The organism is Streptomyces sp. PTY087I2 (assembly GCF_001687325.1).
Taxonomy (GTDB): Bacteria; Actinomycetota; Actinomycetes; order Streptomycetales; family Streptomycetaceae; genus Streptomyces.
In genome coordinates, this window is the sequence record NZ_LZRD01000005.1 from 221976 (window position 1) to 279294 (window position 57319).

Annotated in this window: 48 protein-coding genes and 1 pseudogene (2 of these 49 only partly in view); 23 read left to right on the forward strand and 26 right to left on the reverse strand. The window is 72.9% G+C overall.

Annotated elements, in window-relative coordinates; translation table 11 throughout:
• Positions 1 to 704 carry the 5' portion of an ABC transporter ATP-binding protein gene (locus A3Q37_RS07190; protein WP_065479551.1) on the reverse strand. It extends 364 nt beyond the left edge of the window, so only the first 704 of its 1068 coding nucleotides appear in the window; the start codon lies at positions 702 to 704; the stop codon falls past the left edge of the window.
• A gap of 151 nt (positions 705 to 855) precedes the next feature.
• On the opposite strand from A3Q37_RS07190, the gene A3Q37_RS07195 reads away from it, so the two are divergent.
• The gene (locus A3Q37_RS07195; RefSeq protein ID WP_065479290.1) at positions 856 to 2403 is read left to right on the forward strand and encodes an aromatic amino acid ammonia-lyase; all 1548 of its coding nucleotides are present in this window, start codon (positions 856 to 858) and stop codon (positions 2401 to 2403) included.
• Here A3Q37_RS07195 and A3Q37_RS07200 read toward each other — a convergent pair.
• Both A3Q37_RS07200 and A3Q37_RS07205 read right to left on the reverse strand, forming a co-directional pair.
• Positions 2382 to 4208: a cytochrome c biogenesis protein DipZ gene (locus A3Q37_RS07200; protein ID WP_065479293.1), complete on the reverse strand. Its 1827-nt coding sequence runs from the start codon at positions 4206 to 4208 to the stop codon at positions 2382 to 2384. The two genes, A3Q37_RS07195 and A3Q37_RS07200, sit on opposite strands and share 22 nt — an antisense overlap.
• A gap of 149 nt (positions 4209 to 4357) precedes the next feature.
• The gene (locus tag A3Q37_RS07205; RefSeq protein ID WP_065479297.1) at positions 4358 to 4942 is read right to left on the reverse strand and encodes a TetR/AcrR family transcriptional regulator; all 585 of its coding nucleotides are present in this window, start codon (positions 4940 to 4942) and stop codon (positions 4358 to 4360) included.
• Positions 4943 to 5137: 195 nt separating this feature from the next.
• Here A3Q37_RS07205 and A3Q37_RS07210 point away from each other — a divergent pair, with 195 nt between their 5' ends.
• The 4 genes from A3Q37_RS07210 to A3Q37_RS07225 are packed head-to-tail and all read left to right on the forward strand — an operon-like array spanning position 5138 to position 10020.
• Positions 5138 to 5743, forward strand: a complete 606-nt coding sequence (locus A3Q37_RS07210; protein ID WP_065479300.1) for a (2Fe-2S)-binding protein — start codon at positions 5138 to 5140, stop codon at positions 5741 to 5743.
• On the forward strand, positions 5740 to 6732 hold the full coding sequence (locus tag A3Q37_RS07215; protein ID WP_065479303.1) for a xanthine dehydrogenase family protein subunit M: 993 nt from the start codon (positions 5740 to 5742) through the stop codon (positions 6730 to 6732). The genes A3Q37_RS07210 and A3Q37_RS07215 overlap by 4 nt, the downstream gene beginning before the upstream one ends.
• Positions 6729 to 8882 (forward strand): xanthine dehydrogenase family protein molybdopterin-binding subunit, encoded by a 2154-nt coding sequence (locus A3Q37_RS07220; RefSeq protein WP_065479306.1) that lies wholly within the window; start codon positions 6729 to 6731, stop codon positions 8880 to 8882. Before A3Q37_RS07215 ends, A3Q37_RS07220 begins: the two co-directional genes overlap by 4 nt.
• On the forward strand, positions 8875 to 10020 hold the full coding sequence (locus A3Q37_RS07225; protein WP_065479310.1) for an XdhC/CoxI family protein: 1146 nt from the start codon (positions 8875 to 8877) through the stop codon (positions 10018 to 10020). The genes A3Q37_RS07220 and A3Q37_RS07225 overlap by 8 nt, the downstream gene beginning before the upstream one ends.
• Here the strand turns inward: A3Q37_RS07225 and A3Q37_RS07230 are convergent.
• On the reverse strand, positions 10007 to 10621 hold the full coding sequence (locus A3Q37_RS07230; RefSeq protein WP_255311757.1) for a TetR/AcrR family transcriptional regulator C-terminal domain-containing protein: 615 nt from the start codon (positions 10619 to 10621) through the stop codon (positions 10007 to 10009). The two genes, A3Q37_RS07225 and A3Q37_RS07230, sit on opposite strands and share 14 nt — an antisense overlap.
• On the opposite strand from A3Q37_RS07230, the gene A3Q37_RS07235 reads away from it, so the two are divergent.
• Positions 10605 to 11429: an MFS transporter gene (locus tag A3Q37_RS07235; RefSeq protein ID WP_369691444.1), complete on the forward strand. Its 825-nt coding sequence runs from the start codon at positions 10605 to 10607 to the stop codon at positions 11427 to 11429. The genes A3Q37_RS07230 and A3Q37_RS07235 overlap by 17 nt on opposite strands.
• Positions 11430 to 11447: 18 nt before the next feature.
• On the opposite strand, the gene A3Q37_RS07240 is transcribed toward A3Q37_RS07235, so the two are convergent.
• Entirely contained in the window at positions 11448 to 12134 is a 687-nt protein-coding gene (locus A3Q37_RS07240) for a DNA alkylation repair protein (RefSeq protein ID WP_065479555.1), read from the reverse strand.
• A 231-nt stretch (positions 12135 to 12365) separates the two neighbouring features.
• On the opposite strand from A3Q37_RS07240, the gene A3Q37_RS07245 reads away from it, so the two are divergent.
• Genes A3Q37_RS07245 through A3Q37_RS07255 form a run of 3 tightly spaced genes read left to right on the forward strand, consistent with a single transcriptional unit; the run spans position 12366 to position 14429 of the window.
• The gene (locus tag A3Q37_RS07245) at positions 12366 to 13124 is read left to right on the forward strand and encodes a HemK2/MTQ2 family protein methyltransferase (RefSeq protein WP_079137695.1); all 759 of its coding nucleotides are present in this window, start codon (positions 12366 to 12368) and stop codon (positions 13122 to 13124) included.
• 13 nt (positions 13125 to 13137) lie between these two features.
• Positions 13138 to 13401 (forward strand): CDGSH iron-sulfur domain-containing protein, encoded by a 264-nt coding sequence (locus tag A3Q37_RS07250; protein ID WP_065479313.1) that lies wholly within the window; start codon positions 13138 to 13140, stop codon positions 13399 to 13401.
• The gene (locus A3Q37_RS07255) at positions 13398 to 14429 is read left to right on the forward strand and encodes an iron-containing redox enzyme family protein (protein ID WP_065479314.1); all 1032 of its coding nucleotides are present in this window, start codon (positions 13398 to 13400) and stop codon (positions 14427 to 14429) included. The genes A3Q37_RS07250 and A3Q37_RS07255 overlap by 4 nt, the downstream gene beginning before the upstream one ends.
• Before the next feature lie 51 nt (positions 14430 to 14480).
• On the opposite strand, the gene A3Q37_RS07260 is transcribed toward A3Q37_RS07255, so the two are convergent.
• Positions 14481 to 14807: a plasmid stabilization protein gene (locus tag A3Q37_RS07260; RefSeq protein ID WP_065479316.1), complete on the reverse strand. Its 327-nt coding sequence runs from the start codon at positions 14805 to 14807 to the stop codon at positions 14481 to 14483.
• A gap of 213 nt (positions 14808 to 15020) precedes the next feature.
• Between A3Q37_RS07260 and A3Q37_RS07265 the strand changes: the two genes are divergently transcribed.
• The 6 genes from A3Q37_RS07265 to A3Q37_RS37165 all read left to right on the forward strand — a co-directional run bounded on the left by A3Q37_RS07265 (position 15021) and on the right by A3Q37_RS37165 (position 22274).
• Positions 15021 to 15614, forward strand: coding sequence for a PadR family transcriptional regulator (locus A3Q37_RS07265; RefSeq protein ID WP_065479319.1), 594 nt, complete (start codon positions 15021 to 15023; stop codon positions 15612 to 15614).
• A 66-nt stretch (positions 15615 to 15680) separates the two neighbouring features.
• On the forward strand, positions 15681 to 17405 hold the full coding sequence (locus A3Q37_RS07270) for an acyl-CoA dehydrogenase family protein (RefSeq protein WP_065479322.1): 1725 nt from the start codon (positions 15681 to 15683) through the stop codon (positions 17403 to 17405).
• Positions 17406 to 17503: 98 nt separating this feature from the next.
• Positions 17504 to 18460: a P-loop ATPase, Sll1717 family gene (locus A3Q37_RS37685; protein ID WP_255311759.1), complete on the forward strand. Its 957-nt coding sequence runs from the start codon at positions 17504 to 17506 to the stop codon at positions 18458 to 18460.
• Positions 18457 to 19422, forward strand: a complete 966-nt coding sequence (locus A3Q37_RS37690) for a P-loop ATPase, Sll1717 family (RefSeq protein ID WP_255311760.1) — start codon at positions 18457 to 18459, stop codon at positions 19420 to 19422. Before A3Q37_RS37685 ends, A3Q37_RS37690 begins: the two co-directional genes overlap by 4 nt.
• Positions 19423 to 19544: 122 nt before the next feature.
• Positions 19545 to 22094: an ATP-dependent Clp protease ATP-binding subunit gene (locus tag A3Q37_RS07280; RefSeq protein WP_065479323.1), complete on the forward strand. Its 2550-nt coding sequence runs from the start codon at positions 19545 to 19547 to the stop codon at positions 22092 to 22094.
• 3 nt (positions 22095 to 22097) lie between these two features.
• Positions 22098 to 22274, forward strand: a complete 177-nt coding sequence (locus A3Q37_RS37165) for a hypothetical protein (RefSeq protein ID WP_176711366.1) — start codon at positions 22098 to 22100, stop codon at positions 22272 to 22274.
• A 49-nt stretch (positions 22275 to 22323) separates the two neighbouring features.
• Here A3Q37_RS37165 and A3Q37_RS07285 read toward each other — a convergent pair whose 3' ends face one another.
• Genes A3Q37_RS07285 through A3Q37_RS07295 form a run of 3 tightly spaced genes read right to left on the reverse strand, consistent with a single transcriptional unit; the run spans position 22324 to position 26450 of the window.
• Positions 22324 to 23241 carry a LysR family transcriptional regulator gene (locus A3Q37_RS07285; protein WP_065479328.1) on the reverse strand — a complete coding sequence of 306 codons (918 nt, stop codon included), beginning with the start codon at positions 23239 to 23241 and terminating at the stop codon, positions 22324 to 22326.
• A gap of 36 nt (positions 23242 to 23277) precedes the next feature.
• A complete protein-coding gene (gene fdhD / locus A3Q37_RS07290; protein ID WP_065479331.1) occupies positions 23278 to 24138 on the reverse strand; it encodes a formate dehydrogenase accessory sulfurtransferase FdhD in 861 nt (286 codons plus the stop codon).
• Positions 24126 to 26450 (reverse strand): FdhF/YdeP family oxidoreductase, encoded by a 2325-nt coding sequence (locus A3Q37_RS07295; protein ID WP_065479334.1) that lies wholly within the window; start codon positions 26448 to 26450, stop codon positions 24126 to 24128. The genes fdhD and A3Q37_RS07295 overlap by 13 nt, the downstream gene beginning before the upstream one ends.
• Positions 26451 to 26765: 315 nt before the next feature.
• On the opposite strand from A3Q37_RS07295, the pseudogene moaA reads away from it, so the two are divergent.
• The 4 genes and pseudogenes from moaA (at position 26766) to A3Q37_RS07315 (ending at position 31519) form a co-directional block, all read left to right on the forward strand.
• Positions 26766 to 27784: pseudogene (moaA, locus tag A3Q37_RS07300) on the forward strand (GTP 3',8-cyclase MoaA).
• Positions 27785 to 27838: 54 nt separating this feature from the next.
• Positions 27839 to 29041, forward strand: a complete 1203-nt coding sequence (locus A3Q37_RS07305; RefSeq protein ID WP_065479337.1) for a molybdopterin molybdotransferase MoeA — start codon at positions 27839 to 27841, stop codon at positions 29039 to 29041.
• Positions 29042 to 29090: 49 nt separating this feature from the next.
• The gene (locus A3Q37_RS07310) at positions 29091 to 29561 is read left to right on the forward strand and encodes a molybdenum cofactor biosynthesis protein MoaE (protein ID WP_065479342.1); all 471 of its coding nucleotides are present in this window, start codon (positions 29091 to 29093) and stop codon (positions 29559 to 29561) included.
• 242 nt (positions 29562 to 29803) lie between these two features.
• Entirely contained in the window at positions 29804 to 31519 is a 1716-nt protein-coding gene (locus tag A3Q37_RS07315; RefSeq protein WP_065479346.1) for an FUSC family protein, read from the forward strand.
• An 18-nt stretch (positions 31520 to 31537) separates the two neighbouring features.
• Here the strand turns inward: A3Q37_RS07315 and A3Q37_RS07320 are convergent, their stop codons facing one another.
• The gene (locus tag A3Q37_RS07320) at positions 31538 to 33820 is read right to left on the reverse strand and encodes an FdhF/YdeP family oxidoreductase (protein WP_255311766.1); all 2283 of its coding nucleotides are present in this window, start codon (positions 33818 to 33820) and stop codon (positions 31538 to 31540) included.
• Between the two features lie 358 nt (positions 33821 to 34178).
• Between A3Q37_RS07320 and A3Q37_RS07325 the strand changes: the two genes are divergently transcribed.
• The gene (locus A3Q37_RS07325) at positions 34179 to 34823 is read left to right on the forward strand and encodes a DUF1345 domain-containing protein (RefSeq protein WP_065479567.1); all 645 of its coding nucleotides are present in this window, start codon (positions 34179 to 34181) and stop codon (positions 34821 to 34823) included.
• 12 nt (positions 34824 to 34835) lie between these two features.
• Here A3Q37_RS07325 and A3Q37_RS07330 read toward each other — a convergent pair whose 3' ends face one another.
• Positions 34836 to 35594 (reverse strand): IclR family transcriptional regulator, encoded by a 759-nt coding sequence (locus A3Q37_RS07330; protein WP_065479350.1) that lies wholly within the window; start codon positions 35592 to 35594, stop codon positions 34836 to 34838.
• Between the two features lie 182 nt (positions 35595 to 35776).
• On the opposite strand from A3Q37_RS07330, the gene A3Q37_RS07335 reads away from it, so the two are divergent.
• A complete protein-coding gene (locus A3Q37_RS07335) occupies positions 35777 to 37714 on the forward strand; it encodes a serine/threonine-protein kinase (RefSeq protein WP_065479351.1) in 1938 nt (645 codons plus the stop codon).
• A 42-nt stretch (positions 37715 to 37756) separates the two neighbouring features.
• Here A3Q37_RS07335 and A3Q37_RS07340 read toward each other — a convergent pair whose 3' ends face one another.
• The 15 genes from A3Q37_RS07340 to A3Q37_RS07410 all read right to left on the reverse strand — a co-directional run bounded on the left by A3Q37_RS07340 (position 37757) and on the right by A3Q37_RS07410 (position 56673).
• On the reverse strand, positions 37757 to 39424 hold the full coding sequence (locus A3Q37_RS07340) for an alpha/beta hydrolase (protein WP_065479354.1): 1668 nt from the start codon (positions 39422 to 39424) through the stop codon (positions 37757 to 37759).
• A 148-nt stretch (positions 39425 to 39572) separates the two neighbouring features.
• The gene (locus A3Q37_RS07345) at positions 39573 to 40937 is read right to left on the reverse strand and encodes a sensor histidine kinase KdpD (protein WP_065479357.1); all 1365 of its coding nucleotides are present in this window, start codon (positions 40935 to 40937) and stop codon (positions 39573 to 39575) included.
• Entirely contained in the window at positions 40934 to 41605 is a 672-nt protein-coding gene (locus A3Q37_RS07350; RefSeq protein WP_065479360.1) for a response regulator transcription factor, read from the reverse strand. Before A3Q37_RS07350 ends, A3Q37_RS07345 begins: the two co-directional genes overlap by 4 nt.
• A gap of 96 nt (positions 41606 to 41701) precedes the next feature.
• On the reverse strand, positions 41702 to 42907 hold the full coding sequence (locus A3Q37_RS07355; protein WP_065479571.1) for an amidohydrolase family protein: 1206 nt from the start codon (positions 42905 to 42907) through the stop codon (positions 41702 to 41704).
• Between the two features lie 52 nt (positions 42908 to 42959).
• The gene (locus tag A3Q37_RS07360) at positions 42960 to 44258 is read right to left on the reverse strand and encodes an amidohydrolase family protein (protein ID WP_065479364.1); all 1299 of its coding nucleotides are present in this window, start codon (positions 44256 to 44258) and stop codon (positions 42960 to 42962) included.
• A gap of 168 nt (positions 44259 to 44426) precedes the next feature.
• Positions 44427 to 45191 (reverse strand): GntR family transcriptional regulator, encoded by a 765-nt coding sequence (locus A3Q37_RS07365; protein ID WP_065479367.1) that lies wholly within the window; start codon positions 45189 to 45191, stop codon positions 44427 to 44429.
• Between the two features lie 56 nt (positions 45192 to 45247).
• Positions 45248 to 46018 carry an FkbM family methyltransferase gene (locus A3Q37_RS07370; protein ID WP_065479370.1) on the reverse strand — a complete coding sequence of 257 codons (771 nt, stop codon included), beginning with the start codon at positions 46016 to 46018 and terminating at the stop codon, positions 45248 to 45250.
• Entirely contained in the window at positions 46015 to 46233 is a 219-nt protein-coding gene (locus A3Q37_RS07375; RefSeq protein ID WP_065479375.1) for a Trm112 family protein, read from the reverse strand. Before A3Q37_RS07375 ends, A3Q37_RS07370 begins: the two co-directional genes overlap by 4 nt.
• Positions 46234 to 46284: 51 nt before the next feature.
• Entirely contained in the window at positions 46285 to 47178 is an 894-nt protein-coding gene (locus A3Q37_RS07380) for a hypothetical protein (protein WP_065479378.1), read from the reverse strand.
• 4 nt (positions 47179 to 47182) lie between these two features.
• Complete coding sequence (locus tag A3Q37_RS07385; protein WP_065479381.1) at positions 47183 to 47908, reverse strand: bifunctional 2-polyprenyl-6-hydroxyphenol methylase/3-demethylubiquinol 3-O-methyltransferase UbiG; 726 nt, start codon at positions 47906 to 47908, stop codon at positions 47183 to 47185.
• Positions 47905 to 49233: a condensation protein gene (locus A3Q37_RS07390; RefSeq protein WP_065479384.1), complete on the reverse strand. Its 1329-nt coding sequence runs from the start codon at positions 49231 to 49233 to the stop codon at positions 47905 to 47907. Before A3Q37_RS07390 ends, A3Q37_RS07385 begins: the two co-directional genes overlap by 4 nt.
• Positions 49233 to 53519, reverse strand: a complete 4287-nt coding sequence (locus A3Q37_RS07395; protein WP_176711367.1) for an alpha-(1->3)-arabinofuranosyltransferase family protein — start codon at positions 53517 to 53519, stop codon at positions 49233 to 49235. Before A3Q37_RS07395 ends, A3Q37_RS07390 begins: the two co-directional genes overlap by 1 nt.
• A complete protein-coding gene (locus A3Q37_RS07400; protein ID WP_065479394.1) occupies positions 53516 to 54235 on the reverse strand; it encodes a class I SAM-dependent methyltransferase in 720 nt (239 codons plus the stop codon). The genes A3Q37_RS07395 and A3Q37_RS07400 overlap by 4 nt, the downstream gene beginning before the upstream one ends.
• Positions 54232 to 55404, reverse strand: coding sequence for a glycosyltransferase family 4 protein (locus A3Q37_RS07405; RefSeq protein WP_065479397.1), 1173 nt, complete (start codon positions 55402 to 55404; stop codon positions 54232 to 54234). Before A3Q37_RS07405 ends, A3Q37_RS07400 begins: the two co-directional genes overlap by 4 nt.
• Positions 55405 to 55689: 285 nt before the next feature.
• Positions 55690 to 56673 carry a DUF3068 domain-containing protein gene (locus A3Q37_RS07410; RefSeq protein WP_065479400.1) on the reverse strand — a complete coding sequence of 328 codons (984 nt, stop codon included), beginning with the start codon at positions 56671 to 56673 and terminating at the stop codon, positions 55690 to 55692.
• 185 nt (positions 56674 to 56858) lie between these two features.
• Between A3Q37_RS07410 and A3Q37_RS37170 the strand changes: the two genes are divergently transcribed.
• The gene (locus tag A3Q37_RS37170; protein ID WP_176711368.1) at positions 56859 to 57011 is read left to right on the forward strand and encodes a hypothetical protein; all 153 of its coding nucleotides are present in this window, start codon (positions 56859 to 56861) and stop codon (positions 57009 to 57011) included.
• A protein-coding gene (locus A3Q37_RS07415; RefSeq protein ID WP_065479401.1) for a helix-turn-helix domain-containing protein crosses the window boundary here: on the forward strand, positions 57008 to 57319 show its start. 894 nt of this gene lie beyond the right edge of the window; only the first 312 of its 1206 coding nucleotides appear in the window; it begins with the start codon at positions 57008 to 57010; the stop codon falls past the right edge of the window. The genes A3Q37_RS37170 and A3Q37_RS07415 overlap by 4 nt, the downstream gene beginning before the upstream one ends.

Genomic DNA, 57319 nt, shown 5'->3' on the forward strand with positions numbered 1-57319 from the left:
TCCGCGACGAACGCGTCCGCCGGGCGGGCCAGCAGCTCGGCGGGGGAGGCGCACTGGACGAGGTGGCCGCCGGTACGGAAGACGGCTATGCGGTCCCCGAGCCGTACGGCCTCGTCGATGTCGTGCGTGACGAAGACGATGGTCTTGTTCAACTCCCGCTGAAGGCGCAGCAGTTCGTCCTGGAGCTGGGTGCGGACCACCGGGTCGACGGCGCCGAAGGGCTCGTCCATCAGGAGGACCGGCGGGTCCGCGGCGAGCGCGCGGGCCACCCCGACGCGCTGCTGCTGACCGCCCGAGAGCTGGTGCGGGTAGCGCTTGCCCGCGTCGGCGGCGAGGCCGACCGTCTCCAGCAGCTCCGCCGCCCGCGCCCGCGCCTTCCTGCGGCCCCAGCCGAGGAGCAGCGGTACGGTCGCGATGTTGTCCAGGACGGTGCGGTGCGGGAAGAGCCCGGCCTGCTGGATGACGTAACCGATGGAGCGGCGCAGCTCGGCGGCGTCCTGTTCCAGGACGTCCTTGCCGCCCACTCTGATCGTCCCGGAGGTCGGCTCGACCATCCGGTTGATCATGCGGAGCGTGGTCGTCTTGCCGCAACCGGAAGATCCGACGAGGACGGTCACGCCCCCTTCCGGCAGGTCGAGCGTGAGGTCGTGCACCGCGGTCGTGCCGTTCGGGAAGCGCTTGTGGGCCTTGTCGAATTGGATCATGAGGAGTCCCTTGCCCGGCTGCATATCATCATGCAGAGTTCTCGGTGACTGAATAGCTTGTCAATAGGTCGTCGCCGCTCGGGCGTAAATCCCTGGTTACCAACGGCCGCAGGTCAAGACGGAGTGCCCGACAGAGGAGGAAATGCAACTGATGTCGTCTCATATCGCGGACAGGGCGGCAGATGGCGGCAATGCGGTCGTCTTCCTCGACGGCCGCCGACTGATGGTCGCAGATGTCGTACGCATGGCCGAATCCGTCGCCAGGCCCGTCCCGGCGGCCGAGGGCATGAAGCGCGTGGAAGCCTCCTGGAACGCCGCCCGGGAAATCGCTTCATGGGGGCGTGTCTACGGCCGCTCCACCGGCGTCGGCGCGAACCGGAATGAGTCCGTGCCCACCGGGGCGGCGGCCGATCACGGACTGCGCCTGCTGCGCAGCCACGCCGGAGCGATCGGCGAGGAGCTTCCCGCGCGGCAGGTGCGCGCCATGCTCGCCGTCCGCGCCAACCAGCTCCTCGCGGGCGGCGCCGGACTGCGCCCGACCGTCGTCACCGCGCTCTGCGACGCCCTGGAGACGGGCGCCCACCCGAAGGTCAACGCCCTCGGCTCGGTCGGCACCGGCGATATCGCGGCGCTGGCGCAGATGGGCCTCGCGCTGGCGGGCGAACACCCCTGGCAGGGCACGGGGTTGGCCCCCGAACCGCAGCCGCTCGACAACAACGACGCCCTCGCCCTGATCAGCAGCAACGCCCTCACCCTCGGCCAGTCCGCCCTCGCCCTGCACGAACTGCGCGCCCTGATCGCCGCCACCCAGGTGGTGGCGGCCCTGTCCCTGATGGCGATCGACGGCAGTTACGAGGCCTACGCGCTGCCCGTCCACGAGGCGCGGCGGCACGCCGGCTCGTACGCGGTCGCGGAGCGGACGCGGCTGCTGCTCGGCGCCCCCGACCGCCCGACGCCCCCGCTCGGCCGGATCCAGGACCCGTACGGCTTCCGCTGTCTGCCGCAGATCCACGGCCCCGCGCACGACGCGGCGGACGCGCTCGAAGGCGTCATCGAGGTCGAGATCAACGCGGCCGCCGAGAACCCGCTGATCTCGGCCGACGACATGGCCGCCTACCACCACGGCGGCTTCTACCTCGCCCAACTCGCCCTGTCGCTCGACCACTTCAGGCTGGCGGTCACCCAGGTGGCACGGCTCTCCACCTCCCGCCTCTCGACCCTCAACGAACCGGGCTTCACCCGGCTGCGCCCCTTCCTCGCGGACGGCGAGCCCGCGTCCTCGGGCGTGATGATCCTCGAGTACGCGGCCGGGGCGGCCCTCGGCGACCTGCGCGCCTACTCCGCACCCGCCTCGCTCGGGCACGCCGTGCTCTCGCGGGGCGTCGAGGAGCAGGCCAGCTTCGCTTCGCTGGCGGCCCGGCAGACCCTGCGGGCGTGCGAGGCGTTCCGGCTCGTTGTGGGATGCGAACTCGTCGCCGCCGTACGGGCGTTGCGTCAGCGGGAGCTGCGCCTGGACCCGGAACTGCCGGTCGGCCGCGCCTTCGAACTCGCGGCCTCGGTGCTCGACGCGGAGTCGGCCGACCGGCCGTTGACGGACGACGTGGCGGCGGCCGCCGGGCTGCTGGACCGGTTCGCCGAGCTGTGGGCGGACTCGGGTCCGGGGGCGGCCCCGGAGGCTCACCCGAAGGTGAAGACGTAGGCCTGGAGGCCTTCGTCCAGGCGCAGTTCGAGGCGTGCGGTACGGGCGTCCTCGTCGTCGGTGAGGCGGTACAGCGTCGGCGACCCGGTCACGCTGACGGTCCTGGTCGCCTCGCCGTTCACGAGGACGGTGACCTTCCCGGTGCCCGCGAGAACGAGGTTGGCGTTCTTCGCGCGGTAGGTGAAGGCCAGCCGGGCGTCCTTTCCGGCCGTGAACTTCTCGTACCCGGCCGTCCATGTGCCGTCCAGTGAAAGCTTGTCGACCGGGAGATCGCCCTTCGGGAAGCGGTAGACGGCCGGCCGGTCGTCCACCAGGGGTGTGCCGACGTATCCGCGGATGCGCAGGTTGCTCAGATAGGTCTCGGGCGTCCGGTCGGAGGCCAGATCGTCCATGGCGCGGCCCGTGGGCTTCGGCAGGACGACGGCGGGATCCGCCTGCCGGAGCAGCTCGCGGATCATCTTCTCGGTCTTGTCGTACTCGCCCTCGCCGAACTTGAAGTACCTCACGGTGCCGTCGGCGTCGATCAGATACTTGGCGGGCCAGAAGCGGTTGCGGTAGTTGTCCCAGGTGGTGAGGTCGTTGTCGAGGGCGACGGGCCAGGTCACGCCGAGCTTCTCGGCGCCGGAGACGACGTTGCTCCGCTTCTTCTCGAAGGCGAACTCGGGGGAGTGCACCCCGATGACGCGCAGTCCGGCGTCCCGGTAGGCGCGCTCCCAGTCCCGCAGATGCGGCACCGCACGCCGGCAGTTGATGCAGGAGTACGTCCAGAAGTCGACCAGGGTGACCTTGCCGCGCAGGCTCTTCAGGTCCACGGGCCGGTTGCCGGGGGTGTTGAACCAGGAGTCGATGCCCTCCAGCGGCGGGGCCTGCCCGCAGGAGCGGAGTTCGTCGGCGCCGTCCTCGCAGCGGGAGAGCTCCTTGTTGGAGTTGTCGTACAGGCCGGACAACTGCTGCCGGGCGGCGTCGCTGTCCTCGATCTTCTTCTGCACGCCGGAGGTGTAGTCGGGCAGGGACTGCTGGATCGCCGCCGTGACGTCCAGTGCCAGGCCCACCGCGAGGGCGATCATCAGACAGCCCGCGGCGATCCGCAGCCCTCGGGCGCGGCGGCGGAAAGCGGCGACCCGTTCGGCGACCCGGCGCCCGGCCAGGGCGAAGAGGAGCAGCGGTACGGCGGTGCCCACGGCGAACGACAGGGTCAGCACCACGATGTCGGAGCTGATCTCGCCCCGGGCGCCCGCGATGGTGATCGCCGCCAGGACGGGTCCGGCACACGGCACGTACAGCAGACCGAGGCCGAGCCCGAGAGCGAAGGCGCCGCCCTCCTTGTTGACCTGGCGCTGCGGGAGCCGGGCGAAGGGCTTCTCCAGCAGGCGTTCGACGGGCGGGAGGATCAGGCCCAGACCGATGAGGACGAGCAGCCCCAGACCCACGTAACGCAGGATGTCCTGCGGCAGGCCGAGAGCGGAGATGATCGTCACCCCGAGCAGGGTGAAGAACGCGAAGCTGACGACGAGCCCGGCGACCACGGCGTACGGACGCAGATTGCGCGGCGCGCGTGCGGGGGCGAGCGGGGGAGCGGTGGCCACGGCACCGTCCGCCGTTCGCCCGGCCCCGCTGTCGTCCGCCGTCCCACCCTCACCGCCGGCTTCGGCTCCGGCTCCGCCGGGGGACCGGGCCGGCTCTCCCGCGTCCTCGCCCCTGCCGGTGCCGCCCGCCAGGAACACCACCGGCAGGACGGGCAGGATGCAGGGGGATACCGCGGTGATCAGTCCGCCCAGCAGGCCGATCAGTATCAGGGTGACCATGGCGCACCGCCTCTCGCGGGAGAGAGCGGGAGTGTCCGCGGCCCTCACCACCTATTCGGCGCCGGGCGATCGCCGGATTGGTGGCGGGGAGGCCGCGCAGCTCACGGGGCGTCATCACGCGGTCCGGCGGCACAGCGTCGGGCGGCCGGTCACCGGCCGGGCGCCCCCACGCGCAGCCCGTCCATGACGAAGTCCAGGAGCCGACCGGCCCTCGGTTCCCAGTCCTCGTGGGGATCGAGCTGCCAGAGACCGGCGATCGCGAGGAAGAAGTCGTCCGGCGTCACCCCCAAGCGGATGGCGCCGGCGTCCTCGCAGGCGCGGAGCAGGGTTCCGGCCGCCTCCATGACCGGGGTGGGGCCGGGCCGGGCGGGGCCGCCGGGTGCGCTGGTCACCAGCCGGATCGCGTCCGCGAGGCCCGCCTTCGTCATCGCGAAGCGGGCGAGGCGGTCCATCCACTCGCGCAGGGCCCTCTCCGGCGGGCGGGTCCGCAGCAACTCGCACGCCGTATCGGCGACCTGCTGCATCTCGTAGCGGTAGACCTCCAGGACGAGCGCCTCGCGGTGGGGGAAGTTGCGGTAGAAGGTGCCCTGCCCGACCCCCGCCTTCTTGGCGATCGCGCTCAGCGGGGCGTCCGCGCGCAGCGTCAGCTCGACCGTGGCCACGCGCAGGATGCGCTCGCGGTTGCGCTGGGCGTCCGAACGCAGGGCGGTGTCCTTCTTCGGCTGCTGGGACACGGATCCTCCTCGGGGGTGGCCGGACTCGGGTGCGTGGCCGAAACCCGTCCTTGTTAACCGGACAGCTGTCCGTTACGTTCTCCGGATAAACGGACAGTGGTCCGGTTAGGGCTACCTTACTCCCGGCCGGGGCCCGCGGTCGCCGACCGGGGCCCGGGTTCCTTCCTCGTCACCCGACACCAGAGAAGGCTGAACATGGCCCCAGCGCCCTCGTCGACGTCCAGTGCGATCACCCTGAACATCAACGGCGAGAAGCATCACCTGCCCGTCGATCACCGCACCACCCTCCTCGACGCCCTGCGTGAACGCCTCGACCTCACCGGCACCAAGAAGGGCTGCGACCAGGGGCAGTGCGGCGCCTGTACCGTCCTGGTCGACCAGCGGCGCGTCGTCTCCTGCCTCAGCCTCGCGGTCGCGGCCGAGGGGCGCGAGATCACCACCATCGAAGGCGTGGCCGAGGGGGATCAACTCCACCCCGTCCAGCAGGCATTCCTCGACCTCGACGGTTATCAGTGCGGCTACTGCACGCCCGGCCAGATCTGCTCGGCCATCGCCGTCATCGAGGAACACGCGGCCGGCTGGCCGAGCGCCGTCACCGACGACCCGGCTCCCGAGGCGGGGCCGCCACCGCTGACGCCCGAGGAGATCCGCGAGCGGATGAGCGGCAACCTGTGCCGCTGCGGCGCGTACGTCTCGATCGTCCAGGCCGTCGCCCGCGCCGCCGGGGAGCGCGCCGCAGAGGGACACGCTGCCGAGAAACACGCCGCCGAGAAACACGCCGCCGAGGAGGCCGCCGTATGAGGGAGTTCGGCTATCAGCGCGCCCACGACGTCACCGGCGCGGTCACCCTCCTCGCCGCCGGCCCCGACGCGCGCTACCTCGGCGGCGGTACCAACCTCGTCGACCTGATGAAGGCCGGCGTGGAACGCCCCGCCCTCCTCGTCGACGTGCGCGAACTCCCCCTGGACCGCGTCGAACCCACGGCGGACGGCGGCCTGCGCATCGGCGCGACCGTCACCAACAGCGACCTCGCCGTCCACCCCGAAGTCCGCCGCCGCTACCCGGCGTTGACCCAGGCCCTGCTGGCCGGAGCCTCCGGGCAGCTGCGCAACATGGCCACCGTCGGCGGCAATCTCCTCCAGCGCACCCGCTGCGGCTACTTCACCGACGTCTCCCAGCCCTGCAACAAGCGGGCCCCCGGCAGTGGTTGCCCCGCCGTCGCGGGCGAGCACCACAACCACGCGGTTCTCGGCGCCTCCGACCACTGCGTGGCCGTGCACCCCTCCGACATGGGGGTGGCCCTCACCGCGTTCGACGCCGTCGTCTCCTACGAGAGCGCCGACGGCCCCGGCGAAGCCCCGATCACCGACTTCTACCTCCCCGTCGGCGACACCCCGCACCGCGAGACCGCCCTGCCGCCCGGCGCGCTGATCACCCATGTGACTCTGCCCGCCGCGCCCGTCGCCGCCCGCTCCCGCTACCGCAAGGTGCGCGAGCGTGCCTCGTACGCCTTCGCCATCGGCTCCGTCGCCGCCGCGCTCACCATCGAGGATGGCCGTGTACGCGAGGCGCGCCTCGCCCTCGGGGCCGTCGCCTCCCGTCCCTGGCGCGCCCGCGCGGCCGAAGCCGTTCTGGCCGGCGCACCGGCCGACGGTGCGGCCTTCGCCGCCGCCGCGGACGCCGAGCTGGCCGCGGCCCGGCCGCTGCCCCGCAACGGATACAAGGTGACCCTCATGCGCAACCTCGTGGTCTCCGTCCTGACCGAACTCGCCGGGGAGGACGCCCGATGACGACCACCACCCCGGGCCCCTCGGCGCTCCGCGGGGCCGTCGGCACCGCCCGTACCCGTATCGAGGGTCGTGACAAGGTCACCGGCGCGGCACGCTACGCGGGTGAGATCCCCTTCGCGGACCTGGCCCACGGCTGGCTCGTGCTGTCCACCGTCACCCGTGGCCGCATCCTGGACGTGGAGACCGCCCCGGTCCTCGCCATGCCGGGCGTGCTCACCGTGCTCCACCACGGCAACGCCCCCCGCCTCAACGTCGATTACGTCGGCATGCTCGGCACCCCGCCCGACCCGACCTGCGCCGTCTTCCAGAACGACCGGGTGCCGTTCGCCGGCTGGCCGGTCGCCCTCGTCGTCGCCGAGACGCCCGAGGAGGCCAGAGAGGCGGCCGAAGCGCTCGTGGTGACGTACGACAGCGAACCGCACGACACCGCGCTCCACGCGGACCACCCCGGCGCCTACCCCGCCGCCGGCCATATGCCCGCCGAGACGGAGAAGGGCGACCTGGAGGCACAACTCGCCGCCTCCGCCTTCGTGGTGGACGCCGAGTACACCACCCCCGAAGAGCAGCACAGCATGATGGAGCCGCACGCGGCGACCGCCCGGTGGGAGGGCGGCCGGCTGGAGGTCGTCGACTCCAACCAGGGCGCCGGCTGGGTCCAGGGCGAACTGGCCACGATGTTCTCGCTCGACGCGTCCTCGGTGCGGGTGCGCTCCGAACACATCGGCGGCGGCTTCGGTAGCAAGGGCCTGCGCGCCCACCAGGTGTCCGCCGTGATGGCCGCCACCGCCCTCCAGCGCCCGGTACGCGTGGTACTGACCCGGCGTCAGACGTTCTCGCTCGGCGGCTACCGCAGCCCCACCACCCAGCGGGTCAGGCTCGGCGCGGCCCCCGACGGCCGACTCCTGGCCCTGGAACACCGCTCACTGAACCAGACGTCCACGGTGTACGAGTTCGTCGAGCCCGGCGCGGGCGTCGCCCGGGTGCTGTACGACGCCGACGCCCACCGCACCGCCAACCACGTCGTCCGGCTCGACGTGCCGTCCCCGACCTGGATGCGCGCACCGGGGGAGGCCCCGGGATCCTTCGCGATCGAGGCGGCCCTCGACGAACTCGCCGAACGCGGCGGCATCGACCCGATCCAACTGCGCCTGCGCAACGAGCCGGACGTCGGCCCCGTCTCGGGACTCCCGTTCAGCAGCAACAACCTCGCCGCCTGCTTCCGCGAAGGAGCCCGCAGGTTCGGCTGGGCGGACCGCGACCCGCGCCCCGGTGTCCGCCGCGAGGGACGCTGGCTGCTGGGCACCGGCACGGCCGCGGCCTCCTTCGGCGCCGGGGCCGCCCCCTCGACGGCCCTGGTCACGGCGGAGGCCGACGGCTCCTTCACCGTACGGATCACCGCCGCCGACATCGGCACCGGAGCCCGCACCGCGCTCACCCTGATCGCCGCCGACGCGCTGGAGACCGCACCCGAACAGGTCCGGGTCCGCATCGGCGACAGCGACTTCGGCCCCGCGATGATCGCCGGCGGATCCATGGGCACCCGCTCCTGGGCCTGGGCGGTCACGGAGGCCGCCGCCGAACTGCGCGAGCGGCTCGCGATGACCACGTCGATCCCGCCGGAGGGCATCACCGTACGCTCCGACACCACCGAGGCCCTCGGGGCGCTCGCGCGGAAGGAACGCCACTCGTTCGGCGCGCAGTTCGCCGAGGTCGCCGTGGACACCGCCACCGGCGAGATCCGGGTGCGCCGCATGCTGGGCGTCTTCGCGGCGGGCCGGATCGTCAACCCGCTCACCGCCCGCAACCAACTCGTCGGCGGGATGACCTGGGGCATCTCCATGGCCCTGCACGAGGAGGCGGTCCGCGACCGCAACACCGGCGGCCACTACGCCCCCGACCTCGCCGGCTACCACGTCGCCACGCACGCCGACACCCCCGCCATCGAGGTGGACTGGGTGGACGACCACGACCCGGACGACCCGGTCGGCATCAAGGGCGTCGGGGAGATCGGCATCGTGGGCGCGGCGGCGGCCGTCGCCAACGCCGTCTGGCACGCCACCGGCGTACGCCACCGGAATCTGCCGATCCGCCCCGACCGGGTCCTCGCCGCGACCGGGCGGGCGCCCGCCGGGGGAGCGGTGGATGCTTGACATCGCCGGTGAGCTGCACCGATGGATGGCGGAGGGCCGGGAGTTCGCGGTCGGCACCGTCGTCTCCGTCGGCGGCAGCGCGCCGCGCGGGCCGGGAGCCGCCCTCGCCGTCGACAGCGAGGGCACGGCGATCGGTTCGGTCTCCGGCGGCTGTGTGGAGGGCGCGGTCTACGAACTGTGCGCCCAGGCCCTCGTATCCGGCGAGAGCGTTCGGACGAGCTTCGGCTACAGCGACGAGGACGCCTTCGCCGTCGGACTGACCTGCGGGGGCGTCCTGGACATCATGGTCACGCCGGTACGGTCCGGCTCGCCGGAGCGTGAGGTGCTGCGGGCCGCGCTGTCCGCCGCGGTGTCCGGCGAGGCGGCGGCCCTCGCCCGGGTGGTGGACGGCCCGGACGGATTCCTGGGGCGAGCGCTGCTCGTCCGCGCCGACGGATCCCACGAGGGCGGCCTCGGCGGCCACCCGGAGCTGGACCGTACGGCGGCGGCCGAGGCCTCGGCCCTGCTGGACACCGGCCGCACCGGCACCGTCGCCCTCTCCGAGGACGGCTCGCACTGCCCCGGCGGGCTCACCCTGCTCGTCGAGACCAGCGTGCCGCCGCCCCGCATGATCGTCTTCGGCGCGGTCGACTTCGCCGCCGCGCTGGTCCGGGCCGGCAAGTTCCTGGGCCACCATGTGACGGTGTGCGACGCGCGGCCCGTCTTCGCCACCCGCGCCCGGTTCCCCGAGGCCGACGAGGTCGTCGTCGACTGGCCCCACCGCTATCTGCGGCGCACCCGCACCGACGCCCGTACCGTGCTGTGCGTCCTCACACACGAGGCCCGGTTCGACGTGCCGCTGCTCATGGAGGCGCTGCGGAGGCCCGCCGCGTTCGTGGGCGCGATGGGGTCGCGCCGCACCCACGAGGACCGGACCCGGCGGCTGCGCGAGGCCGGTCTCGGCGACCGTGAGCTGGAGCGGCTGCGGTCGCCCATCGGCCTGGACCTCGGAGCCCGTACGCCGGAGGAGACGGCGCTGTCCATCGCGGCGGAGATCGTCGCGGCCCGGCGCGGCGGCACGGGCCTGCCGCTGACCGGGGGAGCGGACCCCATCCACCGGGAGCCCGGCCCGGAACGACGGGTCGTCAGCCGGCTCTGAGGCCGCCGCGGATCCGGTCGACGACGGCCGAGACGAGCTCGTCGAACTGCTCGTCCGGGGTGGGCAGCGGCAGCGCGGCGGCCTCCCGGAGGGTGGGGATGTCCAGGTCGGCGTGGTCGGCGAGCCAGGCGTCGGGAACGAGCCCGCCCTCGCCGGGACTGTCATCCGCACGGTCCGCCGGTCCGTCGACCACGAGGACGAAGGACAGGACCAGCAGGGAGAGATGGCGGTGCGCCGCGAGCGCCGAGGGCATGTCCAGGCCCACGTCCCGCAGGAGCCGGAGGAATCGGTCCAGGTTGAGCAGGCGGTTGGGGTGGACCGAGACCGGAGGTGTGTCCTCCTCCAGGGAGACCAGCAGGGCGCGGGGCCAGCGGCGGTACAGCGCCCGCAGGGAACCCGCGTAGTCCGCGACGGAGGTCTCCCAGGTCGCGGCGTGCAGCGGGGGTGGGTTCCACGAGGTCAACCTGCCGCTCGGCCTGGCCGCCTGGGTCCTGGCCGTACGGGTGCTGCCCCACGCTCCGGGGACGGCGGGCGAAACCTCCAGGTCTCCGGCCCGGACGGACTGGCTCGGCAGCCTGCTCCTCGTGCTCGGTCTCGGCACGGCGACGGTGCTGATGCTCGGCTCCGGCGACACACCCTGGTCCGGGCAGGACACCGCGGTCCTGCTCACCGCCTGCGTGGCGCTGGCCGCCTTCCTGGCCGTCCAGCTCAAGGTGCCCGCGCCGACGCTGGAACTGCGGATGTTCGGCAGCCCCGCGTTCTCCGGCGCGATGCTGGCCGTGCTCCTCTCCCGCGTCCTGACCATCGGCGGCTCGGTCCACCTGGTGCTGTACTTCTCCGACGGCCTCGGCATGAGCCCGACGGGGGCGGGCCTGCTGATGACCCCGATCTTCCTCGCCCAGATCGTCATGGGCATGGTCGGCTCCAAGCTCATCGGCGAACGGCCCCCGGGCCTGGTGATCGGCTCCGGTTACGCGCTCAAGGGCGCCGGCCTGGCCCTGCTGATCACCCCCGACTCGCCCTGGTGGGCGCTCGTCGTGCCGCTGCTCGCCTGGGGGGCGGGCGGCGGGATCGCCGGCGCACCCGTCATGGCGGTCGCCGTGCGGGTCAAGGCCCCCGAACGCGTCGGCATGGTCGCGGGGACGGTCTCCACCCTCGCCTCGCTCGGCGCGGGTGTCGGCACCGCGGCGCTCGGTGCGGTGTACGCCCTCCGGGGCGGCTCCGGCGCCGAGGCGGTCACCGACGGCGCCCGAGCCGTCCTGGCCGTGTCCGCGGCGCTCGCGGTCGTCGCCGTGCTCACCACCGTCACGCTCGTCAGCCCGCGCCGCGTCCCGGCCACCGAGCCGGCTTCCGCACCCGCCCCCGCTCCCGCGGAGGAGGACGGCGATCCCGCTCCCGCCGGGAAGTGAGGACCGGCGGGGCGCCTTCTACCCGGCGTTCTGCCGTCGCACCATCTCGGCGATCCAGTCCGGTGCGTACGGAGACGTACAGCCCGGAGAGGTCGGATAGTCCTTGAGCACCTCCAGGCGCTCACCGATGCCGACGGCGCGGGCGCGGAGCCGGGGGTGGTCGATGCCGATCTGGGCCAGGCAGTGGTTCATCGCCCACTGGAGACGGTCCGGGGCGTCCTTCATCTCCGCCTCGATGACGTCCAGCAGCCCCGGGAGGTCGAGGCCTTCGGGCTTCTTCCTGACCCGCTCGGTCGTGAGCGCCCAGCCGGCGCTCGCGACCACGGGATCCGGATCGGCGGACCAGGCCACGCGCAGCTCCTCGGCGTGCGGGCTCTTCTTCACCACGTAGTTCACGAGCCAGTCGTGCACCTTGGGTGCGCGGGCCTCGCGCAGCATACGGTCCAGCGCGTCACGTCCGAACGCCTTCGGGCGGCAGATCAGGAGCGCCAGCAGCCTCGCCGCGGTGTCGTCCGTCTCCCACAGCCGGACCGCGAGGTCCTGCTGCGTCCTGAGCCGCTTCGCGATGGCCCGCAGCTTGCCGAGGTTCACGCCGTGGTCGTCGCCGTGCTTCTCGTTCACCGCGCGGGCCCGCGGGTCCTCCAGCGCGGCCAGCTCGGCCATGATCTCCGCCGGCGTCGTGCCGGCCGGACTCTCCGTGGCCACCTCGGTCTCCTGTCCGTTGTCCGTCGGTCGGAACGGCAGGTTCAGCGTACGACGGCTCCACGAACGGCGGATCGCGTGTTCGGCGGAGCTGTACGGGGTCACTCCGGTACAGCGGCGCGAGCCACCGACCGCCGGACCGCCCGGTGACGGACCCCCCGGGCTCTGCCCCGCTGGCGAGGAGACATGAACCGCTCGACGGTGGAACCACTGCTGACCGCACAGGAGGACACGATGCGAGGGGTACGGCTCTCCGAGGGCGAGGACGACCCCGTGACGCCGGAGGTCCTGCCGTACGCCCCTGCCCCGGCCCCACCGGAGTCCGGGGCGGCCCCGCGTCCGGGCCGGGTCGTGCGGCTTCCGGGGGTGTACCGCCCGCAGACCGACACGCTGCTGCTGGCCCTCGCCATGCGCCGCGAGAGGATCGGCCCGGGTACGGATCTGCTGGACCTGTGCACGGGGAGCGGCGCGCTGGCCCTGCACGCCGCCCGGCTCGGCGCCCGCGTCACCGCCGTGGACATCAGCCGCCGGGCCGTGGCGTCCGCGCGGCTGAACACCGCGCTCGCCCGCCTGTCCGTCACCGTACGCAGGGGAGACCTGCTGCGGGCGCTGCCGGGCCGTACGTTCGACGCCGTCGTCAGCAATCCCCCGTACGTTCCGGCCCCCGGCCTGTCCGTGCCGCGCCACGGGTCCGGCCGCTCCTGGGACGCGGGCCCCGACGGCCGGGTGATCCTCGACCGCATCTGCGACGACGCCTCCGCCGCGCTGCGCCCCGGCGGTCTGCTCCTGCTGGTCCAGTCGGGGCTGAGCCGCCCGGAGGAGACCGTCGGCCGGCTGTCCGCGGCCGGGCTCGACGTCTCCGTGACCGACCGGGTGACGATCCCGTTCGGACCGGTCACCCGCCGCCGGGCCGCCTGGCTGCGGGACCGGGGCCTGCTGCGGGACCGGCTGGAGCGGGAGGAACTGGTGGTGATCCGTGGTCGTAAGGAATGAGACACCGCGCCGTGTGGTGCTGAACCGGGAAGGCCCGATCCTGGTGGAAGGGCCGGTCGAGGTCGTCGGCGACGACGGCACGACGACCAGGTCCGACCGGTTCGTCGTCGCGATCTGCACCTGCCGCCGCAGCCGCGCCTACCCCTGGTGCGACACCAGCCACCGCCGCCGCAAGCCCGCCGGGCCCGCGGAAGGCCGCCCGGACGGCCGAAAGCCGGAGGAAGGCCGTCCGGACGGCCGACCGCCCGAGGAGAGCGAGGAGGAGCCCCGACCGTGACGACCCAGGCCACCACCCCGCCCGGCAGCCCCGTCGCGTCCCCCGCCCTGCCGACGGCGCGCGGACCCCTGAGCGAGAGCGGCCTCGCCGTGCTGGCGGGCAGCGGTACCCGCCTCCCCGCCACCGACGAGGTCCGCCGCTCCGACCCGTACGGGGACGACCTCCAGCTCCTCCTGTACGTCCTGTACGAGCTCCACTACCGCGGGTTCGCCGGGGTGGACGAGCGGCTGGAATGGGACCCCGCCCTGCTCGGCGTGCGCGCGGCGGCCGAGGACGTCTTCCTGGACGCGCTGCGCCGCGACGCCGGCCCGGGCGGGCAGGACGTGGCCGGGGCGGTGGACGCGCTCCAGCTGGAACCCGTCGGGGACGACGGCCACGGCGTCAGCCACCACCTCCGGCGGGAGGGCGAGCTGTGGCAGCTGCGCGAGTACGCCGCCGTGCGCTCGCTCTACCACCTCAAGGAGGCCGATCCGCATCTGTGGGTGGTGCCCAGGCTCCGGGGCCGGGCGAAGGCGGCGATGGTCGCCGTGGAGTTCGACGAGTTCGGCGCGGGGCGGGCGGAGAACGTCCACGCCCAGCTCTTCGCCGACCTGATGACGGACCTCGGCCTGGACGCCCGGTACGGCCACTACGTCGACGCCGCACCCGCCCAGGCCCTGGCCACGGTCAACCTGATGTCCCTCTTCGGCCTGCACCGGCGGCTGCGCGGCGCCCTGGTCGGGCACTTCGCCACGGTGGAGATCACCTCGTCCCCGGGGTCGAGACGACTGGCCGAGGCCCTGCGCCGCGTCGGCGCGGGCCCCGCCGCGCAACGGTTCTACGACGAACACGTGGAGGCCGACGCGGTCCACGAACAGGTGGTGCGCCACGAGGTGATCGCCGGCCTGCTGGAGGACGAACCCGCCCTGGCCGCCGACGTGGTCCTGGGCATCGAGTCGACCGGCCACCTGGAGCACCTCCTCGGCGACCACCTGCTGGCGGCGTGGCGCGCGGGCAGATCGGCACTGCGCACACCTCTGCCGTCCTGAGGGCCACCCGGGGAGGTCGGGCCGGGGGCGGGAGCGGCCGCCGTCCGGGCGTCAGCGGCCGAGGGCCTTGCGCAGCTCTTCCTTGTTCATGGAGGAACGCCCGTCGATGTTCCTCTTCTTCGCCTCCGCGTAGAGCTGATCCTTCGTCGGGCCCTGCGCGCCCTTGTGGGAGCGTTCACCGCCGCGTTCGTAGGCGGACTTCCTGTCCTGCGTCGACGTCCTGCTGGCCGTCCTCGACTCGCCGGACCGGGCGCGCTGCTTGTTGACGGTCCGGGCCGCGATCTCTTTCGCACGGCCCTCCGACGCGCCCCGTTCCTCCTGGCTCTCCTTGATGTGCTCGTACTGCCGCTCACGCTTCTTGTTCGATCCGGCCGGCATGGCGTGCTCCTTTCTTCGTCTTTCTTCGTCCGGGGGGTGTCGGTCCGAGGCGACGCCCCTCGCGTTTCCCGTACGAACCCCACTAAACAGCGCACACCGCGACAGTGCCCGTGGAGGCGTCGAAAGGGGTCCCCGCCCCTGCCCCAGGTGAGCCGTGTCTCACCCGGGCCCCACGACTTGTCTATGCAACGAGTTGCATAGAAGGATCGCCGTATGGCCCTCGACCACGCGATCCTCGTCTCCCTGCTGGAGCGGCCCGGCTCCGGCTATGAGCTGGCCCGGCGGTTCGAGCGGTCCATCGGGTACTTCTGGACCGCCACCCACCAGCAGATCTACCGCGTACTGGGCCGCATGGTCGCCGACGGCCTTCTCCTGGTCCGTGAGGTGGAGCAGCAGGGGCGGCCGGACAAGAAGGAGTACTCCGTCACCGGGTCCGGCCGCGCCGCCCTCGCCGCGTGGCTGCACAAGCCGATCGAGCCGGAGAGTCTGCGGCACGATCTCGCCGTGAAGATCCGGGGCGCGGCCTTCGACGACCCGGCCGCCCTGATCGACGAGGTCGAGCGCCACCGCCAGGTGCACCGCGACCGGCTCGCGCACTACCTCGCCGGGGAGCTGCGCGACTTCACCGGGCCCGACGCCCCCGCGCCGCAGGACGTCGGCCAGGAACTCCAGCACGTCGTGCTGCGGGGCGGCATCGCGTACGAGCGCATGACGATCGCCTGGCTCGACGACGTACTCGCCACACTCCACCGGCTCGACGCCGCGAGCCCCGGCGACCGGCTCGAAGCGGCGGGCCCCGGCGCCTGAACGGCGCACCCGCCCGCCACCTCCGTACCACCGAAGAAACCCTCACCCTCCCGGAAGGCACCCGCCATGGCCGAGTCCGCGTCGCTCCTGTTCAACCCGCACACCTACGACCCCGAGCACTTCGACCCGGAGACCCGCAGGCTGCTCCGCGCCACCGTCGACTGGTTCGAGGCGCGCGGCAAGCGCCGGCTGATCGAGGACTACCGCTCCCGCGCCTGGCTCGGCGACTTCCTCGACTTCGCCGCGCGGGAAGGCCTGTTCGCCACCTTCCTCACCCCCGCCTCCGCCGCGGGGAAGGACGACCAGCGCTGGGACACCGCCCGGATCGCCGCCCTCAACGAGATCTTCGGGTTCTACGGCCTCGACTACTGGTACGCCTGGCAGGTGACCATCCTCGGCCTCGGCCCGGTCTGGCAGAGCGACAACGCCGACGCCCGCGCCCGGGCGGCCGAACTCCTCGCCCAGGGTGAGGTGTTCGCCTTCGGCCTCTCCGAGAAGACCCACGGCGCCGACATCTACTCCACCGACATGCTGCTGACGCCGGACGGCGACGGCGGCTTCCTGGCCTCCGGTTCCAAGTACTACATCGGCAACGGCAACGCCGCCGGTCTCGTCTCCGTCTTCGGCCGCCGCACCGACGTCGAGGGCCCCGACGGTTACGTCTTCTTCGCCGCCGACAGCCGCCACGAGGCGTACCGGCTCGTGAAGAACGTCGTCGACTCCTCCAAGTACGTCAGCGAGTTCCGCCTCGCCGACTACCCGGTCGCGCCCGCCGACATCCTGCACACCGGCCGCGCCGCCTTCGACGCCGCGCTCAACACCGTCAACGTCGGCAAGTTCAACCTCTGCACCGCCTCCATCGGCATCTGCGAGCACGCGATGTACGAGGCCGTCACCCATGCGAGCAACCGCATCCTCTACGGCCGCCCGGTCACCGCCTTCCCGCACGTGCGCCGTGAGCTGACCGACGCCTACGTCCGGCTCGTCGGGATGAAGCTGTTCAGCGACCGCGCCGTCGACTACTTCCGCTCCGCCGGGCCCGACGACCGCCGCTACCTCCTCTTCAACCCGATGACGAAGATGAAGGTGACCACGGAGGGCGAGAAGGTCATCGACCTGATGTGGGACGTCATCGCCGCCAAGGGCTTCGAGAAGGACAACTACTTCGCCCAGGCCGCCATCGAGATCCGGGGCCTGCCCAAGCTGGAGGGCACGGTCCACGTGAACCTCGCGCTGATCCTGAAGTTCATGCACAACCACCTGCTCAACCCGGTCGACTACCCGGCCGTCCCGACCCGTCTCGACGCCGCCGACGACGCGTTCCTCTTCCGGCAGGGTCCGGCCCGCGGCCTCGGCTCCGTACGCTTCCACGACTGGCGCACCGCGTTCGACGCGTACGCCGAGGTGGCCAACGTCGCCCGCTTCCGCGAGCAGGCCGACGCCCTGTGCACCTTCGTCGAGACGGCCGCCCCCGACGAGGAGCAGAGCCGCGACCTGGACCTCCTCCTCGCCGTCGGCCAGCTCTTCGCCCTCGTCGTCCACGGCCAGCTCATCCTGGAGCAGGCCCGCCTGACCGGCCTCGACGAGGAGCTGCTGGACGAGCTGTTCGCCGTGCTCGTACGCGACTTCTCCGCGCACGCCGTCGAACTGCACGGCAAGGACTCCGCCACCGAGGACCAGCAGGAGTGGGCGCTGGGCGCGGTCCGCCGGCCGGTCGTCGACGCGGAGCGTTCGGCCCGGATCTGGGAGCGTGTGGAGGCGCTGTCGGGGGCGTACGAGATGGCTGAGTGACCGACGGCGACGCCGGGCGGCCCGTTCCCCGGACACCCCCGCCTCGCCGGAACTAATCTGGAGATCCACCAGAGATGACGGCGATGCGGGGGAAAAGGGTGCAGCTGGATGCGGGGCCGGTCAGCCGTCTGTTCTTCGGGCGGGACGATGCGGAGACGGACCTGCGGGACGGTCTCCTGAAAGGGCCGGTCTTCCGGCCCACGTACGCCTACCGTGAGGCCCTGTCCGGTCGGAAGTCCCTCGTCATCGGCCGGAAGGGCTCCGGGAAGAGCGCCATCTGCCGTCACCTGGCCGGCCCGGACGGCCACCCGGGCGCCTCGGTGCTCATCGCACCGGACGACGCGGCCGGCGACGAGATCCGCCGCTTCTCCCTTCAGGGCCTCACCCCCGACACCGCCAAGTCGCTGATCTGGCGTTACATCTTCGCCGTTCACGCGGCACGCCATCTCACCGGTCACGCACGCGCCGCCCACGGCCGGCGGCTCCCGGGATCCGTCCGTGCGGTGCGGTCCTTCCTGGAGGCCAACGGCGAGTCGGACGACGCGCGTCTGTACGAAAGGCTCCGCCGAGGCATCGGCCGGCTCCAGTCCGCCGATCTCTCGCTCAAGGCATTCGGCTTCGAAGCGGCTCTGGGCATCGGCGGCGCTTCCGAGGGTGCGGAGGCCTCCCGTCAGCTCGACGTCCTGGAAGCGGGGGTGCAGGCCGGGTTCGCCGATCTCGGCTGTGCCCGCCTGCACCCGCCGCTGCTGCTCCTCGTCGACCAGCTGGAGCAGGTGTGGACCGTCGAGCCCGAGAGCCACGCCCTGGTCACGGGGCTGCTGCTCGCCGCGAAACACACCATGTCCTTCTACGACAACGCTGTGCGTACGGCGCTGTTCATCCGCGCCGACATCTACGACACCCTGAATTTCGGTGACGGCGACAAGTTCCACAGCGACGAGATCCGCATTTCCTGGGCCCGCGAAGCCCTGGAGGACCTGGCGCTCCACCGGGCCCGGGCCTCGCTCGGAGCCCCTCTCACCAGGCAGGAACTGTGGGGGACCTGTTCCCGGTGAGCGTCAAGGGGGAGCCGACGTCCGCGTACATCCTCCGTCACTCGCTGCCGCGCCCGCGCGACACCATCCAGTTCCTCAACGTCTGCCGCGACATCGCCGACGAGGCAGGCAACTTCACGATCACCGAGCACGATGTGCTGGCCGCCACGGAACGGTTCTCCGGTTGGAAGCTCCAGGACCTGGCCAAGGAATATCTGATCAGCCATCCTTTCCTGCGCTCTCTCTTCGTTCTGTTCGAGAACGCGGGCTACGTCGTGATGCGGGCCGCCCTGGAAGACCGCTTCGAAGCCTGCAAGCGGTCACTCCACCTGGCGTTCTCCGACTACACCGAAAGCCTCACCACACAAGGCGTCATCGACGTGCTCTACGGAGTCGGCTTCATCGGCGTGAAGCGCGGCAACGACACCGTCTACGCCGGCGGCAGCGCCACGCCCCCGCTGCCCGACGAGGACGAGTTCCATGTGCACCCGTGCTTCAGGACGGCGCTGAACTGCCTCGGGGCCATGGAGCTGCCCACCTATCTGCCCGGCCGGGCCCGGAACCCGGTCGTCGGGCACAGCTCTCTCGCCGCCGCGATCACCGCGGCCGACGTCGGACTCACGGTCAACCGGAACGTACGCCTGCTCAACGAGGTGACCGCCGCCGGCGAGCGGCTGCTCCGGCAACTGACCCGGTCCGGCCTCCCGGACAACATGCGGGAAGAGGTGTACGCCGAGATCGCGCGGGTCGTCGCCGTGGCCGAGGAGGCCCGAAGCGAACAGCCCGACGGCGGCAGACGGGACGTGCCCGACCATGTCCTGGCGGCCGCGGTCTATCTCGACGCGCTCGCGACGCGACTGGCCGCGCACGGATTCCGGGACCGTACGGTCACGAGGGGGCTGGAGGACGAGTCCCGGGCCCTCATCAGGTCCCTCGGGGGATCCCTGGGAGGCGGCGGGGGCGGAGGGTCCGACTCCGGATGACCGGGTCGCGCCAGGGCCCGTCCGGCCGTTCCCGTCGTCGCCCATAGGGCACCACCTCCGTTTGCGGGGTGGTGGACATCGCGTTTCAGTGGGAGAGCCCCCTCGCCTTCCCTGGAGCAGACATGTCGATGGCGTTCGGTTCACCCCTCGGTCCGTCCGATCCGTTCAGCGATCTGCTGAACCGGTTCTTCGGGATGTCGCCCGCCTCCTCGCCCCCCGCGATGCAGCGCGTCCCGATCGGGCGGCTGCTGACGGAGTCCTCCCACGAGCTGCTGGGCCGGGCGACGAGCAAGGCGGCCGAGGACGGCACCGCGGACCTCGACACCGAGCACCTGCTGTGGGCGGCCACCCAGGTCGAACCCTCGCGCGGGCTGCTGTCCCGGGCCGGGGTCGACCCCGACGCGCTCGCCGCGCAGCTCGACGAGGTGCTGCCCCGGGAGTCCGCCGAGCCGTCCGCCGAGCCCGGGCTCACCCCGGCGGCGAAGCGGACCCTCACCGCCGCCTACGCCCGTTCCCAGGCGGCCGGGGTGTCCTACATCGGCCCCGAGCACATCCTCGGCGCACTCATCGACGACGCGAACTCCGGTGCCGGGCGGTTCCTGGGTTCGGACGACCTCGACGTAGGGAAGCTGCGCGGCGCGGCCGACCGGGCGGCGGGCCCGGACGGGGCTCCCGGCGGGGCCAAGCAGCCTGCGACGACCCTCGACGAATTCGGCCGGGACCTCACGGAGGAGGCCAAGGCCGGCAAGCTCGACCCCGTGGTCGGGCGGGCCGAGGAGATCGAGCAGACCATCGAGATCCTCTCGCGGCGCTCCAAGAACAACCCTGTCCTCATCGGCGAGCCCGGCGTCGGCAAGACCGCCATCGTGGAGGGCCTGGCCCAGAGCATCGTCGCGGGAGAGGTGCCCGACACCCTCAAGGACAAGCGCGTCGTCTCCCTGGACCTGTCCGGCATGGTCGCCGGAGCCCAGTACCGCGGCCAGTTCGAGGAGCGGCTGAAGAAGGTCATCGAGGACGTGCAGAAGGCCGAGGGGGAGATCATCCTCTTCATCGACGAACTCCACACGGTCGTCGGCGCGGGCGCCACGGGCGAGGGCTCCATGGACGCGGGCAACATGCTCAAGCCCGCCCTCGCCCGCGGTGAACTGCACGTCGTCGGCGCGACGACGATCGACGAGTACCGCAAGCACATCGAGAAGGACGCCGCCCTGGAGCGCCGCTTCCAGCCCGTCCTGGTCCCGGAGCCCACCGTCGAGGAGACCATCCAGATCCTCGAAGGACTGCGGGACGCCTACGAGGCCCACCACCAGGTCCGCTTCGCCGACGGGGCCCTCACGGCGGCCGCCGAACTGTCCGACCGCTACATCAGCGACCGCTTCCTGCCCGACAAGGCCATCGACCTGATGGACCAGGCCGGGGCCCGCGTACGGCTGCGCAGCGCGAACCGCTCCACCGAGGTCGTCAGCCGCGAGGACCGCCTCGCCAAACTGCGCCGCGAGAAGGACGAAGCGGTCGCCGGCGAGGAGTTCGAGAAGGCGTCCGGGCTGAAGCAGCAGATCGCCGAGGTCGAGGGCGAACTCGCCGGGATCGAGGAGCGCCGCGAGGGCGTCGTCTCGGTCACCTCCTCCGACATCGCCGACGTCGTCTCCCGCCGCACCGGCATCCCGGTCTCCCAGCTCACCGCCAGCGAGAAGGAGAAGCTCCTCAAGCTGGAGGAGGAGATGCACGCCCGGATCGTCGGCCAGGAGGAGGCCGTCACCGCGGTCTCCGAAGCCGTACGCCGCAACCGCGCCGGCATGGGCGACCCGAACCGGCCCGTCGGCTCGTTCCTCTTCCTCGGCCCCACCGGCGTCGGCAAGACGGAGCTGGCCAAGACGCTCGCCGAGCTGCTGTTCGGCGAGGACGACCGGATGGTCCGCTTCGACATGAGCGAGTTCCAGGAGAAGCACACGGTCGCCCGGCTCGTCGGCGCGCCTCCCGGATACGTCGGTTACGACGAGGCCGGCCAGCTCACCGAGAAGGTGCGGCGCAACCCCTACAGCGTCGTCCTGTTCGACGAGGTCGAGAAGGCGCACCCCGACGTCTTCAACACGCTGCTCCAGATCCTCGACGACGGCCGCCTCACCGACGGACAGGGCCGCACCGTCGACTTCCGGCACTGCGTCGTCATCATGACGTCCAACATCGGCGCCCACCGCATCCTCGCCCACGAGGGCGATGCCGCCGAGCTCAAGGACGAGCTGATGGAGGACCTGCGCGGCCGGTTCCTGCCCGAGTTCCTCAACCGCATCGACGACATCATCGTCTTCCACAGCCTCACCGAGGACGACCTGTCCGAGATCGTCGACCACCTCCTGGACCGCAGCAAGCACCGCGTCCACGCCCAGGGCATGACTCTGGAGGTCACCGAGGCGGCGAAGAAACTCCTGGTCGCCCACGGCTACCAGCCGGAGTTCGGCGCCCGCCCGCTGCGCCGCACGATCCAGACGGAACTGGACAACCGCGTCGCCTCCCTGCTGCTCGGCGGCGAAGCCGACCCCGGGGACACGATCGTCGCCGACGTGGTCGACGACTCCCTGCACTGCACCATCCGCAAGGGCGACGGCGCCGGAGAGACCCCCGCCGCCGACGAGGCCGCCGCGGCGGCCGACACCCCCGACGGCAAGGAGTGAGCGATGTCCCACCATCACCACAAGTCGAACGAAGAGGTCGAGGGCGACCCGGACACCGGCCACAGCCGCGGGATGCCCCGCCGCCCGGACGAGAAGCAGCTCGACGAGCGCCTGGAGGAGGACCGCGAGGAAATGGGCCTCGACCCGGACGGGAGGAACCGGAAGAAGAAGTCCGACTAGGGACCCGGTAAGAAGAAGTCCGACTAGGGACCCGGTCCGAAAAAGGCTCTCAGTCCTCGGGCAGCCGCTCCAGCGCGGCCGCCACATCCGTCTGGCCCGCGATCTCCCGCAGAGCGCGGGCCAGCACCGATCCCGGCTCCCGGGCGACGGTCACCAGACCGACCGGCACCGCCCGCGCCGGCTCGACCAGCGGCACCGCCCGCATCCCGTGCGGCACCCCGAAGACATGCAGCCAGGTGTGCGGCACGACGCTCGCCCACCGGCCCGTCCTGACATGGGCGAAGAGCGTCGCCACCGAGTCCGTCTCGACCCGGGGCGACGGCCGCACCCCGGCCTCCGCGAACACCTCGTCCAGCACCCGGCGCCCCTGCATCGCCTCCGTGAGCAGACACAGGGGCAGCCGCGCGGCCTCCGCCCAGGTCGCCGCCGTCCGGTGGGCGGGGGCGTCGGCCGCACCGGTGAGCAGCACGTACCGCTCCTCGTACAGCGGAACCGTCCGGTACTGCTCCCCGAGATCCTCGTGGAGATAGGTGATTCCGGCGTCGATCTCGAAGTCCCGCAGCTGCCGCAGCACGTCCTCGGACTGGAGATCCCCTATGACCTCCACCGTCACCAGTGGATGCGCCAGACAGAAGGGGGCGGTCAGCAGCGCGACGGTCCCGGACGCCGTCGGAACCGAACCGATGCGCATCCGCCCGCTCAGCCCGGTACGCAGATGGCCCGCCTCGCTCGTGAGCGCGTCGCGGTCCGCCAGGATCCGCTGCGCCCAGACGACGATCCGCTCGCCCTCGGGCGTCAGCCCCTCGTACTTGCGGCCGCGCAGCACCAGCGGGACGTCGAGCTCGTCCTCCAGTTTGCGGACCGCCTCCGAGAGGGCCGGCTGGGAGACATGACAGGCCTGGGCGGCGCGGGCGAAGTGGCGCTCGCGGGAGAGGGCCACCAGGTACTCGAGTTGACGGAACAGCACCCCACGGGTCTACCGGACGCCCTCACGGAATGCCAATCAGGAGCCTCCGCCGGAGTGCCGTCCCGCCTCCGCCGCGTGGTGCACCCGCTCGTCACCCGCGTACACGTTCATGGAGGCGCCCCGCAGGAACCCCACCAGCGTCAGACCGCTGTCCGCCGCGAGGTCGACCGCGAGCGACGACGGCGCGGAGACCGCCGCGAGCAGCGGGATCCCGGCCATCACCGCCTTCTGCACCAGCTCGAACGAGGCCCGGCCGCTCACCATCAGGACCGACCCGCGCAGCGGCAGGAGCCCCGAGCGCAGGGCGTGGCCGACGACCTTGTCCACGGCGTTGTGCCGCCCGACGTCCTCCCGCAGACACACCAGCTCCCCGTCGGCCGTGAAGAGCCCCGCGGCGTGCAGACCTCCGGTGGTGTCGAACACCCGCTGGGCCGCCCGCAGCCGGTCCGGGAGGGCTGCCAGCACGTCCGTACCGATACGCAGCGGATCCTCGGCGACCGACCAGGCGGCCGTCGTGCGCACCGCATCCAGCCCCGCCTTGCCGCACAGACCGCACGAGGAGGTCGTGTAGAAGTTCCGTTCCAGGGACGGGTCGGGGGCCGCGACGCCGGGGGCCAGGGCGACGTCGACCACGTTGTACGTGTTGCCGCCGTCGGCCGTGGCGCCCGCGCAGTAACGGATCCCGGCCACGTCCTCCGCGCGGTGCAGCACGCCCTCGCTGACGAGGAAGCCGGCCGCGAGGTCGAAGTCGTCGCCCGGCGTGCGCATGGTCACCGCCAGCGGGCGCCCGCCAACCCGGATCTCCATCGGCTCCTCGGCGGCCAGGGTGTCCGGCCGGTACGAGGAGTGCCCCTCCCGTACGCGCAGGACGCGCCGCCGCGCGGTCACCCGGCCCACGGTTCGCTCCTCTCCTCGTCGGTCGCGGCGGTGCGTTCGAGGCGGACCACCACGCCCTTGGAGGTCGGGCAGTTGCTGATGTCGGCGACGCTGTCCAGCGGCACCAGGACGTTGGTCTCCGGGTAGTACGCCGCCGCCGAGCCACGGCTCGCCGGGTACGCCACGACCCGGAAGTTCTCCGCGCGGCGTTCCCGCCCGTCGTGCCAGACGCTCACCAGGTCCACGGTGTCCCGGTCGGCGAGCCCGAGTTCCGCCAGATCGGCGGGGTTCACGAGGACGACCCGGCGGGCGTCGTGGATGCCCCGGTAGCGGTCGTTCGGCGCGTACCAGACGGTGTTCCACTGGTCGTGCGAGCGCAGGGTCTGCAACAGCAGATGTCCCTCGGGGACCTGCGGCATGGTGAAGTCGTTGCGGGTGAAGACGGCCTTGCCGCTCGGCGTCGGGAAGACCCCCCGGTTCACCGGGTTGGGCAGGGTGAAGCCGCCGGGCTCGGCCACCCGCGCGTTGAAGTCCTCGAAGCCGGGGACGACCCGGGAGATCCGGTCGCGGACGGTGCCGTAGTCCGCCTCGAACAGCTCCCAGGGGATCTCCGGCTCCTCGCCCAGCGTCAGCCGGGCCAGCCGGGCGATGATCGCGACCTCGCTGAGCAGATACGGGGAGGCCGGCGGCAGCTTCCCCCGGGAGGCGTGGACGTCGCTCATGGAGTCCTCGACGGTCACGAACTGCTCGCCGGTGGCCTGCACGTCCCGGTCGCTGCGGCCGAGGGTCGGCAGGATGAGGGCGGTGTCGCCGCAGACCGTGTGGGAACGGTTGAGCTTGGTGGAGATGTGCGCGGTGAGGCGGCAGGTGCGCATCGCGGCCTCGGTGACCGCACTGTCGGGCGTGGCCCGCACGAAGTTGCCCGCGACGCCCAGGAACACCTTCGCGCGCCCCTCGTCCATGGCCCGGATGCTGTTCACCGCGTCCAGACCGTGGTGGGCGGGAGGGGTGAAGCCGAACTCCGCCTCCAGCGCGTCGAGGAACTCCTGAGGCATCTGCTCCCATACGCCCATCGTGCGGTCGCCCTGGACGTTGCTGTGCCCGCGCACCGGGCAGACGCCCGCGCCGGGCCTGCCGATATTGCCCCGGGCCAGCAGGAAGTTGATGACCTCGCGGATGGTGGGCACCCCGTGCTTGTGCTGGGTGAGCCCCATCGCCCAGCACACGATGACCTTCTCGCTCCTCAGGACCCGCTCGAACACCTCCTGGATCTCCTCGCGGGACAGCCCGGTCGCCGCCAGGACGTCCGCCCAGTCGGTCTTCCGGGCGTGCGCGGCGAAGTCCTCGAAGCCGGTGGTGTGCGTACGGATGAACGCGTGGTCCAGTACGGTGCCGGGCGCGGCGTCCTCGGCCTCCAGGAGCAGCAGGTTCAGCGCCTGGAACAGGGCGAGGTCGCCGCCCGCGCGGATGTGCAGGAACTGGTCGGCGATCGGCGTGCCCCGGCCGATCAGACCGCGCGCCTTCTGCGGATGCTTGAACCGCATCAGCCCGGCCTCGGGCAGGGTGTTGACCGCGACGACCTGCCCGCCGTTGCGCTTGGTCTCCTCCAGCGCCGACAGCATCCGGGGGTGATTGGTCCCCGGGTTCTGCCCCACGACGAAGATCAGGTCGGCGTGGTGGATGTCGTCGAGGGAGACGCTGCCCTTGCCGATGCCCAGCGTCTGCGACATCGCCGATCCGCTGGACTCGTGGCACATGTTCGAGCAGTCCGGCAGGTTGTTCGTGCCGTACGCGCGGGCGAAGAGCTGGAGGAGGAACGCGGCCTCGTTGTTCAGCCGGCCCGATACGTAGAAAAGCGCCTCGTCGGGGGAGTCCAGGCCCCGCAGCTCCCCGGCGAGCAGCCTCAGCGCATCGTCCCAGCCGATCGGCTCGTAATGAGTCCCGCCGGGCCGCTTCACCATGGGCTCGGTCAGCCGGCCCTGCTGGTTCAGCCAGTAGTCGGACGCCCCGCCGAGCTCCGCGATCGAGTGCTCGCGGAAGAACTCCCGGGTGACGCGCCGCGAGGTCGCCTCGTCGTTGATGTGCTTGGCGCCGTTCTCGCAGTACTCGTTCATGTGCCGCTTGCCGGGCGCCGGTTCGGGCCACGCGCAGCCGGGGCAGTCGATGCCCTTGGGCTGGTTGATGTTGAGCAGCGTCAGCGCGGTACGACGCGGAGACGTCTGGCCCAGGGAGTACTCCAACGCGTGGGTCACCGCGGGCAGACCAGTCGCCCAGGTCTTCGGCGGGGTGACCCGCAGATCGTCGCTCGGGTCGCCCTCGATGCGGCTGCTCATGACGGAATGCGCCTCTATTTCTCTGCCTCGGGGTCGTCGGACCGTTCGTTATGGGGATGGCGCGTCGAATATCCGCCTGTTCCCCGAGGGAAGTCAAAGAGGTGAATTCGATGAGCTGAAAGGTCTGGCCTATCAGCGCGTATGTGCAGGTCAAATGGGTTCTTCGGAGAGGCGGTGAGGTATTTTCCGGATGTGATCGGCGGTGCCGATCACGTAAGAGAGAAAGCCTCTTTGACTTCATCCGGGAATCCCCCGAAAGTGGTCGGCGGGTGAGAAAAGCGTGACTGCCCCCGGGCAGAGGAAGAAGGCCGCCCCGTGTCCCGACCGCTCCTCGACGGGCCCGCCCCGTCCCCGCTGACGGACCGGTTCGGCCGGATCCACACCGACCTGCGGGTCTCGCTCACCGATCGCTGCAATCTGCGCTGCACGTACTGCATGCCCGCCGAAGGCCTGAACTGGCTGCCCCGGCCCGAACTGCTCACCGACGACGAGGTGGTCCGCCTCGTCCGCGTCGCCACCGGGCGTCTCGGCATCACCGAGGTACGGCTGACCGGCGGCGAACCGTTGCTGCGCCGGGGGCTGCCCGGGCTTGTCGCCCGGCTGCGCGCCCTGCCCGATCCTCCCGAACTGTCCCTCACCACCAACGGCATCGGCCTGGCCCGCAGCGCCGCCGCCCTGCGCGACGCCGGGCTGAGCCGGGTCAACGTCAGCCTGGACACCCTGCGCCCCGAGCGGTTCACCGCGATCACCCGTCGCGACCGGCTCGCCGACGTCCTGGCCGGACTGCGCGCGGCCCGTACGGCCGGCCTCACCCCCGTCAAGGTCAACACGGTTCCGGTGCGCGGGGTCAACGACGACGAGATCGCCGAACTCGCCGCGTTCGCCGTCGAGCACGGCTACCGGGCGCGGTTCATCGAATCGATGCCCCTGGACGCGCAGGGCGCCTGGGACCGGGACCGGATGGTCACCGCCGAGGAGATCCTGGGCCGCCTCGGCGAGCGGTTCGACCTTGTCCCGGTGGGCCGCCGCGGCAACGCGCCCGCCGAGGAGTGGCGGATCGCCGGTACGGACACGGTGGTGGGCGTCATCGCCAGTGTCACCCGCCCGTTCTGCGGCGGCTGCGACCGGGTGCGGCTCACCGCCGACGGGCAGTTGCGCAACTGCCTCTTCGCCACCGGGGAGTCGGACCTGCGGGCCCTGCTGCGGGGCGGTGCCGAGGACACGGAGATCGAGGCGGCCTGGCGTAACTGCATCGCCGGGAAGGCCCCGGCCACGCCATCGACAGCCCGGAGTTCCGCCGGCCGGAGCGCCCGATGTCGGCCATCGGCGGCTGACACCCGCACACGAGGAAGCCGACACCCGCACACGAGGAAGACGAGGAAGCACACATGACCGCGGGACCCCTGCCCACGGACTGGGAGAAGGCCCGGGCCGCCGCCCGCGCCGTACCGCCCCTGCCGCCCGTCGCCCGCGATCTCGCCGACGCGCTCGGCCACGCCCTCGCGGAGCCGCTGACGGCGCTCACCGATCTGCCGCCGTTCGACACCTCCGCCATGGACGGCTGGGCCGTGGCCGGACCGGGCCCCTGGCAGCCGGCGGGCGGCGGTGTCCTGGCCGGCGGTCAGCCCGAGGCGTTGCGGCCCGGGACCGCCGTCCCCATCGCCACCGGCGCCCGCCTGCCGGAGGGCGCCGACGCCGTGCTCCGCAGCGAGGACGGGGAGAACGATGCCGGGGGAGGGCTGCTGCTCGACCGCTCCACGAGCCCCGGGCCGCCTGCGCCGGGCCGTGACATCAGGCCGCGCGGCCAGGAGTGCCGTGCGGATGACCCCCTCCTTCCCGCCGGTACGAGCGTGACCCCCACCGTCCTCGGCCTGGCGGCGGCCGCCGGTTACGACCGGCTCACCGTGCACCGCCGCCCCCGCGTGGACCTGCTCGTCCTCGGCGACGAACTGCTGGCGACGGGGCTGCCCCGGGACGGCCGGATACGCGACGCCCTCGGTCCGCTCCTGCCGGCCTGGCTGAACGGTCGGGGCGCGGACGTCGTCGGCCGTCCTCTGCTGCCGGACGGCTTCGGACCGCTGTACGAGGCCGTGCGCGACTCCGCCGCCGATGTCGTCGTCACCACGGGCAGTACCGCGGCCGGGCCCGTGGACTTCCTGCACGACGCCCTCCGCGCGGTGGGGGCCCGGCTCCTCGTCGACTCCGTCGCCGTACGGCCCGGCCACCCCATGCTGCTGGCCGAACTGCCGCCCGGAGCCGACGGACGACCCCGGCATCTGGTGGGCCTGCCGGGCAATCCGCTGGCCGCCGTCGCGGGCGCGGTGACCCTCGCCGTACCGCTGCTGCGTCGCCTCGGTGGGCACGCGGACGCCGGGCCGCTCGACGCGGTCTGCGCGGCCGCGCTGCCGGGGCACCCGCGGGACACCCGGCTGCTGCCGGTACGCCGCACCGGGCGTGCGGTGGCGCCGCTGCCGTTCGACGGGCCGGCGATGCTGCGCGGTCTCGCCCTCGCCGACGGGCTGGCGGTGGTGCCGCCCGGCGGGGTGGAGTCCGGAGGGGTCGTCGAGGTGCTGGAGGTACCTCGGGCCTGACCGCCCCCGCCCCGTCCTACCCCCCCACACACACGCTGAGGACCCGACCATGACGCATCTGCCCGACGCCTCCGACGACTTCTCCGGTGCTCCGGGCGGTGATCCGATCCGGCTGCTCGCCGTGCGCGACCGACCGCTCTCCCTCGACGAGGTGTACGCCGCGGTCGGCGACGACGCCGCCGGTGGCACCGCCCTCTTCGTCGGCACCGTGCGCGACCACGACGGCGGGAGGCCCGTAACCCTCCTGGACTACAGCGCGCACCCCGGCGCCGGGGCCGAGCTGCGCCGGGTGGCGGAGAAGGTCGTGGCCGACTTCCCGGTCCGGGCGCTGGCCGCCGTCCATCGCACCGGCCGCTTGGCCGTGGGCGAGATCGCGGTCGTCGCGGCCGTCTCCTGCGCCCACCGTGCGGAGGCGTTCGCCGCCTGCGAGCGTCTGGTCGAGGACCTCAAGCACGAGGTCCCGGTCTGGAAGCACCAGATCTTCGCGGACGGCGACGAGGAGTGGGTCGGCGCGTGCTGAGCGACCGGGGGGAGCGGAACGGCCCGGGTGCGCCCGACGGGGGCGCGTCCGGCGGGTCAGGCGGGCGCGGCAGGCCAGGCGTACCCGGCGGTGCGGGTGGTTCCGGCGGGGCAGGTGGTCCCGGCAGGGCGGGTGGTTCCGGCGCGCCCGACGGGACGGGCGGGGCTGATGGTTCCGGTGGTTCCGGCGAGACGGGCAGTGCGTCGGGTGCGGGCGGTCGGCCGCGGGTCCTGCTCACCCGCGTGGGGCGGGCGCTGTCCCCCCGGGGTGCGCTGGCCCTCCAGAGTGTCGACGGCGCCGTCTCCTTCGCCCTGCGCGCCGCGCTCGCCATGGCGGTGCCCGCCCTGCCGCTGGCCCTGGCGGGCCGGGCCGATCTCGCCGTCTACACGATGCTCGGCTCCTTCATCACCACCTTCGGCCGCGATCTGCCCTACGTGCAAAGGGCCCGCGTCCTCTCCGTCGTCGCCGTGGCGATGACCGCGTGCGTGGGCTGCGGCTCGGCGCTCGCCGTCTGGGCGCAGCCGAGGGACGGGGGAGCGGGCGCCGCCGTGACGGTCGCGGCGATGGCCCTCGTGGCCGCCGCCGCGAAGTTCGCCTGTGACGCGGCCCGGCTCAGAGGCCTCGGCGCGGTGCTGCTGCTCTTCGCCTTCGCCGTGGCGGCCTACGGCTCGACCGACCCCTCCGACATCCCCGTGCAGACGGCCCTGGCCGCGACCGGGGCGGCCGTGGCCTGGCTGCTCGCCGTGCTCGGGTGGTTCGTGCACCCGGACCGCCCGCAGCGGCTCGCCGTGGCCGCCGCCCTGCGCGAGCTGGCGGACCTGTGGGAGGCGGCGGGTACGGGAGGCGGGCGCGGGCTCGTACGGCACCGGGCGACGGCCGCCGTGCTCCAGGCGTACCGCACCCTCGGGGTCCAGCCGCCCACCGGGGCGGAACGGGACGGCCGGGGCGACACCTGCCTCCGGCTCACCGACCTGGCATGGGCGCTGCTCATCGGCGCCGCGCGCCGCGCACCCGACGATCCCCACGGCCCGGCACGCGGTCTGCGCCGGCAGGCCGGGATCCTGGTCGGCCGCCGTCGGCGCCTGCCCCGGATGCTCCCCGAACTGGCGGCCCTGTCCCGGACCGTCACGGCGGAGAGCGCCGCCCCGGCCCCGGACGGGCCGGACCCCGCCGCCCCGGCCGGTCCGCGTGCCGCCGAGGCGCGGGCCTCGGAGCTGGTGACGGGGCGGGGCCACGGCAGCGCCGTCCGTACGGCGGTCCTCACCGTGCCCGCGCTGCGCATGTTCCTCGGCACCGGACTCGCCGGAGCGGCGGCGCTGCCCCTCGGGCTCGGCCACGGCTACTGGGCGGCGATCTCCGCCGCGGCGGTCCTGCACTCGGTCAACGTACGGACGGCGGCGCAGCGGGCCGCGCAGCGCACCCTGGGCACGATGGCGGGGCTGCTGCTCGCGCTCGGGATCCTGGCCGCGCGCCCCGAACCGGTGGTCCTCGTCGTCGTGATCGTGGTGATGGAGTTCCTGCTGGAGTACGTCGTCGCCCGCAACTACGGGCTCGGCGTCGTCTTCCTCACCCCACTGGCGCTGCTGCTCACCGACCTGGCTGCTCCCTCGCCGGCCGGGGACCTCGTCCAGGACCGGGCGCTGAGCAGTCTGGTCGGGGTCGGCATCGCGCTGGTCTGCGCCCTGTTGGTGGTCCACGACCGGGCCGCCGTACGGGCACGGCGCGCCCTGGCCGCGTGCCGGGCGGCTTCGGGGCGCGCCGAACGCGCCCTGGCCGAGGACTCGGTGGCGTCCTTCCCCGCCGCTCAGGAGGAACTGGCCGCGGCCGTCGTGGAGTTGCGCGCGGCGGACGACGCCGCGGCGGGCGAGCTCTGGCCTGCCGAGATCGATCCCACCGAACTCGCCGCCGCGGAACGGCGCGCCTACCTGCTCCTGGAACGGTTCGCCCGGCCGGGGTGAGAGCGGGCCCGCGACCGCTCAGGCGCCCGGCACCACCGTGATCTTGACGTGCTTCATGATCGGCTGGTCGCTCTGGGTGCTGTAGTCGCCCAGCGCGCACAGCACGTTCATCTCCGGCATGTAACCGGCCGCACAGCCGCGCGGGATGTCGTACGGGACCGCCGTGTAGCCGTTCAGGAACCGCCGGGTGCCGTCCTTCGCCGTGCTCGTGATGTCGACGGGACCCATGTCGGCGATCCCGCGTTCACGCATGTCGGCCCGGTTCATGAAGATCAGCGTGCGCAGGTTCTTGATGCCCCGGTAGCGGTCGTTGTCGGAGTAGATGGTGGTGTTCCACTGGTCGTGCGAGCGCATCGTGCCGAGCGCCAGCGTGCCGGGCTCGGGCACGACATCGGGCAGCGGGGCCGCGGAGAACTCGGCGCGCCCCGACGGCGTCAGGAAGACCAGCTCGCGTGCGGGCTGCTTGATCCGGAAGCCGAGAGGCAGCCGGACCCGGCGGTTGAAGTCCTCGAACCCGTCCAGGGCCTCGGCCATCGTGTCCCGGATCCGGTCGTAGTCCTCGATGTACCAGTCCCAGGGGGTCTCGCTGTCCGGCAGGGCGGCGCGCGCCATCCCGGCGACGATGGCCGGCTCGGACAGCAGATGCGGGGAGGCCGGGCGCTTCATCCCGAGGGACATGTGGACCATGCTCATCGAGTCCTCGACCGACGTGCTCTGGACGCCGCCCCGCTGATGGTCCTTCTCGGTGCGGCCGAGGCACGGCAGGATCAGCGCCGCGCGGCCGTGGACGACATGGCTGCGGTTCAGCTTGGTGCTGACCTGGACGGTGAGGTCGCAGGAGCGCAGCGCCGCGTACGTCGCCGGGGTGTCGGGCGCTGCGAGCGCGAAGTTGCCGCCCATCCCGACGAACACCTTCACCTCACCCTCCTGCATCGCCCGGATCGTTCCCACGGTGTCCAGGCCGTGTTCGCGCGGCGGGTCGATCTTGCAGGTCTCGGCGAGCCGGTCCAGGAACTCCTCGGTCGGGCGGTGGTCGATGCCGCAGGTGCGGTTGCCCTGGACGTTGCTGTGCCCGCGCACGGGGGAGGGGCCCGCGCCCTCCCGGCCGAGATTGCCGCGCAGCAGCAGGAGGTTGACGATCTCGCGGACGGTGTCGACGCCGTGCTCGTGCTGGGTGAGGCCCAGGCACCAGCTGATGATGGAGCGGTCGGCCTCCTCGTACACCTGCGCCGCCTTGAGGATGTCGGCGCGGCTCAGCCCGGACTGGTGCTCCAGCTCCTCCCAGGGCGTGGCCTCGCACAGCGCCCGGTACTCCTCGAAGCCGGTGGTGTGACGGTCGATGAAGGTACGGTCCAGGGCCTTGGGGTCGCTCGCCGACTTCTCCAGGACCGCCTTGGCCATGCCGCGCAGCAGCGCCATGTCACCGCCGATGCGCGGCTGGAGGTTCAGCGTGCTGGTCTTCGTGGTCTTGAACAGCGCCATGTCCGTGAAGTCGTGCGGCACGATGGTGCGGGTGGCCGCCGCCTCGACCAGCGGGTTGACGTGCACGATCTGCGCGCCGCGCCGGTCGGCCTCGGCGAGGGCGGTCAGCATCCGGGGCGCGTTCGAGGCGGCGTTGACGCCCAGGATGAACAGGGCGTCCGCGGACTCCCAGTCCGCGAGGTCGACCGTGCCCTTTCCGGTGCCCAGGGAGGCCTGGAGGGCCCGACCGCTGGCCTCGTGGCACATGTTGGAGCAGTCCGGCAGATTGTTCGTACCCAGCTCGCGGGCCATCAGCTGGTAGAGGAAGGTGGCCTCGTTGCCGAGCCGGCCGGAGGTGTAGTACGCCGCCCGGTTCGGGCTGTCGAGGCCGCGCAGGGTGGCTCCGACCAGCTCGAACGCGTCCTTCCAGCTGATCGGTACGTAGTGGTCGGACTCGGCGTCGTACACCATCGGCTCGGTCAGCCGGCCCTGGTTCTCCAGGTCGTAGTCGCTCCACCCGTACAGCTCGGTCACCGAGTGCGCGGCGAAGAACTCGCGCCCGACGCGCTTGGGCGTCATCTCCCAGGTGACGTGCTTGATGCCGTTCTCGCAGATGTCCAGGTGGAGGCCCTTGGTGTCGTCCGGCCACGCGCACCCGGGGCAGTCGAAGCCGCCGTTCTCGTGGTTCATCCGCATGATCGCGCGGGGGCCGTCCACCAGCGCGCGTTCCTCCACCAGGAAGCGGGTCACGCTCTTCGCCGCTCCCCACCCCGCGGCGGGATGGTGGTAGGGCCGGAACTGCGGATCGCCCTCCGGGACGGGACCGACCCGGGGCTCCAGGGACTCCCGCGCTTCCTTGCCGGTGCTCACGTCCTTGTCGATGCTCACGGCGCTTCCACCCTTTCACCTGCGAATACGGCGGATCGATGGGCATGGTGGGGCGTAATGGGTCCTTCCGGCAGGCTATGCCCGGGGTTTCCCGGCTGCCAGTCGGGTCAGGGGCCGCTGCCGGTCGAGTCCGGGGGCCGCTGCCGATCGGGCTTCGGGTCCCCTGCCGATCAGCCGCGACAGCGCTCCGGAACTGCGGGCCGGATCACCCGCGCATACGCTGACATGGTCCGGCCCCGGCTGCGGGGAACGCCTCGTGGCACAGGGCTCAGGCCCCTCGGGCAGCCACGTGAGGCCTCACATGAACGACATGAACACCTACCGCCGGTTCCTGCTCCCCGCCGTTCCCCGGCTCGCGGGCTCCCTGCTGGTCGGAGCCGCCGTCGGCGTGCTGGTCGGCGTGCTCCTCACCAACGTGCCGCTGGGCTTCCTCGTCGGCATCGCCCTCTCCCAGACCGTCTTCGTCGTCACGGGATGGCTCGTCCTGTGGCCGATGGACGCCGCCGCGACCCACGACAACGCCCGGCGCGAGGAGTTCCGGCCCGTCGCCGAGGAACTCGTCGTCGTCACGGCCGCCCTGTCCGGCCTGGTCGGCATCGTGCTGTTGCTGCTGATCGGCGACTCGGACCTGAGCCACACGGCGGCCGCCCTGGCGCTCGGCGGCGTGTTCATGTCCTGGGCGGCGCTGCATCTGATGTACGCGGCCCGTTACGCGTACATCTACCACCAGACGCCCGGCGGCGGGATCGACTTCAACGCGAAGGAGCCGCCGCGCTACATCGACTTCTTCTACTTCAGCTACAACCTGGGCATGACGTACCAGGTCTCCGACAACAACGTCTCCACCACCAGGATCCGCGCGGTCGCCCTCCGTCACTGCCTGCTGTCGTACATCTTCGGCGCCAGCATCCTGGCCACCACGATCAACCTGGTCGCCGGCATCGTCACCGGCTGAGGGCCGAGGCGATCAGCACTCGGGGAGCGTCAGCCGCCGGGTCACGCGCAGCGCCGACTCCAGCAGCCGCGCTCTGACCTCGGTGGTCCGGTACATCCGGTCGGACCGGAACGAGATGCCGATCGAACCGACCTGGTCACCGCAGTACACCGGTACCGCCGCGCACGTCGTACCCCGTGAGTACTCCCCCCGGTCCATCGAGAGCGGCCCGGCGGGGGCGTCGAGCTCCCGCAGCAGCTCTTCCCGGCGCGTGATGGTGCGGGGGGTGAGGTCGGCCAGCGCGTGCCGGGCCAGGTAGTTGGCGCGCGCCTCCGGGTCCAGCTCGCGCAGCACGCTCTTGCCGAGCGCGGTCGCGTGCCCGGCCTCCTGGAAGCTCACCCAGACGTTCACCCGCGGTGCGCGCGGGCTGTCGACGATCTCCAGGACCCGGATCTCGCCCTCGTCGTAGAGCGTCAGGTAGACGGCGGCGGACAGCTTGTCGCGCAGCGAGGACAGCAGGGGGCGGATACGCTCCTGCGACGCCAGGCCGTCATCGGCGGGCCCCAGCAGGGGGCCCCGCTCGTGGAGGGCGAACGCACCGTCGTCCAGCTCGTCCAGATAGCCGTCCTGCGCGAGCTCGTGCAGGAGCCGCCGGGCGGTGAGCTCCGGCAGCCCGGCCGCCCGGGCCAGCTGCTGTACGGACGCGCCGTCCGGGTGCGTCCCGGCGGCCTCCAGCAACCGGAGGTCCTGCCGGACGGACACCGTCGGCTCGGGGCCGGCCTGGTCACCCATGGCACCAGGATGGACCCGGCGCCGGGGTGCGGCAAGGCCGGTCCTCCGGCCGGACGCGGACCGGTCCCCCCGGCAGGACGCGGATACGGCGGATGACCCGCCCGGCATTCGGTACGCTCTCGTCTGATCTTCGGGGCACGTGCGGGCTCCGGACTGCCGTGACCAGGGGGATGGTTTCTTCAATGAGCAGCGCGTCTTCGACCGATCCGTTCCAGCCGCTCAAGGCCGACGACCCGGCGGTGGTCGGGGGCTACCGGCTGGCCGCCGTGCTGGGTGCGGGCGGCATGGGCAAGGTGTATCTCTCGTACACGCCCGGCGGGCGACCCCTCGCGATCAAGGTGATCCGGGCCGAGTTCAGCGAGGACCCGGAATTCCGGCGGCGCTTCCAGCAGGAGGTGCGGTCCGCGCAGCGCGTGCAGGGGCTGTACACCGCGCCGGTCATCGACTCGGACACCGAGGGCGCGCAGCCCTGGCTGGCCACGGCCTATGTGCCGGGCCCCTCGCTCGCGCACGCGGTGGCCCGGCACGGCGGACTGCCGTTGCGCAGTGTGCTGCTGCTGACGGTCGGGGTCGCCGAGGCGCTCGGGGTCATCCACGGCGCGGGCATCGTGCACCGCGACCTGAAGCCCGCCAACGTCCTGCTCGCCTCCGACGGCCCGCGGGTCATCGACTTCGGTATCGCCCGGGCCGCCGACACGACCGCCCTGACCGGTACGGGCGTCAGCGTCGGCACCCCGGCGTTCATGGCCCCGGAGCAGGCGGCGGCCGGCACCGTCACCCCGGCCACCGACGTCTTCGCCCTGGGCCAGATCGCCGCCTACGCCGCGATCGGCGCGCCCGCGTTCGGCGAGGGGCCCTCGCACGCGGTGCTCTACCGGATCGTCCACGAGAACCCCGACCTCAGCCGGCTGCCCGACGAACTCCGCCCCCTGGTCACCCGCTGCCTCAGCCGCGACCCCGCCGACCGGCCCGCCCTGGCCGACGTCATCCGCATGTGCCACGAGATCTCGCCCGAGCCCCTGCGCCAGGGCGAGGACTGGCTCCCGCAGGCGGTCGCCGGGTCGATCACCGAGCGGCTGCGGATGCCCGCCCCGGCGCCGACACCGCCCCCGCAGCCGAGCGCCGCGCCGACGCCCACCGAGTTCGCCCCGGGGAATCCGCCGACCCCGCCGCCGGGAGGCCCCCACTACACCCCGACCGGGTACGCGGTGGCCTCCGCGCCGACGCAGACCGGCCCGGGCCCGTCGGGTACGCCCGGTGCGCCCGGTGCGCCGGGCGCTCCCGGAGCCCCGGGTGCCCCCGGGAACGTACCGCCCGGCCCGTGGCAGCGGAACGCGCACCAGCAGGGGCATCCCACGCCGCCGCCCCACCCCTCCGGCTTCCAGCAGCCGAGCCCCCAGCAGTCGGGGTTCCAACAGCAGGGCTTCCAGCAGTCCGGATTCCAGCAGCCAGGGTTCCAGCAGTCCGGCTTTCAGCCGCAGGCGCCGCGTCCCAAGCGGACGGGCCTGATCGTCGCCGCGTCCGTCATCGGCGTGCTGGTCGTGCTCGGCGTGATCGGGTACCTGCTGCCGGACGACGAGAAGTCCGGCAAGGAGGGCCGGGCCGGATCGTCGTCCTCCAGCGACAGTTCACCGGGCAGCGCGAACGGAGGCTCCGGCGGCGGCGGTTCGGCGGACAAGGCCCGGGACAAGCCGGTGGACCCCAAGCCCGTCACCTACGAGGGCATCGACGTGACGGCGAGCTACGAGCTGATGCTCGCCGACAACCCGCCGCGCCCGAGGGAGAACGAGGGCAGCAACGTCATCTACGGCGACGCGGACTTCTACTACTACCGGGACTCCCTCTTCAGCGACGAGCAGGTCGGTACCGCCAACGGCAAGCTGGTCGTGCTGAAGAACTCGCAGAAGGGCTCGCTGGAGGTCTGCCGCCAGGAGACCCGGTTCACGGAGAAGCTGGAGCTCAAGCAACTCTCGCCCGGTTCGCAGATCTGCGTCCTCAGCAAGGCCGGGCACATCGCCGTGGTCACCTACCGCGGCAAGTCGGGCGCCGACGACCCGAGCCACTACATCACCGTCGATCTGACGGTCTGGCGCAACGCCGAGGAAGCGCAGATGGATTGACGGACAGTCAGTCCGCCTGTCCCCACCCTCGCCCCGCCCCGGTCAGCACGTCGCGCCGGGGCGGACGGGCTTCAGGCCGACGAGATAGGCGTCGACCTTCTCCGTGACACAGGCGTCGCCGCGCCCGTACGCGGTGTGCCCCATCCCCTCGTACGTGAGCAGCATCCCGCCCGGGAACTGGTCCGCGAGGCTCACCGCCTCCTCGTACGGGGTCGACGGGTCACCGGTGGTGCCGACGACCAGCACCGGCACCACCCCGTCGGCGGCGACCCGGTGCGGCGTCCGGCCGCCGGACGGCCAGCCACGGCAGGTGAGTTCGGCGGTCACCGCGGCCGTGCCGTAGACCCCGGCGGCCTTCTCCGCGCGCGGCAGGGCGGCCCAGTAGGCGTCCGGGTCGCGCGGGTGCGGAACGTCCAGGCAGTTGACCGCGGTCAGCGCGGCGCCCTCGTTGTCGGCGGGAGTCTCCTCCTCGTCTTCCTCGCCGCTCTCGTCCTCGGTGGAACCGGTGTCCTCCTCGCCGCCGTCCTCTTCCTCGTCGGGCGCCGGCTCCTCCTCGTCCAGCGCGCCCAGTTCGGTCGCGTCCCCCGCGTCGGCCGCCGCCAACGCCCGGGACAGCGGCTCCCATTGGTCCTCCGGCGTGTACATCGCCATCGACACCGCGTCGAGCACGGCCGTCGCGTCCATCCCGCCGTACTCCGCGTACGCGCTGTCCTCGGAGACCGGCAGCGGCTCGCGTTCGGCACGGGCGTAGAGCCGTTCGATCAGCGCGCGTATCGCGCCGGGGCTGTCGGCCGGGCAGCTGTCACCGGCGACCTCCGCGCAGTGGTCGGCGTAGTCGTCCACGCTCCGCCGGAACCCGGCCGACTGGCTGAGCACCCGCTGCGACCAGTCCAACGACGGGTCGATCGCCCCGTCCAGCACCATCGCCCGGACCCGGCGCGGGAAGAGTTCGGCGTACGCGGTGCCCAGGCTCGTCCCGTACGACCAGCCCAGGTAGGTCAGTTCGCGCTCGCCCAGCGCGACGCGGAGCACATCCAGGTCACGGGCCGCGTCCTGGGTTCCGACGTGCCGCAGGAGGCCGCCGCTGTGCCGCTCGCAGTCCTTCGCGGCGGCCCGCGCCCCCTCGTCGGCGGCCGCGCGCTCCTTCTCCGTACGGGGGTGGAGCGGTGCGACGCCTTCCGACGCGGGCGGCTCCGGCGCGTCCTCCTCGGCCTCGTCGTCGCTCGCCGCGCAGGTCAGGGCAGGGACGCTCGCCCCGACCCCGCGCGGGTCGAAGGCGACGATGTCGAAGCGGTCGCGGGCCGCCCGGCCGAACGCCTCGTCCATGCCCTCTTCGAGGGACCGGACCCCGGCCGCCCCCGGCCCGCCCGGGTTGTAGACGAGCGAGCCGATCCGCCGGTCCGGCTTCCCGGCCGCCGCCGCACGCGCCACCGGCAGAACGAAGGTCTTGCCGTTCCCCGGGTCGTCGTAGTCCCGGGGAACGGTCAGCCGGGCGCACGCGTACCCCTCCGTGTCGCAGTCCGTCCACCGCAGCCGCTGGCCGTAGAACGGCTTGAGGTCGGGCCGGGACGCGGGGTCGGCCGACGCGGGGGCGGCCCCGGCCCGGCCCGGTCCGGTGGCGGGACCGGCCGTGCAGGAGGTGAGCGCGACCGAACAGGCGAGGGCCAGGGCGGTGACGAGGGCGGGGCGGCGGCGGACGGGGTGGTTCAACGGACTGCTCCCAGGGGTCGGGGCGTGCGGTTCCCCGGCAGCATTCCTGGTCGATGCTGAGGATTTGATGAGTCGGCCCGGCAGCAACCTCACGGCCGGACCCGGGCTGACCTGTGGCGCGATCGCTCGACGGCTCTGCGGCCCGTCGTCAGCCCTCCGCCGGTGGCCGGTCGCCGTTCGGCAGGCGCAGCACGAACCGGGCCCCGCCGCGTCGCCCGGCCCCGGCCGTGAGGCTGCCGCCGTGGGCGTGTGCGACCCACGAGGCGATGGACAGCCCGAGTCCGGTCGACCGCGACCCGCTCCGGAACCGGTCGAACAGCGCCCCCGCCACCTCGGGCGGCAGCCCCGGCCCGGCGTCCTCCACCGTCACGGTCGCCGAGGCTCCGTCGGCGGCGACGGTCACCTCCACCTCGGCCGGGGCCCCGGGCGCCCGGCCGTGGACGAGCGCGTTGCCGACGAGATTGGCCACGGCACGCCGTACGAGGTCGGGGTCGGCGACCACGACGGCCTCCTGGGCCTCCACCGTCACCCGGTGGCCGTCCGCCGGCGCGTCCTCCACCACCGCTTCCACCAACTGGTCCAGCCGCAGCGGCTCCACCGCGAGCACGGCCGTCCCCGACATCAGCCGGGCCCGGGTGAGCAGCCCGTCCACCAGCGAGCCCATCCCCTCGGCAAGACGCAGCGTGCGCCGGTGCACGTCGGTGCTGTCCGTGTCCCCGCGCAACGCGGTCTCGGCGAGGGTCCGCAGCGAGGCCGCGGGCGTCCGCAGGTCGTGCGCGGCGTCCGCGAGGAACGACTCCTGCCGGTCCAAAGCCTCCAGGGCGGGCCGGACAGCCCGGCCCGACAGCAGATGCCCGACCAGCGCCGACAGACACACCAGCAGGGCGCAGCCGCCGGTCACCCGCCAGGCGAGCCGCCGGTGGTCGGCCTGCTGCGCGGCGGTGTCCGCCACGGTGACCAGGGCTCCCTGCGGGCGGGCGTCCTCCTCGGCCTCGGGCGGGTAGAACGGCAGGGCGAACAGACGTACCGGCTCGCCCGTGGTCGTACGGCCGTCGAGGGACCGTTCCTCGTCGGCGTTCACGGCCGCCGCGGCCGCCCGCCGTACGGCAGGGCCGTCGACGGTGAGGCACGGCCCGCGCGGCGCGTGTTCCACGACCAGGTCCGCCGGGGCGATCCGGCGCGCGTCCCGCGCGGCGTCCGGCGGGACGGACAGCAGGTGGAGCGGCGGGCAGGCGGTCCCCGCCGTGTCGAGCAGCACCCCGGCGTCCAGCCGCCCGTCCTCGTCGGTCTCCAGCAGGCCGAGCGCCCAGTTGGTGTCCGCGCTCATCGTCCGGTCCAGCTGGTCGCGCCAGCGCACATCGTCGCCGCGCACCGCCCAGGCGGCCATCGCCACCAGCCCCACCGCGCTGGTCAGGGCGAACAACAGGGTGATACGGCGGCGGAGCCGACGCACCCGGGCCGTCGGGGTCAGCGGGCGGGAGGGCCGCGACCGCAGGCGTACGGCTCCGGTCACGAGATCGGGTCCTCCGCCACGGCCAGCCGGTAGCCCGTGCCGCGTACGGTGTGGAGCAGCGGGGGAGCGCCGAGCTTGCGGCGCAGCTGCGAGACCAGCACCTCCAGCACATTGGACCGGTGCTCGGCCATCTCGTCCCAGCAGCGCTCGACCAGCTCCGCCCGGCTGACCGCCTGGTCGGCCCGGTCCGCCAGCACCTCCAGTACCGCGAACTCCCGGCTGGTCAGCGTCAGCAGCACCCCGCCCCGCCGCACCCGCCGCCGTGCCGTGTCGATCTCCAGATCGCCGACCCGCAGCACCGGCGGGGTCACGGCCGGGGCGCGGCGGCACAGACTGCGCACCCGGGCGACCAGCTCCGGGACGGCGAACGGCTTGACCAGATAGTCGTCGCCGCCCCGGGCGAAGCCCTCCACCCGGTCGGCGACGGTGTCCCGGGCGGTCAGGAACAGCACCGGCACCGCGCGCCCGGAGCGCCGCAGCTCCTCCACGTACTCCGCGGCGTCCCCGGCGGGCAGCATCCGGTCGAACACGACACAGTCGTACGCGGTGACGAACAGCGCCTCATCGGCCTGCGGCAGGTCGACCGCCTCGTCGACGGCGAGCCCGGCGGCGCGCAGGGCCGCGGCCACGCCGAAGCGGAGGTTGGCGTCGTCCTCGACCAGCAGCACTCTCACGCCGTCACCCTAACCGCGCCGGGTGACGCCCCTGACCCGCAGGTCAGCGGCCGACCGGTACCCGCGCCCGGGCGTCGGCCGTACGAGGAGTCAGTGGCCGACCAGCTCCCCGTCCCGCGCCACGATCCGGCCCCCGCGCACCACCATCTCGCGGCGCGGCAGATCCACCACCACCTGCGGCAGGCACTCGCCGCGCACCAGCAGGAAGTCGGCCGGCGCCCCGGGCTTCAGGTCCGCCTCCGGCAGCCCCAGGAGCCGGGCCCCGCCGTCCGCCCCCGCCCGGAAGGCCGCCTCCAGCTCCTCGTCGAGGCGGGCGTCCCGCACCCGGGCCAGCAGGTGCGAGCGGTGCAGCATGTCCGCGTTGCCGAACGGGCTCCAGGAGTCCCGTACGCCGTCGGAGCCGAGGCCCACCTCCACTCCGTGCTCCCGCAGTCGGTCGATCGGCAGCACCAGGTCCGAGGAGGGCGCGACCGTCGTCAGCGAGATCCCGGCATCGGCCAACTCGGCGGCGAGACGGTCCAGTTCCCGCTGAGGGAGACCGGGCACGCAGAACACATGACTGACCGTCACCTTGCCCTGGAGCGACAGCGCCTTGGTGCGGCCGATGATCGCGCGCAGCGACTCCATCCCCGTCGCGGCCCGCTCGTGAAGATGGATGTCGACGCCCACGCCGTGCCGGTCCGCGATGCCGAAGACGATGTCGAGCTGTTCGTCGAGCGCCTCGTCGAACCCGATCGGGTCGATGCCGCCGACCCGGTCGACCGCCCCGGTGCGCGCGGCCTCCTCCAGCAGCTCCCTGGTTCCCGGCGTCCGGACCACCCCGTGCTGCGGGAACGCGACGATCTCCACGTCGAGCGCGTGCCGCAGCGCCCCGCGGGCGGAACCGACGCCCTCGACGCCCACCAGGTCGTAGGCGGGGGCGACGTCGACATGGGCCCGCATCGCCCGGGTGCCCTGGGCGACGGCATGGCCCATCAGGCGCTCCGCGCGCTTCTTCAGCGGCGTGCGCAGCGCGTGGTAGAGCTTCACGTCCTCCTCGGTGTACTCGGCGATGGAGCTCGCCGGGTTCCGGGTCACCCAGGGCTCGCCCCACGCCGTCTTGTCGGGGTGGATGTGCGCGTCGACCAGGGTCGGCAGCGCGATCCGGCCCTCGCAGGCGACGACCTTCGCGCCGCGCGGGGCGGGGTCGGCGGTGACGACCCCGTCGACGACCGTGAGGTCGACGGGGTGCTGCGCGCCGTAGGGCCGGACGTTCGTGAACACCGTGGCGGCGGCAGCAGTGGACTCGGCGTGCATCAGGAACTCCTTCGAGAAGGCGGAGAAGACGAGAAGAGACGGGGACGCCGCGTCAGGCGGCCGGTACCGCGAACCCTGCCCGGACCACACGCGCCGGGCGGCTCAGCACGCCGAGGTCGGCCAGCGGGTCGCCGTCCAGGATGAGGACGTCGCCCGCGAAGCCGCGCGCCAGCCGGCCGGCCGTTCCGTCGAACCCGAGGAGCTTCGCGGCGCCCGTCGTCGCCGTGCGGATCGCGTCCAGGGTGGAGAGCCCCGCCGCGTGCATCAGCTCCACCTCGCGGCCGATCGGGTCGACCGTCCCGCCCGAGGAGTCCGTGCCCGCCGCCAGGGGGACGCCCAGCTCGTGCGCGGCCAGGACCGCCCGCTTCAGGACCGGGAGATAGGTGCGGCCGCGCTCGGCCAGGACCGGGTCCGAGGACTCGGCGAGCCCGGCGATCGCGGTGAGCGTCGGCGTGAAGTACGTACCCCTGCGGCGCATTTCGTGCAGGGTGCGCTCACCGACGAACGCGCCGTGCTCCAGGGAGCGGATGCCGGCCGTGACCGCGTCGTGGCAGCCCTTCTCGCTGTAGCTGTGGCAGAGCACCCCTTTGCCTCCGCGCCGGGCCGCCGCCACGATCGTGGACAGCTGCTCATGGTCGTACACCTGGACCAGCGGGTCCTGCTCGGGCAGCCCCGCCCGCTCGTTCACCCGGGTCTTCACGGTGTCCGCCCCGCGCGCGAGGTTGACCTCGACCACGCGGCGCAGCGCCTCGGCCGAGCGCACCCCGTCCCGCAGCCGGGCGAGCGGCGCCAGGTCCGGGTCGGCGAGGATCGTGTCGCCGAGATCCGGGGTGACGAAGATGCCCGCCGCCCGCAGCCGGGGTGCCTGCTCCGGGGCCTGCCGGGCCAACTCCCTTACGGCGATGTCCTGGTAGAAGTTGGTCGAACCGCTGCGCGCGCTCGTCGCGCCCTTGAGGACCGCGTCGCGCGCCTCGGCCGCCGTGTTGAGGTGGATGTGGGCGTCCACCAGGCCCGGCAGGATCCACTGCCCGTGGGCCCGCAGCACCGGTACGCCCCCGGGGACCCGGCCGACCCGCCCCCGGGAACCGGCCGCCCGGACGACGCCCCCGGCGATCACCACGACCGCGTCCTCCGTGACCTCGCCCGTCGCCGGGTCGAGCAGCCTGCCGCCCTCGACGACGAGATCGCCGCCCCGGCCCGGCGACGACCCGTTCCGGGCGCCGGGCGACGCGGACGCGGTCGGGGCCGTTCCCGCCAGCACGGCCGAGGTTCCGGCGAGCGCCGCGGCACCGGCGAGCACACCCCGCCTGGTCAGCCGGCCGGAAGGGGGCGGGGTGTTCTCGACGCACATGGGAGGGCTCCTTGGGTCGCGGAAGCGAGCGGGAGCATTTTGTATACCAGAATCGCCACGATTCCGGGAAGGAGTGATTCCGCTCCCCGTGCGTGCGGGAAACGTGCAGGAAGTTGGTTCTACTACCGCCGGGCCCTCAAGGGACAGGAGTGATTGGTATACAAATAATCAGGCGTCGTCGAACAGGGACCGCAGGGCCACGGCCCGGCTGTCCCGCACGTGCAGCAGCGTGCTCGCCGCGGCCGACTCCTCGTCGCCCGCCGCGATGTACCGGAACATGACCGCGTGCTGGGCCCGCATGTGCTGCGGCTCCTCCCGCATCCCGAACAGCAGCTGGAGCTGCCCGCTCAGCTGCTCCATCGTGCGGGCCAGCATCGGGTTGCCGCTCAGGGCCACGATGTCCTCGTGGAAGGCGGTGTGGGCCGCGACCTCCCGCGTCCCCTCGTCGTCGGACGCCGCCTCCTCCGCCCGGTCGAGGGAGGCCCGCAGCGCGGTGACGCCCTGCGGCTCCGCCGGCGCGGATCCCGCCACCCGCCGCGCCGCGAGCCGGGAGGCCTGGACCGCGAGCGGCTCCCACACCTCGTACAGGTGCTCCACATCGGCCCGCTCCAGCCGCCGCACCCGGACCCCGCTGTGCGGCAGCAGCTCCAGGAGCCCTTCGCCCACCAGGGCGCGCAGTGCCTCGCGGACCGGGACGCGGGACATCCGCAGCTCCTCGGCGACCTCGCGTTCCACGAGCCGGGCGCCCTGCGGATAGCGGCGGTCGACGATCCGCTGCCGTACCGCGTCCCGGGCCCGGACGCTGAGCGACGTACGCTCCGGCCGGGCGTCCGCATCGGGCGCCGGGCGGCCCGCGGCCGTCGCCCGCTCGCTTCCGGCACCGTCCGGCCGCGTCCGGCCCCGCCCTGCGCTGCTGCCCGCCACGTACGCCATCCTCCGCTCGGCCCGTTTTCCCGACCCCCGGCCGAGGATACGCGGGGCCGCCGTCCTCAGGCCGTGCCCGGCGTCCGCCCGTCCGGCAGGAAGAGCACCGAGTTGAGGTACCGCTCCCGGTGCGGGACGAAAGCCCGGCGCAGCAGACCCTGGTGCACCAGATGCTCGGTCCGCGCCTGATGGGCCACCAGGTCGAAGCCGTCCAGCGGAATCCAGCGCCGGCCCGCCAGCAGCCAGCCCGCGTAACCCTGGCCGGTCAGCAGCTCGACGGCCGGTGCGATCGGGCCGAGCCGGCTCTCCAGCTCGATCAGCAGCGCCGGGCGGTCCCGGCGCAGCAGCTCCGCCGCGCCGAGCAGCGCCGCCTGCTCGCCGCCGTCCACGTCCATCTTCACGAAGCCGACCCCGCGCAGCCCGAGACCGTCGACCGTGATCGACGGCACCTCCAGGCTGTGCGCGTGGATGTCGCGACGGGCCAGCGAGGACACCCCCCGGTCGCCCCGGTCGCCCTCCGGGAACCACAGCTGTGCCGTGCCCTCCCGGTCGGTCGCCGCGCCCTGGACCACCCGGGCGTTCGACGGCAGCGTCCGGCGCAGCCGCTCCGCCAGATGCGGCACGGGCTCGACGGTGACCACCTCGGCGCAGCGGGCGGCCAGCCGCCGCGACCAGGGGCCGTACCAGCCCCCGATGTCCAGGGCGACACTGTCCGCCGGGCAGAAGTCGGCCAGCCGCCGCAGCTCGGGTTCGAAGCGCGGATACAGGGCCACGGCGGCGGAGGCGACGAGCCCCTCGGGCAGCCGGGCCGCCACCGCCGCGGCGAACGTCGTCACGTGGCCGAGGCCTTCAGCGAGGTGAGGAACCGCTCGTGGTCGACGGCGTCGACCTTTCTGCCCGATGAGGGCAGAAGCTGCGGTATCCCGTCCACGATCGGGTAACTCAGGTGCAGCCGCGGGTTGTAGAGCGCGTCCTCCTCCGGCAGCAGGGACAGCGGCCCCTTGTCGAGCGGGCAGGCCAGGATCGTCAGCAGGGGGTCGTCGGGACGCATCAGGGGCTCCTTGGGTGTCATCGGCTCAACAGCGGAAGGTACGTCAGGGGGTCAGGACGCCGCGGCGGGCTGCGGATCGTGCCGCGGCATGGCCAGCAGGACGGACAGGGCGAGCGCCGTGCCGCCCACCCGCAGGGCCAGCAGCAGCGGATCATCGGGCAGGCTCTCGCCGAACGCGAGCGTCCCGAGGACCGCGGTGAACAGGCAGGTCACCGTGGTGCACACCGGCACGATCAAGGACGCCCGGCAGCGCTGGAGCGCCGCCTGCGACATCACGAGACCGGCGCCCGCGGTGAACAGCAGCAGATACGGATACGGGGACCCGAGCAGCGACAGCGCGGCCTCGCCCAGATCGGTGCTGTTCAGACGGCTGGACGTGCCCTTGATCGCCAGGGAGCTGACCCCGTAGAGCAGGCCGACCGCCACCCCGTACCCGATGCCGCTCGTCGGGACCCGGTGCCGCTTGGCCGCCCGGCTTTCGACGCGTACGTACAGCCAGACGCCCGCCGCCAGCGCCGGCACACAGACCAGCAGCACCAGTGTCCACGGGGCCCCGCCGCTCACCACGTCCTCGCCCTCGCGGACCGAGGCCACCACCATCAGCAGAGCCAGCAGGACCCCGCCCAGCGCATAGCGTTCGCGGCCCGTCGACTCCTCGCCCAGCACCGCCGACGACAGCAGCAGAAGCAGCACCAGACCGGAGACGAAGATGCCCTGCGCCGCCGCGATCGGCAGCGCGCGGTAGACGACCAGCTGCGCCCCGAACCCGGCCGCCAGCGCCAGCGCGCCGACGATCCACAGCGGACTGGTCGCCAGCACCCGGATCACCTGGAACGGGCGGCCCGCCGACAGCGCGGGCAGCGAACCCAGGGCCCGCTTCTCCACCACGAACCCCACGCTGTACAGCGCGTTGGCGATCAGCGCCGCGCCGACACCCCACCACATGCGGCTACCTCCGCCGCGCGTGGGCCAGCAGGATGGAGGACGCCCCGGGCAGCGCGCACGCCGCCCGGTCCAGCAGCCGCAGCGGACGCGGCACCCCGTGGAAGGGGGCGCCCTTGACCGTCACATCGGTGAAGCCGGACGCCGTCAGGAACGAGCGCAGCGCACGGGCCGTGTACAGCCGCAGATGCCCCACCACCTCCGAGCCCGGGCGGCCGTGGATCCCGCGCAGACTGACCTCCGAGAACACCGGCTGCACCCCGGCGAGCAGCAGCGCCCGGTTGTACCAGGCCGCCAGATTCGGGGTGGACAGCATCAGATGACCGCCGGGCCGCAGCACCCGCCGCAGCTCGTCCAACGCCTGGTCCGGGTCGACCAGATGCTCCAGGATCTCGCTGAACAGCACCGCGTCCGCGCACCCGTCGGCCAGCGGAAGCCCGCCGTGCTCCAGCTCGCCGCGCACCACATGGCCCATCCGGGGCCGGGCCCGGCGCAGCGCGTCCTGCGACCAGTCGACCCCGACCAGCCGGTGCCCGGCGAGGAACGGGGCCGCCGTGGCCGCCGCCGTACCGTCACCGCACCCGATGTCCAGGATCACCTGCCCCGGCGCGTCCAGGGCGTCGGCCAGCAGCCGGGCCTGCCGCAGGGTGCGCCCGTCGCCCGAGGCGACCGGGACGGCCGGGTTCTCGTAGAAGTCCCGCAGCCCGGGAGAGGGGGACGTGGTGCCGGTCATACGGCCTCCGAGGACGTCGCGGCCAGGTGGCGGGTGAACAGGTCCAGCAGCGCCACACCGTCGCCCTCGCCCAGCAGGGTGCGCGACCAGCGCAGCGCCAGATGCAGCCGGCCGCCCGTGGACGCCGTGGTGAAGGTCAGGCCCCGGGGCATCCGGGCGGGCGCGGAGAACCACACGGCCGTCGCCCGGCCCGCGTCACCGAAGTCCAACGGGTACGGAATCCGCCCGATGTTGCTCAGCAGCGTCGTCGAGGTCCACGGACCGGCCGCCACCCGCAGCCCCCGGGTGAGGGCCGCCCGGACCGCCACCGGCAGCAGTGGCATGGTCAACAGCCCCGCACCGTGCCCCAGTTGAGGGCGCGGCCGGGCCTTGAGCGCCCGGGTCCGCTCGGCGGTCGTCCGCAGCAGCGCCGCCACGTCCGCCCCCGCCGCCACCTCGGCCGCGGTGAACCCGACCTCCACCAGCCGGGTGCCGTTGCCGATCGGCATCTCCGGGCCCCGGGGGCGGTCGTCGACCGGCATGGTGATCCGCAGCGGCCGCCGGTCCGCCCCCGGCGCGCCCTGCGCCCGGTTCCAGTCGGCCACCGTCAGGGCGGTGGCCACCATCAGCTGGTCGTTCACCGTGTACGGGACGCCCGACTCCCGGCGCGGGAGCGGGAGTTCGGCCAGCAGCAGGGCGTTGCCCGGCACCGGGGCGGGCCCCGGCGAGCCCGGCGCCACCTGGGCGGGCCGGGCCAGCGCCGGGGTCCGCGACTGCCGGGGCAGCGGGGCCGCGGCCGGGCGGGCCGGGGCGGGCGACGGCGGAATCGGGGACCCGCTGTAGATCTCCGCGGCCGTCGCCGCCAGCCGCATGCACGCCGGACCGTCCAGGGCGGTGTGATGCACCGTGAACAGCAGCACACAGCCCTCCCGGTCCGGCTCCCGGACCACGTCGAGCCGCAGCGGCGGCGAGGCGGTCAGCGCCGGGGCGCGGTCCAGCGCCCCGGCCCGCGCCCGCTCCAGCGCCCCGGGCGCGCACGGCGGGAACGAGACCGGGTCCGTGTCCGGGTCCTCGGTCAGCTCCCACTCGTACCGCCGGGCCAGCGGCCCCCGGGGCCGCTCCCGCATCAGCGCCCGGGGGTGCCGGGCCAGCGCGGCGGCGAACGCGGAGCGCAGCCGTTCCTCGTCGACCCGGCCCGGCAGATGGATCTCGATGTGCACCGTGCTCGGCTCGGCGTCCTGCGCGCAGTGCCGGGCCACCTCGTCGACGACCGGGAACGGCACCCGCACCGGCCGGCCGGGCGGCGGGCCGCCGCCCGGGGCCTGCTGGTGCTGCGTGGTCGCCATCAGGTGTCCTCTCCCTTCGCCGGGTGCCTGCCGTCGGCGGACAGCGTGCGGCCCGAGGGCGGTGCGGGCTGCGCCGGGAGCTGGACCGTCGGCCGGTCGTCGCCCGCCGGGGCCGGCTCGGCCGCGTCCTGGCCGGTGCGGACCGCACGCCTGCCGAGCGGTTCCCGGCCCACCGTGACCAGTGCGGCGAACAACCCGATCAGGGCCAGGAGTTGAGCCGTGGCACCGAAGGCGCCCTCGCCCGTCGTCGTACTCTCCCCGGTGCCCACGGCGGCGACGACCCCCGCGGCGGCCATCGAAGCGAACGCCACCGGCACGAGCAGCCGCGGCCGGAAGTACGCCAGGACGGCGAGCAGCGGAACGGCCACGGCGACCGGACCCGCGATCACCACCCCCACCAGCGTGAGGGCGACGGTGCCCAGGATCAGACCCGGCCCCGGCGGCGCCGGCAGCTCCTCGGTCTCCTCCGGGCCGGAGCCCTTGCGGCCGACGAGGGCGAGCGCCACGAGCGCCAGGAACAGCACGCCCGCACCGATCAGACCCCACCGGTAGATCGTGGCCGGCTCGTACTCCAGGGTGACCGTGCCGCCCTCGCCCTCGGGAACCAGCCAGGCCTGCTGCCACCCGTCGATCCGCAGCGGCGTCAGCTCCTTGCCGTCCAGGGTGGCCTTCCACCCCTTGTTGTGGTTCTCATGGATCTGGAGGTAGGAGGCCTCACCGGCCCCGACCTCGACGGTCCGCCGGTCGCCCTCGCCCTGCTTGACGTCCACCGAGCGCGGCGTCGCCGCGGCGGCCTCGGTGGTGCCGTTGCTCAGCGACACGTCGGTGATGGCCAGCGGACCCTCGTCCCCCGCCTGCACGGTGGTGGACGCGGCGGCCAGCTCGACCTTGCTGTCGTCGGTGCACAGCGAGACCTCGATGGGCCTGCGCTGGGTCAGATCCCGCACCCGCCCCTCCGCCCTGGTCTCCATGAAGGTGCCGCCGACGGAGAGGACCGGGCCCTTGCCGCAGGGCAGGCTGAACTTCTGGTCCGGCTTCGGCTGCGGCGAACGGAACTCCTCCAGCGCCGGGATGTAGACCTCGCTCAGCCCGACCGGCAGCTGCAACTGGCCGTCGGCCACCGGGTTGTGCACGGTCAGCGGCGCCGTCTTGGAGATCGTGATGTCCATCCGGTCGGTGTTGATGGGCGAGAAGCGGGCCATGCCGTTCTCGTCCACCGAAGCCACCGCCGTACCGTCCGGCGAACTGATCTGGACCTGCTCGGCGCGGGCCGACAGACCCCCGGCCGCCGCGAACACGATCTCGCCGACCGGCCGCTTCTCGGGCCACGTCAGCCGCAGTACGGGACGTTCGCCCGCGATCCACGCCGTGGTGAGGTCACCGTCGGTCAGGTTGCGGGGGCTGAGGTTGGTGCCCAGGCGCGCCGTGGAGTCCGCCGTCACCTCGATCTTGTCCCGCTCGCCCGTCAGCTCGAACAGCAGCTTGTCGAGCGCCTCGCCGGGCACCGGCAGCGCGGTCGCCGACACGGTGTACTCGCCCGCCTCCGGCGCGGTGAACTGCCGGCCGAGACCGACCTCGGCGGCCACGGACGACAGACCTCCCGGGTCGCTGCCCCGCCGCAGCGAGAACACCGTCGCGTCGGCGCCCTCGCGCGGCGCGTCGTTCGGCAGCTCCAGCATCCGGGTCACCTGCACCCCGGGGATGGCGATATCGGTGAACCCGGCCCCGGTGAGCCCCGGACGCCCCTGCTGGGACTCCAGGATCGTCACCTTCAGCCAGGCCGCCTGCCCGGGAGGCGCGGCCACCTGCTGCGCCGAACCGTCGGTGCGCAGCGGGCTGTCCTGGTAACCCCGGTCGGTCTGCACCCGGATCACGGTCGGCGCGGCCCGCACATTGCCGCTGGGCAGCGGCGTCACCTGGATCGAGCTGGGAATGTCCGTCGGGGCGGAGAAGTCGACCCGCACCCACTCGCCCTTGGGCGCGCCGGGCGAGCCCTCCGCCCAGCCGGTCTCCGGGTTGCCGTCGAACGCGTTGACCGGGTCGTACTGCGGCAGATGGAACAGCCAGTTGCCCACCGAGGACGCGCTGACCGACTTCGCCCCCCGGACCACCGCCGTCGTCTGGTGCTTCGCCCCGGACGTCGGCAGGATCTGCCGAGGCTCACGCCCCGGGTCCTGCGCCGACTCCACGGCGTTGCGCTCGTCGGCGGTATACGTGTACGAGGTGTTGGAGTTGACCAGGCCGAACCGGGTGTCGGCGCGCCGCAGCCCGTCGCCCGCCGCGTACAGCGACGGCCGTCCCAGACCCGGGTGCGCGTCACCGGACAGCACGGTCGGCCGCCCCTCGATGGCGCCGTTCGCCGACAGCGGCAGCAGCGACTCCGGGCCACCGCTCACCACGGCCGTCGAGGCGACCGGGGTGACCTCCGCCCGCCCGGGGCGCCCGGTTCCCTTGGGCGGCTCGTAGATCTCCACGGCCTGCTGCCGCGGATACAGCCCCTCGATCTGTACGGGCGTGTCCGCCGCGATCCGGCCGCCGGTCATGACCGGCCCGTACCCCTTGACCCGGGTGTAGCCGGACGCCTCCAGCGTGCGCTTCACCGTGGTGGACGGGACATAGCCCAGCTGGTCCGGGTCCAGGTCGTTGCGGACCACCACATGGTGCAGCCCGGCCCGGTTCAGGAACTCGCTGAGCCCGGGAACCTCGCCGCCCGTGGTCAGCGCCTGCTCGACGGCGTCCATCGCCCGCCGGTTGCCGGGCGTGCCGAACGGAACGTAATCACGCTGTGCGTACGGCGAGTTGGCCAGCACGTCCAGCGGCTGGTCGATGGGCGAGCCCCAGGTGTAGATGCCGTGCGCGGTCGCCGGGACGACCAGGGCGCGGTCGTCCGGAGCGTTGTCCTCCAGCCAACCCCCGGTCTTCTTCCAGTAGTCGGGGATCTCCTTGAACGAACCCGGCTGAAGGATCGAGCCGTTGACGTACGGCCAGGCCAGCCCCGGCAGCACGATCGCGGCGGCGACGACCGGCGCGAGCCGGCGGATCCGGGCCGGATTGCGGTCCCGCCGGGCGGCGGCCACCGTGGCGACCCCGACGAGGTGCGCCAGCCCCAGGGCCAGCGCCAGCGCCAGACCCGTCTGGAACTTGTAGATGTTCCGGAACGGCACCAGCCAGGTGTCCAGCCAGTCCTGCACCGTGCCGTGGAAGAGACCGCCCAGCGCACCCCCGTACCCGGCGAGCGTGACGAGCGCGACGGACAGCACGGTCAGCACCAGCCAGCGGCGCTCGGGCAGATCACGCCGTGCCAGACCCGCCAGGCCCAGGGCGGCGGCCAGCGCCGAACCCAGGATCGTGACGGTCGCGGTCGCGACGGTCCACCCGGCCGGCAGCCAGGCCTCGCCGAAGTTCAGATAGCCCACCCAGTTGCCCGCGCCGCGCAGCACCTCGGTCGCCGACATGGTGGTCGTCGTGGTGTACGAGGACTCCACGTACGGCATGAAGTTCTCGCCGAACGTCCCCAGCAGCAGCAGCGGAACGATCCACCAGGCGGTCGCCATGATGACGCCCGGTATCCACCACAGCAGCAGCCCGCGCTTGCGCGGACCGCCCGGCCGGGACAGCAGATACAGCCCAACCGGCAGCAAAGAGGCCAGCGTGGAGGCGGCGTTGACCCCGCCCATCAGCGGGATCAGCAGCGCCGACCGGACCGCCGCGATCCTGGGCGTCAGCCGCGGGTTCATCAGCGGCAGCAGCACCCACGGCAGCAGGGCGCCCGGCAGCGCGGCGGCCGACGTCGAACCCACCACGATGGTGTAGGTCGGCCACAGCGCGTAGACGACCGCGCCGAGCAGCCGGGCGGCCGGCGAGCCCACCCGCAGCCGTTCCGCCAGCCGCAGCGCACCCCAGAAGGCGGTCGTCACAATGATCGAGAGCCACAGCCGCTCCGCGAGCCATGTGGGCACCCGCAGCAGATCGGCGGCGCCGTAGTACGGCAGCATCGGCACGAGATAGCCGATGTACTGGTCGGCGATCCCGCCGAACCCGGAGCGGCTGTGCCACAGCTCGCCCAGATCACCGAGGAACCGGCCGGGGGCCGTGACGACACCCAGCTTGGTGTCGAAGGTCATCCGGCCCGGCGACACCGCCAGGAACGCCGCGAAGACGGCGGCCCAGAACCCCAGGAGCCAGCGCCGGGAGCGCGCCTGCGGCGGTCCTTCGGCGGGGACGGTGGGCTCGGGACCCGGGCCGTCCGGGGCCGCGGGCCGGGGTGGGTGGACAGCGCTGGTCATGAACACCGCCGGAGAATGAGGAGGAGGTTCCAGGTGGCGAACTCCCGCAGTACGGGGATCCGCGGCACGAGCTGGGGAAGGACGGGCCAGTAACGCGAGCGTGCGGACACGACGGTCACGTCACTACGGCTCCGGACATGGCGCAGCGTCTCGCCGACGCCGATCCGGAAGAGGTTGTCGCCGAGGCGGTGCTTGGCCGGGCGGCCGGTGCGGCGCTCGTAGCGGCTCCGGGCGCGCTCGGCGCCCAGATAGTGCCACGGCGCCCACTCGTGGCCGCCCCAGGGCGAGTACCAGTTGGTGAAGGAGACGTAGATCAGACCGCCCGGGCGGGTCACCCGGGCCATCTCGCTGAGAAAGGTGTGCGGATCGGCCACGTGCTCCAGCACATTGGAGGAGAAGCAGACGTCCGCCGCACCGTCGGCCAGCGGCAGCAGATAGCCGTCGGCGACGACGGTGTCCGCGCGCTCACCGGGGCCGAGCTCGGCCGTGTCCGGTTCGAAGAGGTAGCCGTGCGCACCGCGCCGGCGGAACTCCCGGGTGAAGTAGCCGTCGCCGCCGCCGATGTCCACAACGACCTTGCCCCGCACCGGACCGTGCCGCTCCACCTGGTCCGCGGCGTCGTGGGCCAGCAGGGTGTACGCCGTCGCCGGGTCGCCCTGCTCGCGCATGAAGGCGCGGAACAGGGCGGCCGAGCGCCGGAAGGAAGGGTCTTTCACGCGCTCGCACCGATCGCCGGGGCGGTCACGCCGCTGGTCGCCTCGGCGGCGACCGCCATGAACTGCCGGACACTGCTGGTCCACCGGAACGCGGCGGCCCGCTCCCGGGCCGCCTTGCCCATCGCCTCGCGCCGCTCGTCGTCCAGGGCGAGCGCGCACCAGGCCGCGGCGAAGGAGGACGCGCCTTGGGCGAGGATGCCCGTGACCCCGTCCTCGACGGAGTCGCGCAGCCCCGGCACGTCGAAGCCCAGGGTCGGGGTGGAGCGCGCGCCGGCCTCCGTGACGACCAGCCCCCACCCCTCCACGGCCGCCGGATGCAGCAGCATCCACGACGCGCAGAGCAGCCGGTGCTTCTCCGCCTCGGTCACATGGCCGGCGAACTCCACGCCGGGACCGGCGAGCCGCTCCAGACGGGCCCGCTCGGGGCCGTCGCCGACGATGACGAGCCGGCCGCCGGTGACCGGCCTGACCCGCTCCCACAGCTGGAGCAGCAGATCGATGCGCTTGTAGTCGACGAGCCGGCCCAGCGCCACGAACAGCGGGGTCTCGGACCGGTCGCCCTGCGGGCTCGGCTCCTCGACGCCGTTGTTCACCACCCTGATCCGGTGGCCGGGCACGCCCAGGTCCCGCAGGGCGCCCGCCGTGGACGGGGACACCGCGATCATCAGGTGGTCGCGGTAGGCCCGGGACAGGGCCCAGTGCTCCAGCCGCCGTCCGGCCCGCGCCACCGGCAGGGGGAACCGCATGTCCCACAGGTCGGTGTGCACATGGTTGACGAGGCACACGGTGGGCCCGCGGTGCCAGAGGGGGGCCAGGTACGGCATGCCGTTGCAGACCTCGACCAGCAGGTCGCAGTCGCCGACCTGCCGGGCGAAGGCGGACCGCGCGCCGAGGTAGTGACCCAGGGTGCCGCCCGCCGAGACGACTCGGTAGGGCCTGCGCGCGGCCTGCCCGCCGCACAGAAGGGTGACGTCGTGGCCCAGCTCGGTGAGGCCCGATGCGAGCCGGTCGATCAGCAGCTCGGAGCCGCCGGCGGCCGGGTTGCCCAGGTCGCGGTGGGCGAGGAAGACGATGCGTCGCGGGGCCGAGGAGACCCGGGAGGAGGACGCCGGGCCCTGACCCTGGCGCCTGACTGCATCGAGCAGTGGGGGAGGTACGTGCTGGGGCATGAGCGCTCCAACTCGGCTCGGGGTGCGGGAACTCGCGGATGAGCGGAAGAAAGAGGGGGGAGAGGGTATCCGCGGACGGGAGGGAAGACGGGAGAGGACGGAGAGGGGACGAGAGGGGCGAGAGGGTAGGGGAGGGGACGGGAACGGGGCGTACGGGGCGGGGCAGGGATCGCGAATGATGTGACGGAAAAGGAAAGACCGGGGGGCCGTGCTCTGGTGGGGATAGACAGTTTTGGGCACGGGTTACCGCCCGGCTACTCACCGGAGCAACAACTTGCGGGTAACTCAGGTGTGCGTACTCGTCATCATGTGAGTGTTCTGGGCCTCCGGGGCCTCCCGGCGCCCCCGGACGACGAGGACGACCCCCACCACCGTGAGTACGAGCCCGAGCCCGGCCGCTCCCATCGGCGCGGTCTCGCCGAGCATCGCCAGCCGCTTGCTGTCCGCCGACGCCAGGGAGACCTGCTTCTTCTGCGTCGCCTCGGTGAACTCGACCCGCCTGCTCTCCAGCAGCACCACGGCGTCCCTCTTCGAACCAGGCGCGCGCAGCGTCTTCCTCGGGCCGATCGCCGCGTTGATGATGCGGCCGGTGCGCTTGTCCACGACCAGCTCGATGCCGCTGTTGGAATACCACTCCTCGGCCAGCACCTGGGGCGTCTTCTTCCGGCCCACGAGGACCCCGGGCACCTGACGCACCCCGGTCCTCGTCGGCTCGACCTCGCCCTTGAAGAGGTAGCCGGCGTAGCCCTGGATCTTCTTCTCACCCTCGAAGGAGAGCCGCACCACACCGCCGAGCGTGCTGTCCCACCAGCGGTAGGCGCGCTTCTCGACGTCGAAGGGGAACTTGAGGTACGCCTCCCCGTCGAACGTCGGGGACTCCTCGCAGCAGTGCACCGGCTCGTTGGTGGTGCGGTCGGTCACCCAGCGCTCCAGCGTCCACTGAAGGGCGTCACGGGGATCGGACGCGGGCAGCGTCTTGTCGTGGTCGACGGACGTGGACACGTCCCAGACGGCGTTGCCGCTCTTCTCGCTGTCGGCCACGTCCCCGCGCACCTGCCGGGTGATCGTGATCGTCTCGTCGTCGACCGTCTCCACCTTGCCGGTGTCGAAATAGCTGCCGGTACCGGTGAACACGGTGGTCGTGTCGGTGTCTATGGGGGTGCGCTTGGCATGCGGCTGGACATACCAGACGAGCAGTGGCGCGAGGACGAGCAGAAAGACCCCCGCCCCCAGCAGAACGAGCGAGAGGGGTGAAGCATTGCGGCGCATCCGGGCACTCCTGGGTCGAAATCTCTTCGCGGAGGTGCACGGGCCCCGGGCCGGTCAGCCCTTGATTGGCGTGAACAGTAGGCAGGGCCTTGACGAGATGTCAATGACCTGTCGACACTGTGTGCGAGCCGGAGGGGCCCGGCTCACGGGGTGGGGATCGCCTCCAGCAAGGAGCTGACCCGACTATGCGCAGACTCATCGCCGCTCTTTCCACCGCCGTGGTGGCAGCAGCGCTCGCCGTGGGTGCGGCGGTCGGTGTCGTGGCACTGCTCGACGCCACCCCCGACCAGCCCAATACGCCACTGATCAGCTACAACACCGCCCCGGCGGCTCCATGACGCGCACGGCCTGGCAGGAGGTGCCCCGGACCCAGCTGGACCGGTTCGCCACCGTCGCCCTGTCCGAGGCCCCGGAGCTCGCCCAGACGATCCTGCACGCGATCCGCCGGGACTACCCCTACCTCCACCTGGTCGAGGACGAGTCCGGGGAGCCGCTGGCCCTGGTCGGCATCCGCCGCGCCATCGAGGGCTTCGTCCACAACCTCACCTCCGGCACGCACCCCCGGGTGCCGCCGGAGATGTTCCAGGAGTTCGGCCGGGGCGAGGGCCTGGAGGGCCGCAGCCTCGACTCGCTCCAGGCCATCTAC

Bases quoted from the DNA above. Each gene is read 5' to 3' on its own strand.
- A3Q37_RS07195 (WP_065479290.1), top strand. From the start codon at position 856: ATGTCGTCTCATATCGCGGACAGGGCGGCAGATGGCGGCAATGCGGTC.
- A3Q37_RS07200 (WP_065479293.1), bottom strand. From the start codon at position 4,208: ATGGTCACCCTGATACTGATCGGCCTGCTGGGCGGACTGATCACCGCG.
- A3Q37_RS07210 (WP_065479300.1), top strand. From the start codon at position 5,138: ATGGCCCCAGCGCCCTCGTCGACGTCCAGTGCGATCACCCTGAACATC.
- A3Q37_RS07215 (WP_065479303.1), top strand. From the start codon at position 5,740: ATGAGGGAGTTCGGCTATCAGCGCGCCCACGACGTCACCGGCGCGGTC.
- A3Q37_RS07220 (WP_065479306.1), top strand. From the start codon at position 6,729: ATGACGACCACCACCCCGGGCCCCTCGGCGCTCCGCGGGGCCGTCGGC.
- A3Q37_RS07225 (WP_065479310.1), top strand. From the start codon at position 8,875: ATGCTTGACATCGCCGGTGAGCTGCACCGATGGATGGCGGAGGGCCGG.
- A3Q37_RS07245 (WP_079137695.1), top strand. From the start codon at position 12,366: ATGCGAGGGGTACGGCTCTCCGAGGGCGAGGACGACCCCGTGACGCCG.
- A3Q37_RS07260 (WP_065479316.1), bottom strand. From the start codon at position 14,807: ATGCCGGCCGGATCGAACAAGAAGCGTGAGCGGCAGTACGAGCACATC.
- A3Q37_RS07265 (WP_065479319.1), top strand. From the start codon at position 15,021: ATGGCCCTCGACCACGCGATCCTCGTCTCCCTGCTGGAGCGGCCCGGC.
- A3Q37_RS07270 (WP_065479322.1), top strand. From the start codon at position 15,681: ATGGCCGAGTCCGCGTCGCTCCTGTTCAACCCGCACACCTACGACCCC.
- A3Q37_RS07280 (WP_065479323.1), top strand. From the start codon at position 19,545: ATGTCGATGGCGTTCGGTTCACCCCTCGGTCCGTCCGATCCGTTCAGC.
- A3Q37_RS37165 (WP_176711366.1), top strand. From the start codon at position 22,098: ATGTCCCACCATCACCACAAGTCGAACGAAGAGGTCGAGGGCGACCCG.
- A3Q37_RS07295 (WP_065479334.1), bottom strand. From the start codon at position 26,450: ATGAGCAGCCGCATCGAGGGCGACCCGAGCGACGATCTGCGGGTCACC.
- A3Q37_RS07305 (WP_065479337.1), top strand. From the start codon at position 27,839: ATGACCGCGGGACCCCTGCCCACGGACTGGGAGAAGGCCCGGGCCGCC.
- A3Q37_RS07310 (WP_065479342.1), top strand. From the start codon at position 29,091: ATGACGCATCTGCCCGACGCCTCCGACGACTTCTCCGGTGCTCCGGGC.
- A3Q37_RS07325 (WP_065479567.1), top strand. From the start codon at position 34,179: ATGAACACCTACCGCCGGTTCCTGCTCCCCGCCGTTCCCCGGCTCGCG.
- A3Q37_RS07330 (WP_065479350.1), bottom strand. From the start codon at position 35,594: ATGGGTGACCAGGCCGGCCCCGAGCCGACGGTGTCCGTCCGGCAGGAC.
- A3Q37_RS07335 (WP_065479351.1), top strand. From the start codon at position 35,777: ATGAGCAGCGCGTCTTCGACCGATCCGTTCCAGCCGCTCAAGGCCGAC.
- A3Q37_RS07355 (WP_065479571.1), bottom strand. From the start codon at position 42,907: ATGCACGCCGAGTCCACTGCTGCCGCCGCCACGGTGTTCACGAACGTC.
- A3Q37_RS07360 (WP_065479364.1), bottom strand. From the start codon at position 44,258: ATGTGCGTCGAGAACACCCCGCCCCCTTCCGGCCGGCTGACCAGGCGG.
- A3Q37_RS07365 (WP_065479367.1), bottom strand. From the start codon at position 45,191: ATGGCGTACGTGGCGGGCAGCAGCGCAGGGCGGGGCCGGACGCGGCCG.
- A3Q37_RS07375 (WP_065479375.1), bottom strand. From the start codon at position 46,233: ATGCGTCCCGACGACCCCCTGCTGACGATCCTGGCCTGCCCGCTCGAC.
- A3Q37_RS07380 (WP_065479378.1), bottom strand. From the start codon at position 47,178: ATGTGGTGGGGTGTCGGCGCGGCGCTGATCGCCAACGCGCTGTACAGC.
- A3Q37_RS07385 (WP_065479381.1), bottom strand. From the start codon at position 47,908: ATGACCGGCACCACGTCCCCCTCTCCCGGGCTGCGGGACTTCTACGAG.
- A3Q37_RS07390 (WP_065479384.1), bottom strand. From the start codon at position 49,233: ATGGCGACCACGCAGCACCAGCAGGCCCCGGGCGGCGGCCCGCCGCCC.
- A3Q37_RS07395 (WP_176711367.1), bottom strand. From the start codon at position 53,519: ATGACCAGCGCTGTCCACCCACCCCGGCCCGCGGCCCCGGACGGCCCG.
- A3Q37_RS07405 (WP_065479397.1), bottom strand. From the start codon at position 55,404: ATGCCCCAGCACGTACCTCCCCCACTGCTCGATGCAGTCAGGCGCCAG.
- A3Q37_RS07410 (WP_065479400.1), bottom strand. From the start codon at position 56,673: ATGCGCCGCAATGCTTCACCCCTCTCGCTCGTTCTGCTGGGGGCGGGG.
- A3Q37_RS37170 (WP_176711368.1), top strand. From the start codon at position 56,859: ATGCGCAGACTCATCGCCGCTCTTTCCACCGCCGTGGTGGCAGCAGCG.